We start from the raw sequence: 57671 nt of genomic DNA on the forward strand, positions 1-57671 counted from the left end.
CCACCCCTCGGGGTTCTTTCCCACCGCCCCCGACCCCGGGCCGGGCCCCACCCCGGTGTTTGCCCCCCCCCCACCCCCCCCCACCCCCTCACAGGGGGGGAGCCCCCGCGCCCCCCCCTCTTCTCTGTCTTATGCAGATCTGTCTTCTGCAGATCTGTCTTCGCTCTGCTCGTGCCTCAGGACGTCAGCGTGCGCGCGACGCCCGCGCGCGCCAGCGACGCCGCGATCACCCGGCCGAGCCAGGTGAAGGCGATGGGGCTCAGCGCGAACATCGCGAGGTAGAGCGCCCAGAACCACGGTGCGTAGTGTTCGGGGCCGAGGGCGATGAACGTGCCCGCGGCGAGGATCAGGCCGGATGCGCCGGCGGCGACGTAGTACAGCCACGCCGACCAGTTCTTGTAGCGCGTGATGAAGAACGGCAGTTCGAGCAGCGCGCCGACGAGCAGGCCGGTGCCGAGGAACCGCAGGATCCAGTGCGGCGCGAATGCCGCGCCGACGAGACCCGCGATGAATCCCGTGAGGATGCCGACGCCCGGGCGCTTCAACAGGGCGAGCGCGACCGCGCTCGGCAGGAAGTGCGAGCCGATCGTGATGCCGTAGAGCATCGGGGCGATACCGGCGATGAGTCCGGCCGCGTATCCTGCTCCGGCGGCGAAGAGACCACCGCCGACGCCGATCGCGGCACAGCTCAAGATCACGCGGGTGCTGGTGCGGTGCACGAGGCTCCTTCCGACTGGGCTCGGCACTTGCCACCCGTCTGCAGACAAATCTACCCCGGTGCGCCATCTACGATGAGAGCGTGACGAGCACGGTGTCGAGAGCATACGGTGACGCCCACCCGCTGCAGCGGACGCCGTGGGCCAGGTACCGGCATTCGCTGTGGCTGCTCACGACGCGCGACCTGAAGGTGCGCTATTCGACGTCGGCCCTCGGCTACGTCTGGTCGGTGCTCGATCCGCTCGTCATGGCGGGCATCTACTGGTTCGTCTTCACCCAGGTCTTCCAGCGCCCGGTCGGCACCGAGCCCTACATCGTCTTCCTGCTGTCGGCGCTGCTGCCGTGGATGTGGTTCAACGGATCCGTCTCCGATTCGACGCGCGCGTTCCTGAAAGACGCGAAGCTCGTGCGCTCGACGATGATCCCCCGCACGATCTGGGTCAATCGCGTCGTGCTGTCGAAGGGCATCGAGTTCCTGCTCGCGCTGCCGGTGCTCGCACTGTTCGCGGTGATCTTCCGCGACGAGCTGCAGCTGCACTGGGAGCTCGCGCTGTTCCCACTCGCGATCGTGCTGCAGGCCGTGCTCACCGCGGGCGCGGCCCTGATCGTGGCACCGCTCGTGGTCTTCTTCCGCGATCTCGAGCGGGCGGTCAAGCTCGCACTCCGGTTCCTGTTCTACGCCTCGCCGATCATCTACGGCGTCACCGACCTGCCGCCCCAGTTGCACTTCTGGGCGGCGTTCAACCCGCTCTCGGGCATCTTCGGCCTCTACCGCGCCGGTTTCTACCCCGACGAACTCGACTGGTTCAACGTCGCCGTCGCCGCGGTGATGTCACTCCTGATCCTCATGATCGGACTGTGGGTCTTCCGCTCCGCCGAGCGCCAAGTATTGAAAGAGATCTGAAATGGATGCCGCGACCGTCGTCTCCTCGGCCCCCTTCGCCATTCGCACCACCGGGCTCGGCATCCGGTTCCGGCGCAACCGGCGCGGCCGCCGCTCGTTCAAAGACCTGTTGGCCGGCCGCCGCCGCCGCACCCGCCCGGGCGAGTTCTGGGCCCTGCGCGATGTCTCGATCGAAGTGCGCCCCGGCGAGGCGATCGGCGTCGTCGGGCGCAACGGCCAGGGCAAGTCGACGCTCTTGAAGCTCGTGGCGGGCGTCATGATCGCCGACGAGGGCACGGTCGAGATCACGGGCGGCGTCGCCCCCCTCATCGAGATCACGGGCGGATTCGTCGACGATCTCACCGTGCGCGACAACATCTACCTGACGGCCGGCCTGCACGGCATGACGAACGCGCAGATCGACGCGAAGTTCGACGAGATCATCGGCTTCGCCGACATCGGCGACTTTCTCGAAACACCCTACAAGCACCTCTCGAGCGGCATGAAGGTGCGCATCGCCTTCGCCGTGATCTCGCAGCTCGAAGAGCCGATCATGCTCGTCGACGAGGTGCTCGCCGTCGGCGACAAGGCGTTCCGCGAGAAGTGCTATCGCCGCATCGACGAGCTGCTCGCGGGCGGCCGCACGCTGTTCTTCGTGTCGCACAACGAACGGGACCTCCGCCGCTTCTGCACACGCGGCCTCTACCTCGACAAGGGCGCGCTGCAGCTCGACGGGCCGATCGACGAGGTGCTCGCCCGCTACAACGCCGAGCACGGCGCCGGGTAGCGGGTTCGCACGGGTCCATCTCGTATGATCGACCCCACCATGGCAGACCGCGTGCACACGATCACCTCGATGGGCTCGGGCGCGCCGCGAGAGGGCGACCCCGACTCCGACCGTTCCGGGAGCACCGCGTCCCCGGGATCCACCACCGACGAGGGCCGCGCCCACGGCGTCGAGCGCGGAATCGACCGCGTGCTCGCGATCCAGCGGCCGATCGTGGTCGCCCACCTCCGCGCCATCCGTCGACGTTCACCCGATGCGAGCCCCGAGCAGATCGTGCGCATCCTCGAGCGCCGCTATCTCGCCGCCGTCACGACGGGCGGTGCCGCCGTCGGCGCGACCGCGGTCATCCCCGGCATCGGCACGGGCGTGACGCTCGCACTGTCCGGCGTCGAGACGGCGGGATTCCTCGAGGCCACCGCCCTGTTCGCGCAGTCGGTCGCCGAGGTGCACGGCATCGCCATCGACAACCCCGACCGTGCGCGCGCCCTCGTGATGACCCTCATGCTCGGCAACGAGGGTGTCGACCTGGTGCGCCAGCTCGCCGGTCAGGCCACGGGCTCGGGCGCCGCCCGCAACGTCTATTGGGGCGAACTCATCACGAACAGCATGCCCAAGGCGATCATGGGCCCGGTCGTCGACAAGCTCCGCAGCGTCTTCATCAAGCAGTTCGCGGTTCGTGGCGGCGCAGGCATCATCGGCAAGGCGATCCCCTTCGGCATCGGCGCCGCGATCGGCGGCATCGGCAACAGCGTGCTCGGGCGTCGTGTGCTGAAGCAGTCCCGACTGGCGTTCGGCCAGGCTCCCCCGGTGCTGCCGCTCGAGCTCGAGCCGCGTGAGGGCGACTCCATGCTGAGCTCGGCCGCGTCGCGGCTGTCGCGCGCCGGCGCCGTCGTCGGCGGCGTCGTGCTCACCGCCGGCCGCGGCATCCAATCGGCGGGGCAGGTCGCGGGCAAGGCCGCGGGGCGGGCCGCGCGCGGCGCGATCACCCGACGACCCGGCGACGGAGCGGCTCCGGAATCCGCCGACAGCACCGGAGAGTCGCCCGACGCACTGTAGTTTCGCTATATTCAGAATATGTTGAATCTGGATCGCACGCTCGCCCGCCCGGGCGCGACACTCCGCTTCGCGATGCTCGACGGTGATCGGCGGCCGGTCGTGCTGGTCCACGGCGCCGGCATGGATCACTCCATGTTCGCCGCGCAGGCGCTCGCCCTTCATGAGGCCGGCCATGCGGTCGTCGCGTTCGATCAGCGCGGCCACGGCGGTTCGAGCCTCGAACCCGGCACGCGCTTCACCGGGCAGGCCGCGCTCGACGATCTCGCGGCGCTCCTCGACCACCTGGCCCTCGGTCGCCCCGCCCTCGTGGGGCACTCGCTCGGCGGCAACGTCGTACAGGCACTCGTGCGCAGAGACCCGGGCCGAGCCGGCGCGCTCATCGTGATCGACTCGACCTGGAACACCGGGCCGCTCTCCCGCGGCGAACGCACCGCGCTCCGCCTCGCCGCCCCCGCACTGTCGCTCATTCCGGCGTCGCGACTGCCCGGCATGCTGGCTCGCGCCTCGGCGGTCACGCCGGGGGCGATCGCGGCCACCGAGGCGATGTTCGCGCGCATGCCGAAGCGCTCGTTCCTCGACGTCTGGGCCGCGACCGTCGCGTTCGTCGACCCCGACCCCGCCTACCGGGTGCCCGTCGACCTCGGCCTCATCCGCGGCGAACTGGATCGCACGGGCAACATCGCGACGGCGATGCCCGCGTGGGCGAGGGCCGAGGGCGTCGGCGAACACGTGGTCGCGGGTGCCGGCCACGTGGTGACCCTCGATGCGCCCGAAGCCACGACGATCGCGCTCCTCGACCTGCTCGCATCGGTGCCCCATGTCTGAGCGCGACGAACGTACCGAGTTCATCGAGTCGGTCGGCGACACCCTCGCCTCGTGGCACCTCTCCCGCGCGACCGGGAGGGTGTACGGGTTCCTGCTGCTCGGGAGCGAACCGGAGACCCTCGACACCATCGGGGCCGAGTTGAGCCTCAGCACCGGCGGCGTCAGCACCGCGGTCCGCGAGCTCGTCTCCTGGGGGCTCGCACGAACGATCCCCCAGCCCGGCAGCCGGCGCCTCCGCGTGGAGGCCGTCGGCGGATTCGAGCAGTTGCTCGCCGCGAGTCACGAGCGGACGCGAACCTTCATCCGCACGCTGCACTCGGGAGCGGCGCTCACCGAGGGCGAACGCGCACGCGAACGCCTCCGCGCCGTCGTCGACCTCTTCGAGGGCTACGTCGACGCGGGCGACCGGATGCTGCGACGGCATCGCGTCGACGATGACGAACCGCGGCGGTGACTCCGCACCGGCTCCACCGCCCGACGATCCGATGCGCAGCTACGCCTCGAGTTCCTCGTCGTCCTGTTCACCGGCACGCACGTCGCGCTCATCGATGTCGCCGTCTGCGGCGTGCAGGGCGGCGAACCGCTCCCACTCGGCCATGAGGTGGTCGACCGCCGCATGGAACCTCGCCGTGGTGACGCCCGGCGTCGTGTCGCCGAAGTACCGTTCCACCCAGAAATGCAGTCGCTCGAGCGCCGAGTCGTCGTGCGACACCTCATCGATGCGGGCGACGAGCGCCGCGGCATCCGCTGCGTCGAGCCATTCGCACGCCTGCAGGTAGCCAGACGTGTCGATCTGCGCCTCTGCGTTCACCGGCCGTGTGACGAGCAGCGGCTTGCCGGCCGCCAGCCGGTCGTAGACCATCGCCGAGATGTCGACGACCGCGACATCGGCGGCCGCGAGCTGCCAGCCGAGCTTCGGTCCGTTGTCGTAGATGTGCTGCGCCGTCTGGTCGGCCGCGTTCGCCGCCTCGATCGCGGCGATGATCGCGCGGTTCGCGGCGCCGTACTCGTGGTCGACGACGCCCGAACGCGGGTGCGGCCGGTAGATGACGCGGTGACGGCCCGTCGCGAGCAGCCCCTGCACGAGCGTGACGCCGTGCGTGGCGATCGACCCGTAGGCGGCGGCGTCGCGGTCGCCCTCCCAGGTCGGCGCGTACAGCACGACCTCGCGTTCGTCGGGCGTGTAGGGCAGGGCCGCGCCGTCGAGGTAGTGGTCGGCCTGCGGGCGGCCGATCGCGATGGCGCGCTTGTCGAAGTCGTAGTCCCAGAGCACCTTCTCGAGGCGCGCGCGGGCCGCATCGCCCGCGATGAACGAGTAGTCGTAGGCCTTGAACTGGTTCGTCGTCATGTACATCTTGTCGGACTCGCCGTGGTTGATGAACACGTGCCAGCGGCGGCCGTAGCGCATCATCTGGAAGTTCTTGGCGTTCTGGTTCACGTAGAAGATCACGTGCAGGTCTTGCTCGGCGATGACCCGCTCGAGGTCGGCGACGCGGCGCACGTAGGCGACGGGAACCGGCGACTCGTCGAGCAGCGTGAGCGCCGCGCCCGACGCCCGACTGAGGATGAGCACGGGGTGCCGCTCGGCGAGCTCGGCGAGCGGCGCGTACCACTGGCGCAGTTGGTAGAGATTGACCTTGCCGTCGGCGAAGTAGACGCCGACGCGGAATCGGTGCTGCGGCAGCGGCTCGTGCTCGGCGAGCTTCGCGCCGAGCGCGCGCTGTGCGCGCCGTGACCACATGATGTCCTTGGCCAGCTTGACGGCGCGTCGCACGTCTTTCCTTAATCCCACTTTGCAAGGGTAGCGAGACCGAGCTGAGCGGATGCCTCGTGGCGGCCGCTTCACCGGCACTGAGAGTCGATCGTTACCGCGTGCCGCGGCGCACGGCGTCAGACGACGGGCGAGCGCCCGGCGAGCGTCATGCGCCAGACGGTGCGCCAGCGCATCGGCCGCCGCTCGCCCGGGTATTCGCGCCAGCCGGCGCGCCAACCGCCGAACCACGCCTTCAGCGCCGCCGGTTGCCGCGCCCAGCGCAGCACCTGGATCGCCGTCCACGAGCCGACGTAGAACGGCACGAGCACGGCGGGGAGGTTGCGGCGCGCGAGCCAGACGCGATTACGGGCGTTGAGCCGGTAGTAGTACGCATGGCGGGCGGGGTCGATGACCGGATGCCCCGCCTCGAGGTCTCCGGCATACCATGCGACGTGCCCGGTGTCCCAGACCCGCCAGGCCAACTCGATGCCCTCGTGCGCGTAGAAGAACGGGTCGGCCCAGCCGCCCGTCGCGTCGAACACCGCACGCGGCATGAGCACGGCGCCCTCCCAGCACGAGAAGACGTTGCTCGAGTGCGCCGGGTCGCCCTTGCGGATGCGCGGGATCCACCGGCGCGGCGAGACCTGTCCGGTCGGGTCGACGACCCGCGGCTGGAGCAGGCCGATCTCCGGCCGCTCGGTGAGCTTGCGACATCCATCGGCCAGAAATGTCTCGCTCGGCAGGAAGGCGTCGTCGTCGAGGAAGAAGATCGCCTCGCCCGTCACGAGGGGCACGCCGCGGTTGCGGCCGGCCGGGATGCCGAGATTCTCTGGCAGGTGCAGCGTCTTCACGCCGGTGGGCAGCGGCGGCGTCGAGGTCGCCGGGTCCCAGCCGTTGCCGACGCAGACGACGTCGGTCACGACGCCGCGCTGGTCGAGAATGCTCTGGATGCCGCGTGCCAGGTCGTCGGGCCGGGTGCCCATGGTGAGCACGACGACGCCGACCCGCGGCGTCACGCTCGCCGAGCCCGTCGAAGCGGGCCGGGCGGACGCGTCCGCATCAGGACCGGACACGGCGGGAGGCCATGATCGCGACGAAGTGACCGATCAGCGAGAGCAGCGCGAGCGGCAGCAGCACGGCGAGCACGACCCGGTCGGTGATCGGCTGGCCCGCGAACAGCCCGACGAGCGCCGCAGCGAGCGCGATCAACGTGAGTTCGACCGAGTGGTACAGACGGTGGAACGGCAGGAACCGCGCTGCCTTGCGGAGCTTGGCCACGAGACCGCCACGGGGCGCCGTCTCGCCGTGGGTGTCGGCGAGCTTCGCGAGCCCGGCGTTGGCGCGGGCGACGTGCACCATGTCGTTGAGCGCCTTGTTGAGCACGATCACGAGGGCGAGGAGCGCCGCGATCGTGGTCCAGAGGAAGTCGGCGGGGAACTCGAGCGGGTACGCCGCCGCACGGATGCCGAGCGCGAGCGGGATGAGCGCCTCGGTCGAGTAGTGGCCGACCTTGTCGAGGAAGACCCCCGCGGGCGACGAGGTTCGGCGCCAACGCGCGACCTCGCCGTCGCAGCAGTCGACGAGCATCTGCAACTGGCCGAGCACGACCGCGAGCAGTGCACCCCAGATGCCCGGGATGAGCAGCGCCGCAGCGGTCGACCAGCCCACGAGGATCATGAGGCCCGTCACGCCGTTGGCCGAGATGCGGGTCTTCAGCAGGATCCACGTGAGGTACGGCGAGAGATTGCGCAGGTACAGCGACGCCGTCCAGTGCTCGGCGTTGCGCCGACCTCGCACCTCGGGCGGCTGCGTCACCTCGCGAAGCTCGGCGATGCTCTTCGGTCTCGTGGTGACCGGTTCGGCCTGTGACATCCGCGTCACCTTCCCGTGTGCCTGGCGATGTTGCTCGTCAGCGCGAGATACCCGAGCACGAAGCCGACCCCCCACGAGACATGTATGCACGGCAACACTACGAGAAACCACGCCGCCGTGCGTGCACCGCGCCCGCGGGCGTACACGAGCGCAGCGGCGATCACGAAGAGCAGGTAGACGGCGGGCACGGCGAAGCCGAGCAGCAGCCACGGCGCCGCGCCGAGCGCGGCCTGCACGAGGCCGGCGATGCCGAGAACCAGACCGAGTGCGACGCCGAGCACCATGACGGGCGGCACGAAATAGCGGATGCCGTTCGCCGACGGGAACCGACGTGCGAGCTCTCCGCGCCAGAGCCCGGTCGAGAACATCTGCCGCGCGAGCCGATCGAAGGTGGAACGTGGCCGATAGGTCACTGCGAGCCGCGGTGTGAACCAGACGAGGCCGCCCGTCTCGCGGAGGCGCCGGTTCAACTCCCAGTCTTGACCGCGCTTGATCGACTCGTCGAAGAGACCGACGCGGAACAGCGCGTCGCGGCGGAAGACCCCGAGGTAGACGGTCTCGGCCGGCCCGGCCGTGCCGCCGACGTGGAAGGCGCTGCCGCCGAGGCCGACCTTGGTCGTGTACGCGAGTGCGACGGCCTGCTCGAACGGCGTCTCACCGCGCGCGTCCATGATGCCGCCGACGTTGTCGGCGGCGGTGTGCTCGAGCTCTTCGACCGCGATGCGCGCATAGTCGACGGGCAGCATCGAATGCGAATCGACGCGCACCACCACGGGGTACTGCGCGGCGCGGATGCCGATGTTGAGCCCGGCGGGCGTCGACCCCACCTCGTTGTCGAGCACGCGAATGCGCGAGTCGCGAGACGCGAGATCGGCGACCAACTCGCCCGTGCCGTCGATCGAGGGGCCGAGGGCGATGAGCACCTCGACGGGGCCCGCATAGTCTTGCGCGAGGATCGACTCGACCGCAGCGCGCACATGCGAGGCGTCGTTCAGCACCGGCATGACGTAGGAGACGCCGAGGAGCGATGCGGGCATCGCTTCAGGGTGGTTCTCGGGCATGTTCCTCACTCGTCGCTCGGGTCGATCGAGCCTAGCAGCCGCGACTTCGAGCACCGATGGCCCGGCGGCTCGACGCCCCGGCCGCTCGACGGCCGCACGAAGGCGGGCCCGGGCCTCATGGACCCGGACCCGCCGTGGGTTCGTGCGCTGATCAGCCCTCGAAGGTTCCGAGGGTGACCGTGACCGTCTTCGACGCTCCGTCGCGCGTGAAGGTCAGTTCGGCCTTCGCACCGCCGGGCAGCGCCCGCACCTGCGCGGTGAGGTCGGTCTGGTCGGTGATCGGCACCCCGTTGAACTCGGTGACGACATCGCCCTTCGCGAGGCCCGCGTCGGCGGCCGCGCCGCCCGCGGGCACCTCGGCGATGAGCGCGCCGACCGTGTCGCTCGAGCCGTCGGCCTCGGCCGAGGTGACCGTCGCACCGAGCAGGCCGTGCGTGGCCGACCCGTTCTCGATGATCTCGTCGGCGATGCGCTTGGCGAGGTTCGACGGCACGGCGAAGCCGACGCCGATGTTGCCGGCCTGCTCGCCCGACGAGGCGCCGCCGGTGGAGAGGATCGCGACGTTGACGCCGATGAGCTTGCCCTCGGAGTCGAGCAGCGCGCCACCGGAGTTGCCGGGGTTGATCGCAGCATCCGTCTGGATCACCGGCAGCGACACGCGACCGGCCGACGCGGCCGGCTGCTGCGTCTGGCCGCCGTCGGGGGCGGGCAGGTCGAAGAAGAAGTCGAACGGGCTGCCGGAGCCCTGGTCGCCCTGGCCCTGGTCGCCCTGGCCCTGGTCGCCTTCGTCGCCCTGGCCGCTCTGCGAGTCGTCGGGCGTCGCCGGCGCGGCCGAGGAGGCCACGTCGATCGAGCGGTTGAGCGCGCTCACGATGCCGTTGGTGACGGTGCCCGAGAGGCCGAGCGGTGCGCCGATCGCGATCGCCGTGTCGCCGACGTTGAGTTTGTCGGAGTCGGCGAAGTCGAGCGGCGTCAGGCCCGAGGCATCCTTCAGCTTGATGACGGCGAGGTCTGAGAGCGGGTCGGTGCCGACGAGTTCGGCCGTGTAGAGGTGGCCGTCGCTCGTCTTGACCTGGATGGTCGGTTCGCCGGTCGCGCCGTCGAGGGTCACAACGTGCGTGTTGGTGAGCACGTAGCCGTCTTCGGAGAGCACGATGCCCGAACCGGTGCCGCCCGACTGACCGCCCGACACCGTGATCGTGACGACGCTCGGGCTCGCCTTGGCGGCGACGGCGGTGATCTGGTTGACCGAGTCGGTGTCGTTGACGACGATGTTCTGTGCGGAGTTCGCGCTCTCGCTCGTCGGAGTGCCGTTGTTGCTCGCGATGAGCGCGGTGATACCGGCGCCCGATGCGCCGCCGATCAGTGCGGCGGCGACGATGGCCGCGGCGACGCCGAGGCCGACGCGACGCTGCTTCGGCGCGGCGGGCGCGCCCTGAGCTGCGACTCCGGCGAGCGGAACGGTCGGCTGGGTCTGCTGCGGTTCGGCGGGGCCGCCGAAGGCCGGCGGCACCTGGCCGGGCTGCGCCGTCTGGGGGGCGGCGGGCGCGGCGGCGGCAACAGATGCGGCGGCGACCGGCGCAGCGGGCGCGGCGGGCGCGGCGGGCGTGGTGGATGCCGCGGCCACGGGCTGTGCCGGCTGCTTCGTGTACTGCGGGGCCGAGTAGGGCTGCGGCTCCTGGCCGGGCTCGTAGACCGTGCCGGTCGCGGCGGGTGGCGGGGTGACCGGGGCTGCGGGCGCGGCAGCGGGTGCGGCCGGCGCGGCGGGGGCTGCGGGCGCGGCGGCAGGCGCGGCAGGCTCCTCGGGTGCAGGGGTGGTCGCCGCAGCAGGTGCTGCAGCGGAAGTCTGGGGTTCGACGGGTGCAGCGGTGACGGGCGCGGCGCTCTCAGGGGCGGCGGGCGTCGGCGTGACGTCGCCGTCGCGGGGCTCCCCCGCGGCGCCGTTCGTGGTGTCGGTCATGGTGTGCTCCTTCCAAGCGATGCCAGCATCCCGAAGCAAGCTGTGTGCCCGATCGGCGGAGTCTATGACTCTGCTATCCCCGCGCCGGGATTCCTCCGAATGCGGTCGGGGAGCTTCGCTGCCTGCGCCAGCGTACTCGTGCCACCCTCGCGTTCGGTGAGAACCTGCGCGAGAACAGTACGGTGAGAACGTGAGCGACTTCTCCCCCGCATCGGGCCTGGCACCGTGGCAGCGCACCGCGGCCGGCGCCGGCCTCCTCGCCGCCGACGGCACGATCGCCGCAACGATCTTCGCCGAGATGAGCGCGCTGGCCGCCCGTACGGGTGCGATCAACCTCGGTCAGGGCTTCCCCGACGAAGACGGCCCGGCCGAGGTGCTCGAGGCCGCGCGACGGGCGATCTCCGACGGGGTCAACCAGTACCCGCCGGGAATCGGCATGCCGGTGCTGTGCGAGGCGATCGCCGCGCATCAACGTCGGTGGTACGGCATCGAACTCGACGCGGCATCCGAGGTTCTGGTGACGACCGGCGCGACCGAGGCGCTCGCCGCGACCCTGCTCGCCTTCGTCGACGCCGACGACGAGGTCGTGACGTTCGAGCCGTACTACGACGCCTATGCCGCGATCATCGCGCGGGCCGGCGGCGTGCATCGCACGGTGCCGCTGCACTGGTCGCGCGAGCCCGGCGCCGGCTGGCAGCCCGACCACGACGAGTTGCGGGCGGCCGTCACCGATCGCACGCGCGTGATCCTCGTGAACTCGCCGCACAACCCGACGGGCGCGGTCTTCGACGCCGAGACGCTCGCGCTCGTCGTCGAGCTCGCAGACCGTCACGACGCGCTGATCGTCACCGACGAGGTCTACGAGCACCTCACGTTCGGCGCCGTGCACACGCCGATCGCGACGCTGCCCGGCGCTCGCGAGCGCACGATCTCGATCTCGTCGGCGGGCAAGACCTTCTCGACCACGGGTTGGAAGATCGGCTGGCTCACCGCGCCCGCCGAGCTCGTCACGGCGGTGCTCGCCGTCAAGCAGTACCTCACCTACGTGAGCGGCGCGCCGTTCCAGCCGGCGGTCGCGGTCGGCCTCGGCCTGCCTGATTCCGTCTTCGTGGATGCCGCGGCCACCCTCTCGGCCAAGCGCGAGTTGCTCGCCGCGGGGCTCACCGCGGCCGGTTTCGCGATCTCGCTTCCGCAGGCCGGGTATTTCATCATCGCGGATGCCTCGCCGCTCGGGTACGACGACGGCGGCGCGCTCTGCCGCGCCCTGCCCGATCTCGCGGGCGTCGTCGGCGTGCCGGTCACGGCGTTCGTGCACCCCGACCGTCAGTCCGCGTACTCGGGCCTCGTGCGCTTCGCGTTCTGCAAGCGGCGCGAGGTGCTCGAGGAGGCCGCGGCCAGGCTCGCCCGGCTCAGCGCCGGCTGACTCGGTTCGCCGGCTCAGCGCCGGTCGAGTCAGCGCGGGGTGACGGCGAAGCGGCGCAGGGCGAGCGCGGGGTTCACGCGGCGCACGGCATCGATGCGCTCCTTCGAGATCCATGCGACCGCGACATCCGTCGTCTCGCCGATCGTGACCAGCTCGACCCCCATGGGGTCGACGACCATGCTGTTGCCGGCGCCGACCGGCGGCGCGTGGTCGGCCGCCGCGACGTAGACCGTGTTCTCGAGTGCCCGAGCGGTCGTGAGCACTCGCCAGTGCGCCTCTTTCAGCGGCCCGCGCACCCACTCGGCAGGCATGCACACGACGTCGGCGCCCGCGTCGACGATGCGGCGCGTGACCTCGGGGAACCTCGCGTCGTAGCAGGTCTGCAGACCGAAGCGGATGCCTCGTGCCTCGAAGATCTCGGGCGGCTCGATGACCCCCGGGGCGACCCAGGCCGATTCCTGCTGGCCGAACGCGTCGTAGAGGTGCAGCTTGCGGTAGGTGGCGACGACACCCTCGCCCGGTGCGACCGCGACGACGGTGTTCGCGACGCGTCGATCGGCGGGGTCGTCGCCCGCCCGGTCGAGGCGTTCGATCATGCCGGCGACGAGGTGCACGCCGAGTCGGTCGGCGATCGCGGCGAGATGGGTGGTGAACGCGCCGCCGAGGGACTCGGCCGCCGAGAGCCACCCCTCGCCGGGCTCGGGAGTGAAATGGCTCGAGTACTCGGGGAAGACCACGAGGCCGGCTCCACGCGCTGCGGCGAGCGCGGCGAGTCGCTCGATCTCGGTGCGATTGCGTGATGCATCGTCATTCGGCGCGAACTGCGCGACAGCGATGCCGACGCCCTCTGTCTCGCTCTGCATGCCCACAGCCTACGGCGATCCGCGGACGCGGACCGACTCCCATTGCACGCCCGTGGCCGCAGGCGCTGGACCCCCCGGTTCCAGCGCCTGCGGCCGTCTCGGTGACTATTCGACCGCCTTGAGCTCCCGGCCGTGGGCGGTGATCGCGTAGATGACGAGGACGTCGATGCCGATGACGATGACCGACCACCACGGCTGCGCCGGGATGAGGAGCAGCTGACCGAGTGCGCTCAGGGAGACGAGGATGATCGCGACGATCCTCGCCCAGGTCGCGCCCGAGAGGAGCGCGACGCCCGTGAGCACGAGCAGCAGCCCGATGATGAGGTTCCACCATCCCCAGCCGGTGATGTCGAAGAGGAACAGTCCGTCTTCGGTGACCGTGTAGTACGTGTTGGAGCCGAGCAGTGCGATGAACGCCTGCAGTGCGCTGAACGCGCCGTTCAGGATGATGATGATGGCCGCGAAGCCGATCCATCCGATCCACCCGGTCTGCTGTGGTGCAGTGCTCATGGTCGTTGGCCCTTCTGCTCGGCGCCGTCGACGAGGGCGTCGGCCGGCGGTTCGGTTGAACACTCGTCAGCGTGGCGCTGAACGGCTCGCGGGGCATCATTCATTTCGCATGAATACGCGGAACGAGCCGACGGACGCCGCACAGACGCTCTGACGGCCGTCGGATCGTGGTGTCCGCCGCGGGTGCCGCATCTCGACACACCCGCACGTGGACGTTGTTGCGCGGCCCGAGGGTCAATATGCTTCGACCGTGCGCGGTCATGCCCCGCCGGCGGAGACGCCGGAAGTCGAGCTCGAACAGCAACTGCTCGACGCCAAGCTCTCAGCCCCGGAATCTCCGACCCGGGGATACGTCAGTCGCGCCGTGCAGATCGAGGCGGCGCGCTCGAGCGGACGCCGGTTCGTCGGGGTCACCGCTCCCGCCGGATACGGCAAGTCGAGTCTGCTCGCCGAGTGGGCGAGCAGTGAGCCTCGAGCGGTGGTGTGGGTGTCGCTGGACCGATACGACGACGACCCCGCCGCGCTGCTGACGCTCCTCGCCGAAGCCTTCGCCCGCACCGAACCCGGCGCGGCACGACTGCCGCGCCGGGTGACGGGGCACGCCGCCACCCTGCTCGGCCGTGGTGCGCCGCTGCTCGCCGCCGCGCTTCGCCACTCGCCGCAGCCTTTCGTGCTCATGCTCGACGACCTGCAGGAGATCCGCGACCCGGCATGCCACGACGTGCTGAGCGTCGTCTTCGCGGGAATCCCCGCTGGATCCCAACTCGTCGCGGCCAGCCGCGGCGAGCAATGGCACGTGCCGCGTGCTCGCGCCGACGGCGAGGCCTTCACCATCACCGCGCGCGACCTGGCCCTCGACGAGACCGGCGCCCGCGCGGTCTTCGCCGGCACGCAGCTGCCGCTCTCGCCCGAAGACGCGGTCGAACTCGTCGAACGCACCGAAGGCTGGCCGGTCGGCATCGTGCTGGCGGCGGCGATCGCGGAGGAGGTCGGCGAGGCGCCGAAGGCGGTCTCGGGAGAGGACCGATACGTCGCCGACTATCTCTACCGGGAATCGCTCGTCACCCTCCCCGAGCACCTGCAGCGGTTCCTCCGTCGCACAGCGGTGCTCGATGCCCTCGCAGCACCCCTCTGCGACGCGATCCTCGAGACGCACGACGCCCAGTCGGTGCTGCAGGAGCTCGATGCATCCAATGTCTTCATCGTGCCGCTCGACCGCAGCCGGGGCTGGTACCGCTATCACGCGCTCTACCGCGAGTTCCTGCTCGGCGAACTCCGTCGACTCGAACCCGAGGTGCTTCCCGGGCTCCAGGTTCGCGCGGCGAACTGGTTCGAACGCCACGGCTCGCCGGCGATGGCGATCGAACTCCTGCTCGACCAGCCCGACGAGCGGGAACGAACCGCTCGACTGATCGCCGCGGCGGCGCTGCCGAGCTACCAGGCCGGACAGTTCGCGACCGTGCAGCGCTGGATGACGATGATCGGCGACGCGGCGATCGAGGCCTACCCGCCCCTGGCCGTGCTGGCCGGGTGGGTCACGGCGCTCTCGGGGCAGTCGACGGAGGCGGCGCGATGGGCCTCCGTCCTCGAGCGCCTCTCGTACGAGGGGTCGCCCGACGACGGCTCGGCGTCGTTCGAGTCCGCGCGCGCGATGCTCCGCTCGGCGATGTGCCCCGCCGGCCCCGCACAGGCGCTGGCCGACGCCGAGTTCGCGTGCGTTGCCGAACCGAGCTGGAGTCCCTGGCGGGACCAGGCGCTGCAGATCCTGGGTGAAGCCAGACTTCTCATCGGCGACGTCGCGGGCGCCGAGACGGCACTCGGCGAGAGTCTGGTGATCGCGTCGGCGACGGGGAACGCGGAGGGCCTGATCCTCTGTGCGGCCGAGCTCGCCTCGCTGTCGATCGACGACGCACGATGGGCCGACGCGGAAGCCCACACGACGGTCGCACTCGCCGCCATCGACGAACAGCACATGGACGACTATGCGACCGCGGTGCTCGGGTTCACCCAGGCCGCGCGACTCGCGCTCCACCGCGGAGATCTCGTCGCCGTGCGCCGAGAACTCACTCGCGCGATGCGCGCGCGCCCCGCCTGCACCGAGGCGATCCCGTACCTCGCCGTGCGGGCACGGCTGCAGCTCGCCAAGGTCCACTGGGCGATCGCCGATCACGCGACCGCCCATCATCTGATCCGGGAGATCGACGACATCCTGCTCATCCGGCCCGATCTCGGCACGCTCGTCGACCAGGTCGACGACTTCCGTCGCTTCATGGCCGCGAGCGAGCAGCAGGGCGGGCAGGGCGGTCCGCCCCTCACCCCCGCAGAGCTTCGCCTGCTGCCGTATCTGCAGACCCACCTCTCGGTTCGGGAGATCGGTGAACGGCTGTTCGTCTCACGCAACACCGTGAGCTCGCAGCTCGGATCGATCTACCGCAAGCTCGGTGTCTCGGCGCGGAGCGAGGCGGTCGACCGTGCGACGCAGCTCGGCCTCCTCGGCTCGGGGCCGTGAGGCTCCGCTAGCGCGAGCTGCCCCCGTCGGGGAGGTCGAAGTCGAGGTCGAGGTCGTGGCCGAGCGCCAGGGCGACCTTCGGGGCCGCGGCGACGACGCGCGGCAGCCCGACGATGGGAATGACGCCGACCAGCACGTCGACGATCTGCGCCGCTGTGCTGCCGGCGCTGATCGCCGCGTCGACCTGGGCACCGAACGACGGCTCCGCGCCGCCGACCGAGACGAGCGCGGCGATCCTCGCGAGCGCGAGCGATCTCGAATCGAGTCGTCCTGGGCCGTCTGCAGCCGTGTCGATCTCGGCCTCCTCGAGGCGCTCATCGTTGATCGCGAGTCGGCGGAGCCTGTCGGTGTAGTCCATGGCGTTCCCCATCTTCTGCTCCTCGTGCCTGACGACAACACCTACGCGGAATGACTCGCCGCCTTCGCCGCCTTCCGCGCCTGGCGTGCCGCCTTCGACTCGGCGTCGGATTCGGCCATGATCTGTTTCGTCTCGTCGAGCTCGCCGATCATCGGCCGTATCCAGGCCATCGACGGGTTCGAGTCCACGAGCAGCAGACGCAGGAGCAGCGACAGCGGAATGGCGAGGACCGCCCCGATCGGCCCGATCACGACGGCCCAGAACAGCACCGAGAAGAAGGTGATGGTCTGGCTGAGGCTCACCGCCTTGCCGACGACGCGCGGCTGGATCACCGACTGGATCACGGCGTTGATGACGCCGTAGACGACGATCACGGCGATCACGGTCGGCCACCCGCCGACGAGCCCGCCGAAGACGATCGGCGGAACGAGCGCGAGGAAGTAGCCGATGTTCGGGATGAACGAGCAGATGAAGGCGAGCAGACCCCAGATGAACGCGCCGGGCACCTGCAGGATCACGAGCGCGATGAAGTCGACGAAGCCCTGCACCAGGCCGAGCACCGTCGTGACGATCATGTACCGGCGCACGTTGTCGCCGTAGTTCACGAAGCCTGAGACGATGAGCGGGCGCACGGGCTGCAGCTGGCGGTGCAGGTGCGGCAGGAACGCCGCGTCCATCGCCATGAGCAGCAGCATCGTGAAGATGATCACGAGGCCCGAGATCCAGCCGGTGATGCCGCCGACGAGCCCCCCGAGGAATCCGAGCAGGGTCGACGGGTCGAAGTCGGCCGACATCGCGTGCAATTCGTCGGAGTCGATGCCGATCGAGCCGAGCCACGTCGCGATGGACTTGCCGAAGTCGGCGATCTGCGAGCTGTACTCGGTCAGCAGCGAGCCGAACTGGCCGATCGCGACGAGGATGGCGTACCCGAGGACGACGAGCAGCAGCGTCACGGCGAGGATCACCGAGCCGGTAGCGAGCCCTCTCGGCACGCCGCGACGCTCGAGCCAGAGCCGCAGCGGGTGCACGCAGATGGTCAGCACGAAGGCGAGGAACACCGGCGCGAAGATGCCCGAGATCGCCGCGATGCCGAAGATCACGACGGTACCACCGCCGAGGCCCATGAGGATGAAGGCGTTGCGGTGCCGGTCGGGGGCGGGCACGTCACCGTTCAGCGCCCCGGATGCCGCGGCTCCCGCGCCGGCGTGCGCCGCGCCGAGGGCCGCTGCGTCAGGTGCCGGCTTCGATCGCCGCTTCGTCCATCGCATGAGGGCCCCCGATCCGCGCACCGTCGAGGTCGGCCCGCGACCACAAGCTACGACCGGCCGCGGTGGGGGTCATCACCTATTCCGAGTGAAAGCGCCGGCCGCGCGTCAGGGCACGAGCACCGGGCACGGAAACCGGGCGTGGAAATGGAGAGCACTCGTGCTCTCCACTCTCAGGATATCGCGGGCAGGGGGGCTTGCCGCAAGGCCCCCTCGTGGGCGCATACTGGTCGGCCGAGCCGAGGCGCGAGCCGCGACATCCGCTCGCCGCCCTCTCTCGATCCCACTCGCCGCAACCTGCAGGAGGACCCCTGACCGACACCGTCTTCAACCTGCCCGACCGCCTCGCCGCGAAAGCCGACCCGGCCCTCATCGCCGACGACGAACGCCACTTCGCCGCCATCGCGGCGAGCCTCGAGCACTCGATCGCCGACGCCTCCGGCCGGCTCGATGCCGAACGCCGCCGACCCGGCGGCGGCGGCCAGGCGGCGCTCGACCGCGACCTCGAGATCCACCGGCTCACCGGGCGGTTGCGCACGCTGCGCCGCTTCGGCCTCGACCTCTGCCTCGGTCGCATCGTCGCGACGGATGCCGCGGCGCCCGTGTACATCGGCCGGCTCGGGCTCAACGGCGCCGACGGCACGCGGCTGCTCGTCGACTGGCGCTCGCCCGCGGCGGAGCCGTTCTTCGCGGCGACGCACGGCGACCCGATGGGCCTCGAGAGCCGTCGCCGGTATCGCTGGACGCGCGGGCGCATCAGCGACTACTGGGACGAGGTCTTCACGCCGGAGGGTCTCGAGGAGCGCGCGGCGCTCGACGACCAGTCGGCCTTCATCGCGAGCCTCGGCAGCACCCGATCGCCGCGCATGCGCGATGTGCTGGCGACGATCCAGGCCGATCAGGACGCGATCATCAGGGCGGGTTCGCGCGGCGCCCTCGTCGTCGACGGCGGCCCCGGCACCGGCAAGACCGTGGTCGCCCTGCACCGCGCGGCATACCTGCTCTACTCGGACGCGCGACTCGCGCACCGCCGTGGCGGGGTGCTCTTCGTCGGCCCGCACCAGCCCTACCTCGACTACGTCGCCGACATTCTGCCCGGCCTCGGCGAAGAGGGCGTCGAGACCGCGACGCTGCGGGATCTCGTGCCCGAGGGCGCAGCCGCGATGGTCGAGACGGATGCCGCGGCCGCACGTCTGAAGGCATCGGCGCGACTCGTGACGGCGGTCGAGGCGGCCGTCGACCACTACGAACGGCCGCCCGCGAACGGAATGGCGGTCGAGACGGATTGGGCGGAGGTGTGGCTCGACCCCGCCGACTGGGCCGAGGCGTTCGACGCACCCGAGGCGGGCACGCCGCACAACGAGGGTCGGGCCGAGGTGTGGGCTTCGCTGATCGGCATTCTGGAGTCGAATCACGACGAGGTCGACGCTGCGGAGGGAGCGATCCGGCGCTCGCTGCAGCAGAACCCGGCACTGCGCACGGCCTTCAACCGCGCATGGCCGCTGCTCGACCCCGCAGGTGTCGTCGGCGACCTGTGGTCGGTGCCCGCGTATCTCGCGGCCTGCGCCCCGTGGCTCGGCGGCGACGAGGTACGGGCGCTGCAGCGGCCTGACGCCCGCGCGTGGACGGCGGCCGACCTGCCGCTGCTCGACGCGGCGCGACGGCGCATCGGCGACCCCGACGCCGCCCTGCTGCGACGGCGGCGCGCCGACGCGCTCGCGGCGCAGCGCGAAGAGATGTCGCGCGTCATCGACACCCTCATCGAAGCCCAGGTGCACGACGACGGCGAGGGCGTCATGACGATGCTGAGCGGGCAGGATCTGCGGAACTCGCTCGTCGACGAGGCCGAGGCGCCCAAGACGGCACCCGACGAACTCGCCGGGCCGTTCGCCCACGTCATCGTCGACGAGGCGCAGGAGCTGACCGATGCCGAGTGGCAGATGCTGCTCGCGCGATGCCCGTCACGCAGCTTCACGATCGTCGGCGACCGTGCGCAGGCCCGGCACGGCTTCACCGAGCCGTGGGGCGAGCGCCTCGCGCGCATCGGGCTCGACCGTGTCGCGATCGCCTCGCTCACCGTCAACTACCGCACGCCCGAAGAGATCATGGCCGTGGCCGAGCCCGTCATCAGGGCGGCGATTCCCGACGCCAACGTGCCGACCTCGGTGCGCCGCAGCGGCGTGCCCGTCACCTACGGCGATCTCACCGAGCTCGACGGCATCGTCGCGGGCTGGCTCGCCGAGCACGATGAAGGGGTCGGGTGCGTCATCGCGCTCGGCGGCGCGGGCGCCGATCTATCGGGTGCCGCAGGTGCCGGCAGGTTCGACGCCGGCGGGTTCGACGCCGACGGGTTCGGTGCCGGGTCGCGCATCCGTTCGCTGACGCCCGAGCTGTCGAAGGGACTCGAGTTCGACCTCGTCGTGCTCGTCGACCCCGATTCGTTCGGTGCCGGCATCGAGGGCGCGGTCGACCGCTACGTCGCCATGACCCGGGCGACCGGCCGACTCGTCGTGCTCACGAGTAGCCCGACGGCCGGGGCGTCGTCGGCCCTCGCAGCACGAGGATGAGATCCATCGCGATCAGCACGAGCTCGAACGGCACACCCGTGCCGCGCGTTGACGTACGGGCAGTTCAGCTGCGCTCGGCGAGAAGCGCCCGCATCTCGTCGATCTCGGCCGACTGCACGCGCATCATCTGCTCGGCGAGGGCGACCGAGTCGGGGTACCCGCCGTTGTCGATCGCGTCCTGCGTCATCGCGATCGCGCCTTCGTGGTGCTGCAGCATCCCGGTCAGGAAGAGCAGTTCGGCCTCTGCACCGTTCGCCGCCTCGAATGCGGCCATCTGCTCAGGTGTCAGCATGCCGCCCATGACGTGCGTGCGATGCACGTCGAGATCGCTCGCGCGACCCCAGTCGCCGAGCCAGCCGACCATCGTGTCGATCTCGGGCAACTGTCCCTGCTTGATGCGCTCGGCAAGGTCGAGCGTCGCGGCTGAGACGCCGTCGGCGGCGAGCACGATGTCGCTCATCACGACGGCCTGCTCGTGGTGCGGAGTCATCATGCCGAGAAAATGCAGGTCGGCGTCGTTGACATCGGCGGGCACGGATGACCCGGCGGACACGGATGCCGCGGTCGACCCCGGAGTCGGCACCGCGGACGCGCACCCTGCGAGGCCGACCACCGCCGCGAGGGCGATCACCGGGGCGATGACGATCGAGCGGTGCGACAAGGGGGTCGACGAGGTGGCCACGATGCCCACGCTATGAGGCGAAGCTGAGCGACAGCAGAACCTGCTGCTTCCCCTGACTCCTCCGTGGCACCGTTTCGCTCGCTCTCAGTCGTGCTCGCTCCGCGCTCTTTCGTCAGTGCGTTCGCGATGGTGCCGCACTCAGTCGACGGCGGTTCGAGACAGGGGTACGAGCAGCACCGGGCGGTCCTGCCCCATCGCGAGCGACTTCGCCACCGAGCCTGCGAAGAACTCTTCGACGCGTTGAAGGGCCCCGTGCCGCCTCGTGCCGACGACGAGCATCCGCGAATCGACCTCGGCGGCCAATCGGGACAACGCGCTCGCGGGATCGCCCGCGAGCACGCGGAACGACCACGTGATGCGGGTGTCCGCGAGCGCCGCCGTGAGCATGTCGCCGAGCGCAACCGCGACGCGGGCCATCTCCTTTCGGTCATGACAACCCGCCGATCTCGTCGGCAACGTGCTCGCGGCGGCCGATGCGGTGGGGTAACCCATGGTCCTGCGACGACCATCGGCGTATGGTGTGGCCCAAGGAGGTCGAGATGACTGACAGGAACTCAAACGCGGGATGCTTCGCCGGCGGCGGTGCGATCTACGGGCTCGGCATCATCGGTGCCTGGGTGTTCTTCTTTCAGCAGGCCGATGCGTTCTGGGCGTTCATCTGGGCGTTCTTCCAAGGCATCTTCTGGCCGGCGTTCATGGTGTACGAAGTCTTCCGGACGCTCGTGGAATGAGACGAGAAAACAGAAGAGGCCGGGACTGAATTTCTTCAGTCCCGGCCTCTTCTTCGTTACCGCTTGGTTGCGGGGGCAGGATTTGAACCTACGACCTCTGGGTTATGAGCCCAGCGAGCTACCGAACTGCTCCACCCCGCGGCACAAGAAGAAACTCTAGCACGAGAAACAGCGTCGAGCGAATCGCGCACGGGCCCCGCGACATCCACTCGCCTGGCTCGTGACGTGCGGCGTCGAGCACGGTGCGGCGACCGCGCAGCCGACCCGCATCGATGGAGGATTCCGCAACGATCCCGCGCAACCATGCAGCCATTCCCCCATTCTTTGTTAAGACTCTTTCCAAACTCTGCTCGACGTTGCTAGCGTCGGCGCAACCGGTTCACCCCACGGGGCGCAGCACGGCCCCCGACGACGATCGATGAGGATTTCATGTCACCACGCCATCTGCTTCGCGGGGCGGCCGTCGCGGCCGCCGCCACTGCACTCGTCGCCGCCGCGGCGGCTTCCCCCGCGCTCGCGCAGGGCAACGGCCACGACGACGGTCACGGCACGGGCCACGACCACCACAGCCACGCGGATGCAGCGGGCCCGAGCGCCATCAACGGCTACCGCTCGGTCGGCTACCTGATGTCAGACACCCCGGTCACCCGCGACTACCAGATCGAAGACCTGCTGCGCACGGGGGCGATCGACGACGTCACCCACATCAACTACGCGTTCGGCAACGTCACGGCGAACCTGAAGTGCGAGATCACCGACGTGGCGGGCGAGGGCGATGCGTACAACGACTACCTGCGTCTCGTCTCGGCCGACGACTCGGTCGACGGCAGGAAGGACAAGGCGAACAAGCACCAGCGCCTCGCCGGCAACTTCAACCAGCTGAAGAAGCTCAAGGAGGTCAGCCCCGACACGAAGGTGCTCATCTCGCTCGGCGGCTGGACCTGGTCGGACAACTTCTCGGAGGCGGCATCGACCCCCGAGCGCCGCGCCGCCCTCGTCTCGTCGTGCATCGACGTCTACCTCGAGGGCGACCTGCCGCAGGTCGGCACCCTCGGCGGCCCCGGCGCCGCAGCCGGTGTCTTCGACGGCATCGACATCGACTGGGAGTGGCCCGTCAACGGCGGCGAGACGGCGAACGCGAAGCCCGAAGACAAGGAGAACTTCCTCGCGCTCATGGAGGAGTTCCGCGCGCAGCTCGATGCCTACGGCGCCGAGACCGGCGAAGAGTACCTGCTCACCGCATTCGGCCCCGCGGGCGGCTGGAACACCAACGCGGGCGGATGGAACACCGCCCGCCTCTTCGCCTCGATCGACTGGCTGAACGTGCAGGGCTACGACTACGCGGGCGGCTGGACCGGCAACACCGGTCACCAGGGCAACCTGCACGCCGACGGCGCGAACAACTGGGGTCTCGCGATCGACAACGCCGTTGCGCTCTACACCGCGGGCGGCGCTCGGCCCGACCAGCTGAACGTGGGCCTCGCAGCGTACGGGCAGGGCTGGACCGGGGTGACGGTCGGCGACCGTGCCGGGTGGACCCCCGACCCCGCGGTCACCTCGATCGGCACGAAGCCGTACTACGAGATCCGCTCGGTCGGCACCGGCTACTTCGACCCCGCGCTCGGCGCCTCGTGGCGCTTCGACGCCGCGAGCGGCCAGTGGTGGAGCCTCGACGACCCCGACTCGGTCACCGCGAAGGCGGAATGGCTCGCGGCCCAGGGCTACGGCGGAGCGATGTGGTGGGACCTCTCGGGCGACTACCGCAACGAGCTCGGCGGAGCGCTCGGCGACGCGCTGCGCTCGGCCGACGAGGGTCCGCTCGGCTGATTCGTGAGCACGACAGCGGCCGTGGCCGGCAGATTCAGATGTCGGTCGCGGCCGCTGGCCGCTGGCCGCTACGGTTGGGTGCCGTCTACCGCCGGGCGCGCGGAACCGCGACGAGTTCGTATGAGAGCGGCAGCCACTGCTCGGCCGGCCAGCCGTACATGCCGTCGCCGAGCTCGACCGTCGCCGGGAAGATGCGCCACGGCACCCGGTCGTGCTCGGTGAAGGTCTCGATGTCGAGACCGGCCTCGCGCAGGGCGGTGAAGACCTCACCGAGTGGATGCATCCATTCCCACGTGCGCACATTGGTGAGCGACGCCTCGGGGTCGGCGTAGTCGCTCGGGTCGTCGATGATGTCGGGCTGCTCGTTCGAATACGGGTACGCGAACACCGGCAGACCGCCGGGCCCCCCGTCGCCGTCGAACACGAGGGCGGCGGGGTGCCCGTCGGCGAAGACGAAACGGCCGCCCGGCTTGACGAACCACGACACGATGCGCGCCCACTCCGCGACATCCGGAAGCCAGCCGATCGTGCCCCACGAGGTGAACACGAGGTCGAACGACTCGGGCTCGGGCAGCATGTGGCGGGCGTCGTACACGTTCGCCTCGATGAATCGGGCGCGGTCCGACACTCCGAGCTCGTCGGCCATGCGACGCGCCTCGGCGATCGCCTTCGACGAGAAGTCGAGGCCGACGACCGTGGCGCCGAGATTCACGAGCGAGAGGGTGTCGGAGCCGAAGTGGCACTGCAGGTGCAGCACCCGCACGCCGTCGAGCCCCTCGGGGTAGAGCCGCATGATGGTCTCGCGCACGATCGGGTCGAGCTGGTCGCCGCCCTCGCGAAGTCGCGTGCGGTCGTACATCTCGGAAGCGACGTGCACGGCGACGCGTTCGTCCCAGCTCGCGAGGTTGTCGTCGAGCCAGTCGCCGCCGCGCATGTCGATGACCATGTCACCGGCGCTGCTCACGTTCGCGTCCGTGCTCATTTCGGCGTCCGTGCTCATTTCGGCGGTACTGCTCTCGTCGCCGCCGTTGCTCCCGTCGCCAGCCGTCACTGGCCCTCGCTCGGCTTCGTGGCCTCGATGAGCTTCGCGATGATCTCGGCGAGCTGCGCATCCGCTGCACCGTAGGCGGCCCAGTCGCCCTCGGCGAGCGCGGCCTGCTTGTTCTTCAGCGCCTGCGAGGCCTGGTTGAGCAGCGCCTGCACCTCTTCGGTCGGCGTCGTAGGCGTCTGCCCGCCGTCGCCTCCGTCGGTCGGCGGCGGCGTTGCACCGGGATCGACCTCGTTGTCGCCGGCGTCGGCACCGGAGTCACCGCCGAAGAGCACGTCGAGCGCGAGGTCGAGCGTGTCCTGGAAGGCGATCTGGTCACCGAAGGCGACGAGCACCTTCTGCAGCAACGGGTAGCTCGTGCCGCCGGTCGACTTCACGTAGACGGGCTGCACGTAGAGCAGGCCGCCGCCGACGGGCACCGTGAGCAGGTTGCCGTTGATGACGTCGGACTGCCCCTGCTTCAGCAGGTTCAGCGATGCCGACACGGTGGGGTCGGAGTTGAACTTCGCCTGCACCTGACCGGGGCCCGGCACGTTGTCGTCTTCGGGCAGGGTGAGCAGCCTGAGCTTGCCGTAGCCGTCGGCCCGCTTGCCGTCGGTCGCACCGGCATCGGCGTCGACCGCGAGATAGCCGCGCAGCACGTTTCGGCTCTGCTCGCCCTTCGCCTCGGGGATGAACGTCGAGTAGAGCGAGTAGCTCGGGGCGTCTTGACCCGGCATCTGCATGGTCAGGTAGTACGGCGGCTGCAGCAGCGTGCTACCGGCGTCGGCCGTCGGATCCTTCGGGGTCGTCCACGCGTCTTCTCGCGAGTAGAAGGGGATCGCCTCGGTCACGTGATAGCGGCCGAGCACCTCGCGCTGCACCTTGAACAGGTCGGAGGGATAGCGCACGTGGCTCATCAGATCGCCCGACATCTTCGACATCGGTTCGATCGTGGTCGGGAACACCTTCTGCCAGGTCTGCAGGATCGGATCCTGGTCGTCCCACGCGTAGAGGGTCACGGTGCCGTCGTAGGCGTCGACCGTCGCCTTCACCGAGTTGCGGATGTAGTTGACCTCGTCGAAGGCGAGGGTCGACGCCGGGGTCTCACTGTCGGCGATCGCGTCGCTCATGCTGACCTTGTTGGAGTACGGGTACTGGTCTGAGAGCGTGTAGCCGTCGACGATCCAGACGATCTTGCCGTCGACGACCGAGGGGTAGGTGTCGGTGTCGAGCGTCAGGTAGGGGGCGACCTTCTGCACGCGCTCGACGGGGTCGCGGTCATAGAGGATCTGCGAGTCGGTGTTGACCTGGTCGGAGAGGAAGATCTGCTCGGACTGGAACTTCAACGCGTAGACGAGCTTCGTGAAGGCGTTGTCGAGCTTCGGCCCGCCGTCGCCGTCGAACGTCGTCTGCGTCTGGTCGGCGCCCTCGGTGCCCGACGGGTAGTCGAGCTCGATCGGCTTGGTGCCCTCCGGTCCGCCGACGATCGAGTACGCGGGCGATGACTCGCCGAAGTAGACGCGCTGCTGGAATTCGCCGAGCACGCCCGACGACGGGATGCCCGACTGCAGGAACACCGGCTGGCCGTCGACCGAACGCTGGTTGCCGGCGGCCGCGACGAGACCGTAGCCGTGGGTGTAGACGAGGTGCGAGTTGAACCAGGTCTCTGCGTCGCCGAGGCCCGAGAGGTTCACATCGCGCACAGCGACGATCGTGTCTTGCGAGGTGCCGTCGATCTGGTACCGGTCGACGTCGAGCGCCGAGGGGAACTGGTAGTACTGGCGGAACTGCTCGAGCTGCTGGAACGCCGGGCTGATCACGAGCGGGTCCATCAGGCGGATGCTCGCCGTCGTCGCAGCGTCTTCGCGCAGCGCACCGGGCTCGGCGTCGGTCTTCGCCTCGAACGGGATCTCTTCGACGTCGGCGACGCCGTACGCGTCACGCGTGAGGTCGATGTTGCGCTGGATGTAGGGCTCTTCGAGCGAACGGGCGCTCGGGTCGACCTGGAACCGCTGCACGACCCACGGATAGAGCGAGCCGATGAGCAGGCTCGACACCACGAGCAGCGCGGTGCCCACGAGCGGCAGGCGCCAGCGCCCGAGGATCGCGGTGATGAAGAAGAGCACGGCGACGACCGCTGCGATGGCCGAGAGGATGCCGAGGCCCGGAATCGTGGCGTTGACATCGGTGTAGGAGGCGCCCGTGATGAGCGAGCCGGTCTCGCTCACGGTCGCGTACTGGTCGAGCCAGATGCTGACGGCCTGCAGCAACAGGTAGATGCCGGCGGTCACCGCGATCTGGATGCGCGCCGATTTCGAGATGACGACCTCGCGGCCGCTCACCCGAAGAGCGCCGTAGAGGTAGTTCGTGGCGATGACGAGCAGCACCGAAAGCATCACGACGGCAGAAGCGAAGCCCACGACCGCGCGATAGAACGGCAGCTCGAACACGAAGAAGCCGATGTCGAAGCCGAACTGCGGGTCGGTGGAGCCGAACGGCGTGCGGTTCAGCCACGCGAGCGTGAGCTCCCAGCGGGTCGACGCCGAGACGCCCGCGAAGATACCGAGCACCACGGGGATGCCGTACATGGCGAGGCGGCGCAGCGGCTCGAAGACCTCTTGGTAGCGGTCGAGCTGCGAATTCAACTTCGCGTAGACGGGCCGCGAGCGATAGGCGATCTGGATCGATCCCCACACGGGCAGCGCCATGGCGACGAAGCCGATGAGGAAGAGCACGATGCGCGCGATCCACTCCGTCGTGAGCACCGAGAGGAAGCCGAGCTGGTCGTACCAGAGCACGTCGGCGTAGATGCTCGCGAAGGCGAAGAACGCGATGACGAGCACGGCGACGACGCCGATCGTGATCGCGATCGGGGCGCGCCGGCGCTGGATCCTCGGTTCTTGCGGCTGTGCTGACACTCTCGGCCTCATGTTCGGTCGGGATGGGATCGGGATTCCATCCTAGAGTCGCGTTCCTTTGAATCGCCTGTTCAGAATCGCCTGTTCACGCGGGGCAGAATCGCCTGTTCAGGCTGGACATGACGGGTACGACCCCGTCAGCTCGCCGTCGGCGACGTCTTCGACGATCTCGCGCGCCTGGTCGAGCGTCGACACCGCGAAGACGGTGACGCCGTCGGGCACGTTGCCGCTGACCTCGTCGCAGTTCGATTCAGGGGCGAGGAACCAGGCGGCCCCGGCGCGCTCGGCGCCCCAGAGCTTCTGACGGATGCCGCCGATCGGCCCGACATCCCCGGAGGAGTCGATCGTGCCCGTTCCTGCGAAGATCTCGCCCCCGGTCATGGCGCCGGGGGTGAGCTTGTCGACGATGCCGAGCGCGAACATCATGCCGGCGCTCGGGCCGCCGACGTTGTCGAGCTGCAGTTCGACGTCGATCGGGAACTCGTAGTGCATGCGCACGCCGACCCCGATCACGGCGATGCCGTCGCGCTCGATCGGCGTCACTTCGACCGTCAGGGGCTGCCCGTCGCGCACGATGTCGACCTGCGCCGAGGCATCCGCACCGTGTTCTCGCACCGCCGTCTGCAATTCGCGGATGGAATGCACCTCGGTGCCGTCGAACGAGACGATCACGTCGCCCTCTTCGAGGATGCCCTCGGCGGGCGAGCCCTCGAGCAGGGCAGCGACCGTCACCTCGCGGGGGAAGTCGTAGTCGAGCTCGACGAGCGCTGCGGCGATCGCGTCCTGCTGGGAGTCGACCATCGCGGCCTGGTTCTGCGCATCGCGGTCTTCGGTGCTCACGCCGGGAGGGAAGATCGCCTCGACGGGCATGACCGAGCGGGTGTCGTCGAACCAGGCGGCGAGCACCTCGAGCCAGCTCGGCGTCTGCCCGGGGCTGCCGACGACCGAGACCGTGAGCAGGTTGAGCTCGCCGTCGGTGGGGTAGGTCCGCTCGTCGGGGATCTCGATGAGCGGCACCTCTTCGTCGGAGCTGTTCTTCGCGCTGCCGAGGGTGTCGTAGACGGGCCCGGGCTGCTCGATCACATACGGCGTCGGCATGAACGCGAACACGATGCCGATCACGATCGCGATGCCGAGAGCCCATCCGCCGATGCGCTCGCGCAGGCGCCGACGCCCGGTCGTGGGGTCGGACCGCCAACGGGAATCCTCCGACAGCGGGGTCTCGTCGTCGAAGATGCTCAACCGTTGCCCTTTCCGGCGGTGTTCGAACGCGAATGCGGGCACTGTTCGCGAAGGGCGGACACCCGGAACGCCCAGCCTAGGCCATTTCCCAGACACTCTTCCGTGCCCCGGCGTTACGGTTGAACCAGACGCGACCAGGAGGTGGCCACTGTGGCCGATCGGCATGACGAGCAGGGCGACCGGAACCCCGAAGACGAGTTCCGCGAGATGCTGCGCGAGCTGCTCTCGGGCGCGGGCGGCATCGATCCGTCGAGTCTCGTCGGCGCCGCCGGGCTGCCGAACGACCCGGCGAGCCTCTCCGCGCTGTTCGCCCAGCTGCAGCAGGCGATGAACAAGGCCGACGACGGCATCGACTGGAACGTCGCCGTGAAGCAGGGCGAAGAGCGCGCCGCCGCCGGCCAGCTGCAGGTCTCCGACGACGAGCGCACCCGATTCGATCGGGCCTTCCAGGTCGCCTCGCTGTGGCTCGACGAGGCCGTCGCCTTCGGCGCCCTGCCGAGCGCGCCCGAACTCTTGACGCGGCGGGCCTGGGTCGCCGCGACGATGCCGATCTGGTCGCAATTGGCCGAGCCCGTCGCCCTCTCGATCTCCGATGCGCTCACCCGCGTCATGAGCGATCAGGCGCCCGAAGAGATGCGCTCGATGATCGAGGGCGCGAGCCGCATGATGCGCGGCATCGGCGGCGCCCTCTTCGCGATGCAGCTCGGGCAGGTCGTCGGCCAGCTCGCGACCGAGGTCGTCTCGGGCGGCGACGTCGGCATCCCGCTGCTCGACGACGGCCGTGCCGCGATCCTGCCGCAGAACGCCGCGGAGTTCGGCGCCGACCTCGACATCCCCGCCGATCAGGTCGAGCTCTACCTCGCCGTGCGCGAGCTCGCGCACGCGCGCCTGTTCCGACACGCCCGCTGGCTGCGACTGCACCTCATCACGGCGATCACGGCGTTCGCTCACGGCATCGACATCGACACCGAGCGACTCGAAGAACTCGCCGAGGGCTTCGACCCCACGAACACCGACGAGCTGCGCAACGCCGTCGTCAACGGCGCACTGATCCGCGCGAAGAGCGAATCGCAGCAGGCGGCGCTCGCCCGCCTCGAGACGATGCTCGCGCTCGTCGAGGGCTGGGTCGACGCCGCGACCGCCGACGCCACGACGCGGCTGCCGAAGTCGGGCGCTGTCGCAGAGACGATCCGGCGCCGTCGCGCAACGGGCGGGCCTGCGGAGTCGGCATTCGCGACCCTCGTCGGCCTCGAGCTGCGGCCGCGACGCCTTCGCGAGGCGACGGCCATGTGGCGCGCGGTCACCGACGCCGTCGGCGTCGAGGCGCGCGACGCGCTCTGGTCGCACCCCGACCTGCTGCCGACCGCCGAAGACCTCGACGACCCGACTGCGCTCATCGCCCGGCTGACCGGCGCAGAGACCGCCGAGGCCGACGACGAGTTCGACCAGGCGCTCGAGCAGCTGCTTCGCGGCGAGACGCCCGCGGCTCCGGGCGAGAACGGCGAACCCGGCGAGCCCCCGCCCGCCTGACCCGCCCGACCCCCTGCCCCGCCCGACCCCCTGACCCGCCCGACCCCCTGACCCGCCCGCCTGCCCACCGCGACACCGGCACCAACACGACTCACCCCTTCGCCGAACGGGCAGTTGATGCCGCCTCTACGCACCAGAGGCGGCATCTACTGTCCGTTCGCGGCACAGATCACGGGGCGCGGGGCGGCCTGTGGAGGGATTCTGCGGGGCCGGGCGCGTTTCGGGCATGCTCTCGGCATGTCACCGCGCATCGATCCGCTCTTGCCCTTCGTGTGGCGCTCCCCCACCGAGTTGCAGCTCGGAGCGACGCCCCGGGTCGTGCTGCGCGAGCCCGGCGAACTCGAAGACGCGATGCTCACCGCCCTCCGGCACGGCGCCTCCACCGCCACCCTGCACACGATCGGCCGCGCACTCGGCGGCAGCACCGCCGAGCTGCAGGCGTTGCTCGAACTCCTCGCGCCGGCGTTCGAAACGAGCGGCGAGAGAGATACGAGCAGAGTGGATGCCGCGGCATCCGCTCGCTCGCAGGGCCCCGTCGCGCTCGACGCACCGCGCGAGATCGGCGATCGACTGGCCGACCATCTCTCGGCGCTCGGCTACGCGACGGTGCTCGCCGCCGACGCCGAGCCCGACGAGATCTCGCTCGCCGTCATCGCGGCGCGCTGGGTCGTCTCGCCGGCCCGCCACCTGCCGTGGTTGCGGGCCGACGTGCCGCACCTCGCGATCGTGTTCGACGACGAGGGCACCCGCATCGGCCCGCTCGTCGAGCCGGGCGACGGCCCGTGCCTGCGCTGCCTCGAGCTGACCCGCCGCGACGGCGACCCCGCGTGGCCCGTGGTCGCCGCCCAACTGGCAAGCGGGCGTGCGGCGGCGAGCTGCACGCCGCGATCGGTGCACGACGCCGTGTCGCTCGCGACGTCACTCGTCGACGATCGGCTCGGGCTCGCGCACAACCCGTTGCGGGCCGCGTCGATCAGGCTCGGCCGGCCTGGCGAGTCCGCGCTGTCGACGCCGCACCGGCGGCACCCCGAGTGCGGGTGTCGAGCTCCTGCAGAAACCGCGAGGGCTCCCGCGCGCCTCGGTAGCCGCCGCCCTGACGCGGCCAGCTCAGTTCGAGACGACGCCGTGCCCGCGTGATGCCGACGTAGAGCAGTCGCCGCTCTTCGTCGATCGCATCGAACCCCTTCGCGTAGGCGATCGGCAGCATACCCTCGGTGAGTCCGACGATGAAGACCTGATCCCACTCGAGGCCCTTGGCCGAGTGCAGCGTCGCGAGCGTCACCGCCGCGACCGGGGGCTCGTGCTGCGCCTCGGCGCGAGCGCGCAGTTCGTCGGCGAAGGTGCGGAACGTCGTGCCGGGCGGCGCGTCGTCGACGAGCCTCGCGATGGCGTTCAGCGACTCCCAGCGGGCGCGCACGGCGCCGGGACCGTCGGGCGCCTGCGCGCTCCAGCCGAGGGCGCGCAGCACGTCGCTGACCGACTTGAAGAGCGGCTCGCCCGCGATCGTGAGGGCGGCGGCGCGCAGCGCGTGCACCGCCTCGCGCACCTCGGGTTGATCGAAGAAACGCGAGGCGCCGCGCACCCGCGACCCCACGCCGACCTCGTCGAGCGCGCGCTCGAGAATGGCGGACTGCGAGTTCACGCGCATGAGCACCGCGATCGACTCGGGTGGCGCGCCGGCGTCGATCGACGCGCGGATGCGGGTTGCGACGCCCCGCGCCTCGGCGAGGTCGTCGGCGTACTCGGTGATCGTCGGCTCGGTGCGTGCGGCACGATCGGTGCGTGCGGCACGATCGGTGCCCGCAGCGCGGTCGCCGCGAGCAGCACGCGCCGAGGTCGCGCGGCTGGGCTCGAGCCCCGACTCCGACATCGCCGCGGGGGGCGACGCGGGCGCCGAGGCATCCGCTTCGCCGTCGATCGCGACCGCCTCGAGCCGCAACGCGCCCGCCCGGCCGCGCATCAGCCGGTTGGCGGTGTCGACGATCTCGGGGCTCGAGCGGTAGTTGCGCTCGAGCCGCACGATCGTGGCGCCCTCGAACCGGCGCTCGAAGTCGAGCAGGTAGTCGGCGCTCGCGCCCGCGAACGAGTAGATCGTCTGGCTCGCATCACCGACGACGCACAGGTCGCGCCGCCCGCCGAGCCAGAGCTCGAGCAGCTGCTGCTGCGCGGGCGAGACGTCTTGGTATTCGTCGACGATGAAGTGGCGATAACTCTCGCGCACATGCATGGCGACGGATGCCTCGGACTCGATCATTCCCGCGGTCGCGAGCAGCACGTCCTCGAAGTCGAGCATGCGCCGCTCGTCTTTCAGCGACTCGTAGGCGTCGACGACGGCGAGGAACTGCTCGGGCGTCAGTTCGCCGGGGGCCCCGCGCGTCGCGAGCCGCGTCGCATACGTCTCGGGTCCGGCACCGGAGACCTTGCGCCACTCGATCTCGGCCGCGACGTCGCGCAGCGTCGCCGTGTCGACCCGAACTCGGGCGCGCTCGGCGGCCTGCCCGAGCAACCGGCCCTTGAATTCGAGCACGCGCGGGGCGCTGCCGCCGACGACGATCGGCCAGAAGTGGTTGAGCTGCGCGAGTGCCGCGGCGTGGAAGGTGCGCGCCTGCACCGCGCCCGCGCCGAGCGCCCGCAGCCGCGCCCGCAGTTCGGCCGCGGCACGCGAGGTGAAGGTGAGCGCCATCACCCGGGCCGGGTCGTAGGTGCCCGACGCGACCCCGTAGGCGATGCGGTGCGTGATCGCCCGGGTCTTGCCGGTGCCGGCACCCGCGAGCACGCACACCGGGCCGAGCAGCGCCTCGGCCGCGACGCGCTGTTCGTCGTCGAGCGCGTCGAGCAGCGGGTCGGATGCCTCGGTCACGATGTCGACCATGCGAGCCCCGTCTCATCGGGGTCGAGAGGGCCGCCGAACCAGCGCTCGAGCAGCCAGCGCGCGATCGAGGTGCCGCCCGGCAGGCCGACCTCGCCGTGCGCGGCGACGAGCTCGTCGCGAGAGAACCAGCGCAGTTCGAGGATCTCTTCACCGTCGGGCACGGCCGTGGCGGCGACCACGCCCGGCGCGATGCGGGCCGTGAAGCCGAGCATGAGGCTCGCGGGGAACGGCCACGGCTGCGACGCGACGTACTCGACCCGATCGACGGCGATGCCCGCCTCCTCGGCTATCTCGCGCACGACGGCGGCCTCGAGGGTCTCGCCGGGCTCCACGAATCCGGCCAGAAGCGAGTAGCGATGCTGCGCCCACAGTGCGTTCGAACCGAGCAGCACGCGATCGTCGTCGTCGGTGACGAGCACGATGACCGCCGGGTCGGTGCGCGGAAAATGCAGGCTGTCGTCGGCCGTGCAGCGCCGAGCCCACCCGGCCTGCACGACGACGGACTCGGCGCCGCACCGCGGGCAGTGCCCGTTTCGCTCGTGCCAGTTGGCGAGCGCGACCGCCTCGACGAGCAGGCTCGCATCGCGGTCGCCGAGCACTGCCGCGGCCTCGCGCAGCCCCTGCCACCTGGCCTCTTCGGGTTCGATGAGCGCCGCGGCATCCGCGTCGAAGACCCGCACCTCGAACCGTGAGCCGCCCTCGCGACCGAGGTAGCAGCGCAGCAGAGGCGGCGGCAGCGGCGACTGCGACTGCGACTGCGACTGCACCGTGCCCGGTGCCGGCCGCAGCAGTTGCAGCGCCGGCGCTGAGCCGTCGACCCGCTCGGCGAGCAGTGCGCGGCCGCGGTGCACCGCGATGACCCGGGTCGTCGGGTCGGCGTCGAGCGAGGCCTCGAGGCCGGGATCGGTGCGCGCCGCGGCATCCCGATCGATCGCCTGACGTGCGAAAGCCGGCGGTGTCGGATCGGTCACGTGCCACCTCTCGATGCCGGGGTCGGATGCCTTGGTCGAATGCCGGGTCGGACGCCTGGCCGACACCGGTCCGACGCCGGGCTCCGACGTCGGAGTCGGCCGGAACGCGTGGCGGTCGCCCCGAGCCGCGAGTTGCCTGCTTAGGCTGGGTGGCATGGCCAGACCTCCTCTCACTCTAGCCGCGTTGGCCACGGCGGCGGTGCCCGGACTCGAGGTGCGAGCCGTGCGCGTGCACAGCCGGAAGAGCCACGGCGCATTCGACGCGGTGCTGCTGCGGGCGAGCGACGATCGTCTGCTCGTGCTGCGGGTGCCGCGCTCGCAGGCCGCGGAATCCGAGCAGTCGGCCGACCTCGTCGCGCTTCGCGCGCTCACCCCCGGTATTCGCTCGCGTCTGCCGTTCGGCGTTCCCGAGCCGGTCGGTCAGGCTCCCGTCGACGGCACCCGCGCCGTCGTCACGACCTTCGTGCCGGGTGCGGTGCAGACCGCCGACGAACTCACTGCACACGACGGCATCGCGACCTCGGTCGGTCTCGCCCTCGCCGCGGTGCACGCACTGCCGACGGGCTTCATCGCCGACGCCGGTCTGCCGCGCCAGACCGCCGACGAGTCGCACGACGCCGTCGTCGAACTCATCGGCCGCACCGCAGACACCGGGCATCTGCCCGCCGCGCTGCTTCGACGCTGGGAGGAGGCGACCGACGACGCCGCACTCTGGCGGTTCCGGCCGACGGTCGTCAACGGCGCGCTGGCCGCCGACTCACTGCTCGTCGACGGCGACGCCGTCACGGGCGTCATCGGCTGGTCGGCGCTCGCGCAGGGCGACCCCGCTCTAGACCTGCACTGGCTGCTGACCTCGCGGGGCGCCGCCGCCGAGCGCGCGCTCGACGCGTACGTCGGTGCGCGCGAGGGCGGTGCCGACGCGCATCTGCCGCAGCGCGCGCTGCTCTACGGCGAGCTCGAACTCGCGAAGTGGCTGCTGCACGGCGTCGAGGCGCGCGACGAGGCGATCATCGCCGACGCCGTCGGATTGCTCGACGGTCTCGTCGAGAGCGTGCACGACCGGTCGAGCGAGCCGCTCTCGCCAGAGACCGGGCCGATTCTCACCGTCGGCGACGTCGAGAAGATGCTCGACGAGACGCCGCGTGAGGCGTTGACCCGCGAGGGCGGCCCCCGCGAGGGCGCGGCGAGCCTGCTCACCGACAGCTACGACTACTCAGAGCTCGAGCGACGCGAGGCCGGCGAGCGCGACGCCGTGCCCTTCGCCGCGACGGCGCCGATTCCGCTCGATCTGTCGGACTGGGGGGACGCGTCGCCCACGGGCGATGACGGGGCCGGGGCCGACGAGGCCGGGGCCGGCGAGGCCGGGGCCGACGAGCCCGGGGCCGACGAGCCCGGGGCCGGGGTCGGCACGGCCGCCGGCGGTCAGCGCAGCGCCTCCGCGGGCGCCGACGCGGACGCCGCGACCGACGCCCAGGCCCGGCGCAACGCCGCTTCGTCGTAGATCGCGTCGGGCCTGATCACCCGATCGTCTTCGACGAAGTAAAACACGGCGTCGATCGCCTCGGGATCGACGCCCGCCCAGTTCGCGTACGCGAGCCGGTAGAGCGCGAGCTGCGTCTGCTTCAGCTCGAGGTCGTGCGCGTCACGCGGCGCCTTGCCCGTCTTCCAGTCGACGACCTGGTGACGGATGCCGCGGCGCCCGAGTTCGCTCGACGGTTCGACGTCGTACACCGCATCGAGTTTGCAGACGAAGACGTTGTCGCCGATCGGCAGGTGCAGCTCGATCTCGACGGCCGAGGGCTTGCGACCGCCCCACTCCGACGCCTCGAAGGTGGTCTGCAGCTGCCGCAGGCGTTCGGCGGTGGGGTCGGCGATGCGCTCGTCGCGCGGGATGTCGAGCTCGGCGTACACCTCCAGACCGTCGAGCGCGTCGATGGCGCCGGCTTCGACCTCGCCGGTCGAGCGCTGCTCGACCCACTGGTGGAAGAGCGTGCCGATGCGGGTCGCCCGGTACGGCCGCTGCGGCATCGGCCGGCTCAGCTGCGCGGCGACCGCAGCGGGGTCGTCGACGTAGTCCTTGAACCGCGACGCGGGCACGCGCACGGGCACCTCTGCCGCGGCCGGCCCTTCGGCGCGTCGGCGGCGCTCCTCGAGCAGCAGGCGAATGCGGTCGGCGAGCACCGGGCCGATGCCCTCGCCGCTCGGTCGCGCGGCCGCGGCACGTACGGCCTCGGCCGCTGCGACGACGGCCTGCCGGCGAATGCCGAGCGGGTCGAGCGGCCAGCGCACCCGCTCGGTCGATCCGGCTCGCGGGTTCTCGTCGGAATCGGGCGCCCCGGGCAGCACACCGGGTTCGATCACCCCGGCCGTCACGAGCTCTCGAAGGAACGGGCTCGGCTTGCGCGGCGCCTTCTGGCTCGCCCACCACGACCCGGTGAGCAGCAGGTCGCTGCGAGTGCGGGTGAGCGCCACGTAGGCGAGGCGCCGCTCTTCCTCGGCATGGCGCTGCTTGTTCTCGTCGGCGAAGTCGCCGACCGCACGGTCGAAGTCGGCCTGGCTCGCCACGCCGCGCCACTGCAGCTCGGGCAGCTCGTCGGCATCGCCCTTGAACTCGTTGGGCAGCTCGCCGAACGAGAGCCAGCCCTTCGACGAACGCGGCTTCGACGGCAACTCGTCGTCGACCATGCGCGGGATGGCCACGACGTCCCACTCGAGACCCTTCGAGCCGTGGATCGAGAGCACCTGCACGGCACCGGGCTCGGGCTCGTCTTGACGCGGGGCGAGCCGGTCGCGCTGCTCGGCCTCGGTGAGCCAGCCGAGGAACGCACCGAGGGTGGCGTGCTCGGAGACCTCGGCGAAGCCCGCGAGCAGTTCGTCGAACGCTTCGAGGCTCGGCGCCCCGAGCGGCTGCGCAGAGTTCGCGGCGACCTCGATGTCGAGCAGCAGCTCTTGCTGCACCAGGCTGACGAAGTCGATGAGACCGAGCCCGGCCCGACGGCGGAGCGACTGCAACTGCGCCCCGGCACGCCGCATGCGGACGAGGCCGACCTCGCTGAACGCGGCGAGCGCCGAGTGCGAGTCGGGGGCGACGAGCAGGAAGTCGAGGGCGTCGACGATCGAGGGCGACTCGTCGGGGGCGATCGACGCGCGAAGCCCCGCTCGCACCTCGTCGCCGAGACGCCGCGTCGACACGTCGCGATCGGCGAGCCACTTCGCGAGCGAGTGCAGTGCGGCGAGGTCGGCCGGGCCGATGCGCCAGCGGGCGCCCCCGAGCACGCGCACGAGCTCCGACCCCGCCGTGGGGTCGTTCAGCACCCGCAGCACGCACACGAGGTCGGCGATCACCGGTTGGTCGAGCAGGCCCGCCATTCCGAGCACGTGCACCGGAACACCTCGAGCGCGGAGCGCCGCGGTGAAGATGCCGACGTTCGCGAAGGTGCGGCAGAGCAGCGCGCCGCTTCGGGCGCCCGATTCGGCCGCCGCGTCCCGCCCCGCGCGGCCGAGGCGCTCGGCGAACCAGGAGGCCACGAGCTCGGCCTCCTGCTCGATCGTCTCGGCCCACCCGGCTTCGAGGCGGCCCGGCTGCGCGAACGGGGATGCCCCGAGCGGCGCCTTCGGAATGCCGGCATCGAGCGGAAGGATCAACGTGTTCGCCGCCTCGAGCACGATCTTCGGGTTGCGCCAGCTGGTGGAGAGGTCGTAGACGGCGGCACCGCGATCGTCGCCGTCATCGCCCTGTGCGAAGTCGCGGCTGAAACGTGCGAGATTGGCGGCACTCGCGCCGCGCCATCCGTAGATCGACTGGTCTGGGTCGCCGACCGCCATGACCGACTGCTCGCCGAACAGCGTCGAGAGCAACCGTGTCTGCACGACGCTCGTGTCTTGGTATTCGTCGAGCAGCACGGTGCGGTAGCGCTCGCGGTGCCCGGCGACGACCTCGGGGTGCCGCTCGCAGATCGCGAGGGCGAGGGCGACCTGGTCTGAGAACTCGACGAAGCCCTGCTGCTGTTTCGCCGCGGCGTACGCGTCGGCGAGTTCGAGCAGGGGCGGCAGCGCGCCGACGACTCCGAGCGCAGCGACGAACGAATCGAAGTCGGTGCGCTTGCGCGGCGCCTCGATGGGCAACCCCTCCATGGCGAGGAAATCGCGGGTCATCGCACGCACATCGCGGCTGTCGGCAACGTTCTCGGCGAGCGCGCGGCTGAGCGAGAGCACCGCACCGGTCACCTTGTCGAGCGAGGCGTCGAGCTCGACGAGCCGCGGATCGGCCGAGGCGGCGACGACCGAGCGGGCGAGCTGCCAAGCGGATGCCTCGCCGAGCACCGCCGCGTCGGGCTCACGCCCGATGAGCATCGCGTGCTCACGGTAGATCGCACTCGCGAAGGCGTTGTACGTGCCGACCGACGCCGACTCGAGCGGGTCGAGCGAGACGTCGGCGATGCCGAGCGACACGAGCTGCGCGATGCGCTCGCGGATGCGCTCGGCGAGTTCGCCCGCGGCCTTGCGGGTGAAGGTGAGCCCGAGCACCTCGGGCACCGCCACATGCCCGTTCGCGAGCAGCCAGACCACGCGGTTCGCCATCGTCTCGGTCTTGCCGCTGCCCGCGCCGGCGACAACGATGCTCTGGCCGCCCGGGTCGGCCTCGATCACGGCCCGCTGCTCGGCGGTCGGGGCATGCAGGCCGAGCCGGGCGGCGATCTCCGCGGCGGCGATGCCCGTGTCTGCGCTCATGCCCGTGCCTGCGCTCATGCTCGTCACCGCCCTCTCACCCGTACCCGCGCTCACGACCTCATCCGCACTCACGCCGATACCGCCGGCACGAGGTGCACCCGGTATTGCCAGCCGCCGAATCTCGAACGGTAGCCGAGCTCGGCCGGGCCGTCGAACTCGCTGCCCGACATGGTGCGCGCGACGGCGTCGAGTCGCTCGCGGAACTCCGCCTCGGCCTCGTCGTCGAACGGTTGCTGCGCCTTCTCGGTGTAGGCGTTGCCGCGAGTGGGCTTGGCGAGGTAGACGAGCTTCGCGCCGCCGAGCGTGCCGCCGCTCGGCACCTCGCCCGCCCGCGCTGCGAGCTGGTATGCCGCGAGCTGCGGGTGCACGGCGGTCTCGGCCGCTGTCGGCGGGGTGCGCCCGGTCTTCAGATCGACGATGACCGTGGTGCCGTCGGCCGAGGCCTCGACGCGGTCGATCGTGCCCGAGATGCGAACCCGGTCGACGATGAGCGTGAAGCGACCCTCTGCGCCGAGCAGCACCTTGCCGTCGTCGACGAAGTTCGCGAGGTAGTCGGATGCCCCTTCGGTCATGCGTCGCGCGCCCCGACGCTCGCGCTCGGCCACCCAGCCCGCTTCGAACCGCAGCTCGCGCCAGCGCGCTTCGACGGCAGCCCACAGCGTCTCGATGCTCGTGTCGCCGTCGTCGCGGGCTCCGGCCTCTTCGACGACGGCGTGCACGATCGTGCCGATCGAGGCGGCGAGCCCCGACGGCGGCGAGGCGACGTGGTCGATGAACCAGCCGAGCGGCGACTCCTCGGCCCGATCGATCTGCGAGGGCGACACCGAGACGAGCGTCTCGGGGTCGCCCTCGAGATCGACGAGGGGCGCGGTGGTCGACAGCTCGGCGAGCCCGTACCACTCGTCGGGGTGGGCTCCGGGCACGCCTTGCTCGGCGAGCAGGGCGAGGGCCGCAGGAGCCTCGCCGCCGATGCGGCCGCCCACTCGGCCGCCGACACCGAGGCCGTCGCGGAGACTCGTCGCCTCCTCGCGCAGGGCGCCCACGAGCCCGCGCAGGTGCAGCGGGCGACGGCGTGCGGTCTTGATCCGCTCGATCGCGTAGCCCATGAGCATCGACGGCTGCTCGTCGTCGTTGGCGGTGCAACTGAGCACGAGCTGCCGGCTCGCCCGGGAGGCGGCGAGCACGAACAGCCGCAGCTCGTCGCCGCGCACCGAGGCGCGCGCTTCGGCGACCGTCTCGGGTGCCGGAAGCGGCGCGCCCGATCGAGCCGCGGCGACGACGTGGGGCAGGAGCGCGGCGTGCAGCAGGGTGCCGCGCGGCCTGAGGTTCGGCCAGACGCCGTCTTGCAGGCCCGCGATCACGACGACCTCGAACTCACGGCCGATGACGGCGGGCGGCGTGGTCACGACGACCGTCTCGGCCGAGCGCTGCGGCGCGAGCGAGTCTTCGGGCAACTCGCTCGCGAGCACCTCGTCGACGAAACGCACGGGCGGCGCTTCGGGCTCGCGCTCGACGAAGCGCTGCGCCGCCGCGAAGAGCGCGACGGCTGCGTCGAGGGCACGGTTGGCCTCTTCGGCCAGCACTCCCGTGCCGGCCGCCTGCGCCGCCCACTCGGTCGCGAGCCCGCTGCCCTCCCAGATCGACCAGAGCACCTCTTCGACGGTGCCGCCGCCCCGGGCGACGCCGCGCGCCGTCGCGATCAGCTTCGCGAGCCGCCCGGCCCGGCGCGCCGGCGCCGCGTCGATCGTCTCGAACCCGCCGGGCGCCCCAAGCGCCTCGACGAGCAGTTCGTCGGCCGTGCGGGAGCCGTCGTTCGCGAGCTCTTCGTGCCGCAGCGCGAGCCGAAGCCGGCGCAGCCCCACGCTGTCGAGCCGGCCGATCGGCCCCGTGAGCACCGTGACGGCGAGCTCTGGTGTGAGCGGTTCGCGGTCGAGCACGAGCGATGCGGCAGCGAGCAGCGCCGCCGCGGCGGGGGCGTCGCGCAGCGCGGTGCGTGCGGCGTTGCCCGCGGTCGGCACGTCGGCGAGCGCGAGCCCGCGCTCGAAGGCGGGCACGTCGCCGCCCGAGCGCAGCACGACCGCCATCGACGACCACGGCACGCCGTCGAGCAGATGCCGTTCGCGCAGCACGGCTGCGACGGCCTGGCACTCGGCGGCGTGCGAGGGCGCCTCGATGCCGAGCACCGCGGCGAGCGGCTCGACCTCGGCGCCGGCCGGCGTCTCGCGCACGGCAGACCGGTGCGTGCCGCCGAGGGCGGTGCCGATGTGGGCGCTGACCGACTGCACGATCGCGCGCAGTTCGGGCCGGCCCCGGTGCACGACGGGCAACTCGACGCGCTGCACGGCGCCAGCACCCACGGCACCACCGGCGCCGAGCACCGCCCCGAGCGAGCCGAGCAGTTCCGCCCGCCCGCCGCGGAACCCGTTCGACGCGACATCGGGGTCGCCGAGCGCGACGACCGCGACCCCGCGCGCCGCGAACGCCCCGAGCAGGGCCGCGGTCGCCTCGGTGGCCTCTTGCGCGTCGTCGACGACGATGAGCCGCACACGCGCGAGCGTTCCGAGCGCGGTCTCGGCCGCGACATCCACCGTGCTGCTGCGCACGATCGCCGCAGCGAACGCGCCGAGCTCTGACGAGTCGTATTGATCGGGGCGCAGTTGCGCCTTCACCTCGTCGTACTCCGCGAGGAACGCGGCCGCCGCGACCCATTCGGCGCGGCCGCTGCGTTCGCCGAGCGCGGCGAGCGTCGGCGCGTCGACCCCGTGCTCGACGGCGCGCATGAGCAGGTCGCGCAGTTCTGAGCGGAACCCGCGCAGCACCCGCACCTCTGGCGTGAGCGGGTCGGGCCAGACCGGCCCGAAACCGTCGCGGATGCCGCCCTCGAGCAGCTCGCCGATGATCTGGTCGTGCTCGGCACCGGTCAGAAGCGTCACCGGCGCCCCCGTGTACGCGCGCACGAGCTGGAACGCGAGCGAGTTCGCCGTGCGCGCGAGCGGCCCCCGGGTCGTGACGCCGAGGCGCACGGCGAGTCGGTCGCGCAGTGCGGTCGCCTCGACCCGGGTCGCCGAGAGCACGAGCACCTCGTCGGTGGCGAGGCCGAGCCGTTCGACCCGGTCGGCGACGAGCTCGATCGCGAGGGTCGTCTTGCCGCTGCCGGGAGCACCGAAGACGGCCGCGTGCACGTCGACCGCGAGGCTCGGCACACGGGTGTCGGATGTCGCGGTCGGCTGCATGCCCGCAACGTTAACGGGTTCCGCCGACAGTGAACCTGCAGCGGCCCGGTGAGCCGGTGTCATAGTGTTGCCTCAACAGTAGAAAGGCGCCCCGTGGACGTTCGCATCGGCATTCAGAACTCTCCCCGCGAGCTCTCGTTCGAGACTTCGCAGTCAGCCGCAGAGGTCGAGCAGGCGGTCGCCGCAGCACTCGCCGGCCAGTCGGCCGTGCTGACCCTCACCGACGACAAGGGCACCCGCTACGTCGTGCCCGCATCCGCCCTCGCCTACGTCGAGATCGGTTCCGAAGAGGCACGTCGCATCGGGTTCGTCGCCTGACATGGAACTCATCTTCATCGTCGTCGGCGGTGCCATCCTGGGCCTCGCAGCGCAGTTCGTCGTGCCGCGCCGTCACCTTCGCGGGGTGACCGTCGGCCCGGCGATCGGCACCGCCGTCGCCGCGGTCGTGTGGGTCGGGCTGACCTGGCTCGGCTGGCCATGGGACGGCGGCTGGATCTGGGTCGTCTCGCTCGTCGCCTCGGCCCTCGTGCCGGCACTGGTCCTGTACCTCATCTCACCCCGACGTGAGCGAGCGGATGACGCGGCGTTCGAGCGGCTCTCACGCCCGGGTGTCGTGCGCGCCTGACGCACAGACGGCCCGACGCACATACGGCCCGCGCGCAGCACGCCGGTTCGCTCAGGCCGTGAGCCCGAGCGCGTCCATGCGCCGCGTGTGCGCCGCGATGAGTTCGGTGAAGACCGGCTCGACGTCGGCGCCGCGGTCGCGGCTGTCTGACGCGCGCAGCGCCGACCTGGCGATGAGCAGCGTGTCGCCGACGAGGCTGCGCCCCCACAGGGCGAGCCGGTCTGAGAGGCCTGGTTCGGCCTCGGCCTCGATCGCGGCGAAGAGCTCGTCGTGCAGCACTGTGCCCCACTCCTCTTCGTCGAGGATGGTGCGCACGCGCGCGGCGAGGTCGCCGGGCAGCCCCTCGGCGAGGCGCGAGAAGTAGTCGTCGAGCATGCCCGAGGTGACGTGGATGCCGAGCAGCAGCTCGTACCAGTCGGCGCCGGCGCTCGCCTGACGGAAACGGTCGGCCGCCGGCGCGAAGGGCGCCATCACGTCGTCGGGCTCGACGCCGAACTTGCGGATCTCGGCGGTGAGCGCATGGTGCTGCTTCAGGGCGATGCCCGCCGCACGGCTCAGCCCGGCCTTCGACGACAAGGTCGGCGCGGTCGCGACGGCCCGAGCGAGGGACTCGAAGAACTCGAGCTGGATGTAGGCGGCCTGCCCGAGGAACGGCACCGGCTCGGGCACGAGCTCGGTGAAGTCGACCTTCGTGAGGTCGGTCGGCGCCACCCGCGGCCGCAACCGCGGCAGCTCGGGGCGCGCGCCGCGCCGCTTCGACCAGATCACCACAGCAGACAGCTTACCGAGGCGTTCAGGCAGTCTCGGATAAGGTAGAGGGTGCATGCGGGCGATGGATCCGCAGCCGTGCGCCTGGGGTTGAGAACGGGGCGCGCATCCGACCGCCACCTCGAGCAACACGAACAGGCAGACTTTTGACCACTTTCACCGACCTCGGCATCGCGTCCGACATCGTCGACGCCCTCGCCGGGAAGGGCATCATCGATGCCTTCCCCATCCAGGAGCAGACCATCCCCCTCGCCCTCTCGGGCCAGGACATCATCGGGCAGGCCAAGACCGGCACGGGCAAGACCTTCGGGTTCGGCCTGCCCATCATCCAGCGACTCGGCGACGACCCCGAGGGCGGCGTCAAGGCGCTCGTCGTCGTGCCGACCCGCGAACTCTGCGTGCAGGTCACCGAAGACCTCGAGCTCGCGGCATCCAATCGCCCGACCAAGATCGTGTCGATCTACGGCGGCAAGGCGTACGAAGGCCAGATCGAGCAGCTCAAGGCCGGCGCGCAGATCGTCGTCGGCACCCCGGGGCGCCTCCTCGACCTCGCGTCGCAGCGCCTGCTCTCGCTGAAGAACGTTCAGGAGATGGTGCTCGACGAGGCCGACAAGATGCTCGACCTCGGCTTCCTCGCCGACATCGAGAAGCTCATGGCGCAGACGCCGGCGACCCGCCACACGATGCTGTTCTCGGCCACCATGCCGGGCCCGATCGTGGCACTCGCGCGCCGCTTCATGGTGCGCCCGATCCACATCCGCGCGACCGACCCCGACGAGGGCCTCACGCAGGCGAACATCAAGCACCTCGTCTACCGGGCGCACTCGCTCGACAAAGACGAGGTCATCTCGCGCATCCTCCAGGCCGAGGGTCGCGGCAAGACCGTCATCTTCACCCGCACGAAGCGTGCAGCGGCCAAGCTCGTCGAGGAGCTCAACGACCGCGGCTTCAACGCCGCTGCCGTGCACGGCGACCTCAACCAAGATCAGCGCGAGCGCGCCATGGCCGCTTTCAAGGCCGGCAAGAAGGACGTGCTCATCGCCACGGATGTCGCAGCTCGCGGCATCGACGTCGACGACGTGACGCATGTCATCAACCACACCATCCCCGACGACGACAAGGCGTACCTGCACCGCGTGGGCCGCACCGGCCGCGCCGGCAAGACCGGCATCGCCGTGACGTTCGTCGACTGGGACGACCTGCACAAGTGGGCGCTCATCAACCGCGCCCTCGAGTTCGGCCAGCCCGAGCCGACCGAGACGTACTCGTCGAGCCCGCACCTCTTCAGCGACCTCGACATCCCCGCCGGCACCAAGGGTCGTCTCAAGCCGTCGTCCGCGGTGGCGGCGCCGACGCGCTCGGCCACGGCCGGTCGCAGCGAGGGCGGTCGTTCGGGTGGTCGCGGTGAGGGCCGCTCAGGCGGTCGTTCAGAGGGCGGTTCTGAGCGAGTGGATGCCTCCGCTGAGCGCGCCCCCCGCACCCGCAGCCGCAACCGCACGCGCGGCGGCAAGCCGGCCGGCGAGACCGCGGGTGCTGTCTCCGAGCAGACGTCGGCCGGAGCCGGGCCGGTGTCCGGTTCTGCGCCGACCGAGTCCGCTGCGGCTCACGCCGCCACCGCCGACGTCGCCGTCAAAGAGCCCGGCACGGGCACGCACGACGGCAAGGGCCACGAGCACCACGACGGCAACGTCGCTCCCCCGCGTCGCCGCCGTCGTCGCGGCCCGCGCACCGGCGGTGCCGCGCCGCAGGTCTAACCCCAGCAGCGACGTTTCAGCGCCCGCTCGGCTTCGGCCGGGCGGGCGCTGTGCGTTTCGGTCGGACGGCTCACGACGCCGGTGCCGACACCGGCGATTCGGTTCGTGCACGGTCGTCGGCCGTGCGCCGGTCGGTCGTGGCGGCAGGGGCGACCGGCTGGTACCGCAACGCCCACGCGGCCAGGCCTGCAGCGAAGAGGATCGTGATCACCGCGAGCGGCACGTGCAGAGCGGTCAGCGAACGGAACCCGGCGAACGCCAGCAACGACATGAGCGCAAGCAATCCGGTCGTCGCCCAGATCGGCCAGCGCGGCGCCCGGCCGAGCCGGCGCGCGAGGATCGCGGCGACGATGCTGACCATCACCGCGATGCCCGCCACGGTGGCCATCTCGCGATGCCATGCGAAGGCCGACGACTGCCCGCCCATGAACAGGCCGGCGAGCACCGCCTGCCCGAACATGAGGAGTGCGGTCACCGTCAGCGCGATCCGCAGGAACCGCAGCGGCCACCGGCGCGCATCGCGGGCCGTTTCACTGATCGAGGACATGATCGGAGCCTAGCCAATAGATCCAAATGGATCAATTGCAATTGGATCGAATTTGAGAGAATCGATCAATGAGCGATGACGGCGGGCAGGTCTCGATCGAGGTGGGGCTGCTGCTCCACCAGGTCTATGCACTGGCGACGCAACGGCTGAACGACGCATTGCGGCCGATGAACCTGGCGAGTCGGCATGTCACGGTCATGTTCCTAATCCGAGATGGCGTGCAGACCCAACGCGACCTCGTTGCGCGGCTGAACACCGATAAGACCGGCATGGTGCGTGTGATCGACGACCTCGAGCGGCTCGGCTACGTCACGCGAACACCCTCGATGCTCGACCGCAGGGTGACGATCCTCGCCCTCACGAGCGACGGCGGCGCGGCCCTGCGGCAAGCGCAGCAGCACACCAAGCGCGTCTCAGCGGAGCTCTTCCACGCCGTGAGCCCTGATGAACTTGTCACGCTGAAGTCGATCCTGCAGCGCACGCTCGCCCCGAGCCCCGCCACGTCGCGCCACGCCACAACTTCGGAGCTCGACCCCGAATCGGAGCGTTCCACTCGATCGGGGCCGAAATTGTGACGATCCCCGAAATTGTGGCGGCCGTCAGGCGGAGCCTCGGCCGCTACGGCAGCACCGGCGCCGATCCGCGCCCCTCGGCGATGATCGCCTCGACGACGTCGGGCGCGGTGCGGCACTCGCCCAGCCGGTTCGGCTTGCCCGTGCCGTGGTAGTCGCTCGATCCGGTGACTCGCAGCCCGAATCGCGCTGCGAGTTCGCGAAGGCGCGGCTTCGCGGCGTCCTGGTTCTCGGGGTGGTCGATCTCGAGCCCGAACAGGCCGGCCTCGACGAGCTGCTCGAGTCGAGCAGGCGGGATGACCTGCTCGGCGCCGCGCGTGCCGGGATGCGCGAGCACGGGCACGCCGCCGGCCGCGCGGATGAGTCGCACACCGATGAGCGGGTCGGGAGCGTAGTGCGGCTGCGCGTAGCCGGCGCGCGGGTGCAGGATGCCGTCGAACGCCGCGGAGCGCGTGGCGGCGTGACCGCGCGCGACGAGCGCATCGGCGATGTGCGGGCGCCCGATCGTCGTGCCTTCGACGGTCTGCTCGAGCACGTCGTCCCACGTGAGGGCGTAGTCGCGGCCGATGCGCCGCACGATGGCCTCGGCACGGGTGAGCCGCGATTCGCGGATGCGGGCGGTCTCTGCGACGAGCGCCTCGTCGAACGGGTCGATGAGGTAGCCGAGCAGGTGCACGCTCGTGTACCCCTCGCGGGTCGAGAGCTCCATGCCGGGGATGAGCGCGACACCTGTCTCGGGCACGGCCGCGGCGGCCTCGGCCCATCCGCTCGTGGTGTCGTGGTCGGTGAGGGCGACGCCCCAGAGGTCGGCGCGTGCCGCCTGTCGCATGAGCTCCACGGGAGCCTCGGTGCCGTCGGAGACCGTCGAGTGCGTGTGCAGGTCGGCTTCGCCCGCGACGGTGGCTGGTGGCATCCCGCAATGTTATCCGTCGGGTCTGCTCTCCGACGACTCCGCTCTCGGACGCCTCTGGGGCGCCCATCAGGCCGGCTCGCCTAGGGTTGGTGGATGCTCCCCCGCATCCTCGGCTGGGCCGTCGCGCTCGGCACCGCCGCCGTCGCGCTCGTGCTCGTGTGGCCGCAGGCGTTCGGCCTGCAGAACCAGTGGGTGGCCGCGCACGTCGTCGCCCTGCGCGGCACAGCGGCCGCAGGCGGGGCCGTGGCCGTCGTCGCGTTTCTGCTGCTCGCGCTCGCGCGGCCGGTGCGCGTCTTCGCCTTCGCGATGGCCGCCGTGTTCGCGCTCTTCGCCGCGGGCAACGTCGCCGTGCTGACCGCCCGCGGCTTCGGCGGGTCGACCGCCGAGACGGGCCCCGACACCGTCACGGTGCTCTCGTGGAACACGCTCGGCGAGGTCCCCGAGACATCCACCATCGCCGATCTCGCGATCGAGCGCGGCGCCGACATCGTCGTGCTGCCCGAGACCACCGAGCCCCTCGGCGAAGAGGTCGCGGTCGCGATGCGCGAGGGCGGCAGCCCGATGTGGGTGCACACCGCCGCCTACGACGACGTGGCGAAGGCCCGATCGACGACCATCCTGATCAGCCCCGACCTCGGCGACTACGACGTGATCACGCCCGAGGTGCCCGGCCCACCCGGCAACACGAACACGGTGCCGAGCGTCGTGGCCGACCCCTCCGACGGCGTCGGGCCGCGCATCGTCGCCGTGCATGCCGTCGCACCCATCCGCTGGGAACTGCGCAACTGGCGCAGCGACCTCGACTGGCTCGCCGAGCAGTGCGCCGGCGACGACGTCATCATGGCCGGCGACTTCAACGCCACGGTCGATCACTTCGCCGGTCGCGGCATCGAGGGTGGCGATATGGGGCGGTGCGCGGATGCCGCGGCGCACGCCGATGCCGCAGGCCTCGGCACCTGGCCGACCGACGTGGCGCCGTTCCTCGGCAGTCCGATCGACCACGTGATGGCGACCCCGAACTGGGAGGTCGCGGCGTTCGAGGTGCTCGAAGGGTACGACGACGCCGGCAGCGACCACCGGCCGATCGTCTCGACGCTCGTCGCAGCGGGCTGACAGCAGGCGGTGCGAGAATGGGGGCATGGCCAACACGAGCGACACCTCCACGACCGAGACGGCGGCTCCCGCCACGAGCGACGAGAGCGGCCGCAACGCGAACCGTTCGACGACCCCCGGCTCAGAGGGCTTCAAGAACTTCATCGGCAGCGGCTGGGCCCAGCGCGACGAGACGCTGCCACCGGCGCGCGAGCAGGCGTCATTCGCCGCCGCACGCCGCGCGAAGGTCTCCGCGGCGTTCACGGGCCAGCGCCTCATCGTGCCCGCGGGCGACATGAAGCAGCGCGCCAACGACACCGACTACCCGTTCCGCGCGCACTCGGCGTTCGCGCACCTGACCGGTTGGGGCTCCGACTCCGAACCCGGCGCCGTGCTCGTCTTCGAGCCGACGACCGACGGCCACGCCGCGACCGTGTACTTCCGCGAGCGCGCCGGCCGCGACTCCGAGGAGTTCTACGCGAACGCCGCGATCGGCGAGTTCTGGATCGGACCGCGCCCGTCGCTTGCGCACGTCGCCGCCGACCTCGACCTCGCAACCCGTGGGCTCGAGGAGTTCGACCGGGTCGTCGACGCCGTCGACACGGCGACCCTCGTGCTGCGCGAGGCCGATGCATCCGTCACCGAGCGCGTCGACCACGCGCGCATCCGCTTCGCCGCCGAGCAGGCCTTGTCGACGAACGCGTCCGACGCCCCGTTCTCGCTCGAGGTGGGCGGCTCGCACGAGCCCGACGCCGAGCTCGCCCGCGTGCTCTCCGAAATGCGTCTCGTGAAGGATGCGTTCGAGATCGCCGAGCTGCGCGCCGCGATCGACGCGACGCAGCGCGGCTTCACCGAGGTCATCGGCGAACTGCCCCGCATCACCGCCGAGGTGCGCGGCGAACGCGTCATCGAGGGCGTGTTCGCGACCCGCGCCCGGCTCGACGGCAACGACGTCGGCTACGACTCGATCGCCGCCGCCGGCCCGCACGCCACGATCCTGCACTGGACCCGCAACGACGGCCCCGTCGTGCCCGGCGACCTCGTGCTGCTCGACGCCGGCGTCGAGATGGACAGCTACTACACCGCCGACATCACCCGCACGTTCCCGGTGAACGGCACGTTCTCCGAGGTGCAGCGCACGATCTACGAGGCCGTGCGCGAGGCCGCCGACGCCGCATTCGCGATCGTGAAGCCCGGCATCGTCTTCCGCGAGGTGCACGCTGCCGCGATGCAGGTCATCGCGCGCAAGACCGCGGAGTGGGGCTTCCTGCCGGTCTCCGCCGAAGAGTCGCTCGAGCCCGACAACCAGTTCCACCGCCGCTACATGGTGCACGGCACGAGCCACCACCTCGGCCTCGACGTGCACGACTGCGCGCAGGCGCGACGCGAGATGTACATGGACGGCGTGCTCGAGGCGGGCATGGTCTTCACGATCGAGCCGGGCCTCTACTTCCAGCCCGACGACCTCACCGTTCCCGTGGAGTTCCGCGGCATCGGGGTGCGCATCGAAGACGACATCCTCGTCACCGAGGACGGTGCCGAGAACCTCTCCGCCGGCATCCCGCGCACGGCCGACGAGGTCGAGGCCTGGGTGCAGGGCGGCACTCGGTAGCGACCGACCGGGAGGTCAGGCCGTCGACTTCGAGAGTCGGCGCGTCTGCCACCACGCCCAGAAGCGCGCGAGCTGGCGCTTGACGAACGCGGCGACGCGCTTCGCCCAAACGAACTCGGTGCCGAGGATGGCCAGGCCGAGGAACACGACGAGCCAGCCCGGCCCCGGCAGCGGCACGAGCAGCAGGCCGACGGTGGTGATCAGACCGCCGAGCACGGCGACGGCGGTGCGATAGGCGCGGCGCAGACCGGGCCTGCGTTCGATGCGGCGGCGGATGCCGCGGAGCAGGCGCATGATCGGCCGATCAGTTCGCTCGCCCTCGGCGATCTCCGCTGCGATCTCACGCTCGAGCTCATGCTGCGTCATCATTCGGTCACGATATATCGCGAGTCTGGGACGCAGCCCCGAATGCGCAGGGCGGAGCGGAGCGCGGGGTCGAGCGCAGTCAGCGATCCGAGGCGGTCGACTCGGCCGAGCCCGCCGAGCCCGTCGCCCCGGTCGCCGAGGCATCCGTGCCGTCGCCATCGGTCTGCGGCGGCGTGGATGTCGCGTCGCCCGCGTCGACCGTCGGTGCGAGCTCACCGTAGCGCGGGCGCACCGGTGCCTGCGGACCCCTGGCCGCCTCGTCGGCGGCCCGTCGCGCGGCATCCGTCGCCTCGCCGTAGCTCAACGGTCGCCCGCCGTTCGCGACCGGGGGCGTCGAAGCCGGGCGCTCGGCGGCCGGCGCGTCGACGCCGAGCACGCTGCGGGCGCGATCGACGTGCGCGCTCGCGGCGATGATCGCGTACCGTGCAGCGAGCACCTGCCCGACCGAGGTGAAGTCTCGGCGTCGGCGGTTCATCGAGTACGAGACGACGCTGAAGATCATGCCGAAGCCGGCGCCGATGAGCACGGCAGAGATCAGGATGCCGACCGAGGTGCCGCTCGGCGCGAAGATGAAGAACAGCAGCCCGAGGAACGTGCCGAGCCAGGCACCCGAGATCGCGCCGGCGCCCGCGGCGCGACCCCAGGTGAGCTTGCCGGTGATGCGCTCGACGCTCGTGAGGTCGGTGCCGACGATCGCGAGTTCTTTCACGGGGAACTCCGCCTTCGCGAGCTTGTCGACCGCGGCCTGGGCTTCGGCGTAGGTCTCGAAGCTCGCCACCGTTTCGCCGTTGGGCAGGGTCGGGTACTCTCGGCCGACGCGGCCGCCGAACGGCGATTGAGTGCTCACCCGGCCATTCTCCCACGACGCGCCCGCCTGGTGCCGGGAAGAGGCTTGGCACGAGGCATCCGGGACTAAGTTGGAACCGTGAGCGCCACGAGAGTCTTCGTCGCCCGACTGGCCGGGTGCGCCGTCTTCGACCCCGCCGGCGATCGGGTCGGCAAGGTGCGCGACGTCCTCGTCGTGTACCGCAAGAACGACCCTCCGCGCGTCGTCGGCCTCATCGTCGAGATTCCCGGCAAGCGCCGCGTGTTCGTCTCGATCGGCCGGGTGACCTCGATCGGCGGCGGTCAGATCATCACCACGGGCCTCATCAACCTGCGCCGCTTCGAGCAGCGCGGCGGCGAGGTGCGCGTGATCGCCGAGATGCTCGGTCGCAAGGTCGCCTTCGTCGACGGTTCGGGCGACGCCTCGATCGAAGACGTCGCGATCGAAGAGCTCGAGCCCGGCGAATGGCAGGTCGACCAGCTCTTCGTGCGCCGGCCGAAGGGCGCGTCGCCGTTCTCGAAGGGCCAGTCGGCCTACGTCACCTGGCGCGAGGTGCGCGAGGTCAACCCGCCCGGCGAGGCGCAGTCGGCCGAGCACCTCATCGCCTCCTACTCCGAATTGAAGCCGGCCGACCTCGCGAACACCCTGCTCGACCTGCCCGCGCAGCGTCGTCAAGAGGTCGCCGAAGAGCTCTCCGACGACCGCCTCGCCGACGTGCTCGAAGAGATGCCCGAGTCCGATCAGGTCGTGATCCTCGCGGGCCTCGGCGACGACCGCGCCGCCGATGTGCTCGATCACATGCAGCCCGACGACGCCGCCGACCTCATCGCGCAACTGCCCGAAGAGCGCGGCGAGCATCTGCTCGAGCTCATGGAGCCCGAAGAGGCCGACGACGTGCGCTTCCTCCTCTCGTACGGCCCCGACACGGCCGGCGGGCTCATGACCCCCGAGCCGATCATCGTCTCGGCCGACGCGACGGTCGCCGAGGGCCTCGCGCTCATCCGCCGCCACGATCTGCCGCCCGCGCTCGGCGCGGCGGTCTGCGTGACGTTGCCGCCGTACGAGCCGCCGACCGGGCGGTTCCTCGGCATCGTGCACTTCCAGCGCATGCTGCGGTATCCCCCGCACGAGCGGCTCGGCACGCTCATCGACCAGGGGCTCGAGCCCGTGCGCGCCGACACCTCGGCCGCCGAGGTCAGTCGCATCCTCGCGAGCTACGACCTCGTGTCGGTGCCGGTCGTCGACGAGAAGCATCGACTCGTCGGGGTGGTGACGATTGACGACGTGCTCGACTACCTCCTGCCCGATGACTGGCGAAGTCATCCCGAAGATCCCGAGGTGGAGCGTCGCGCGGCCGCGCGAGCCCAGCTGACGACGGGGAGCATCCCCATCTCGAACGGAAGGAGGGCAGGAGATGGCACGCGCTGACGCCGACGAGCGGCGGTTCGACACCCCGAAGGGCATTCGCCGCTCCGCATCCTTCCGTGGTTCGGGCGACAGCGACCGCTTCGGCCGCTTCACCGAGTGGGTCGCGCGCGGCATGGGCACGCCCGGCTTCCTGCTGTTCCTGTCGGTGTTCGCGATCGGCTGGATGGTGTGGAACACCATCGCGCCCGAGGCGTGGCGCTTCGACTCGATCGCGATCGGCTTCACCGCCCTCACGCTCGTGCTCTCGCTGCAGGCCTCGTATGCCGCGCCCCTCATTCTGCTCGCCCAGAACCGGCAGGACGACCGCGACCGCGTGCAGATCGAACAGGACCGACAGCGCGCCGAACGCAACCTCGCCGACACCGAATACCTCGCCCGCGAGGTCGTGGCGCTGCGTCTCGCCATGAAAGACCTGGCGTCGCGCGAGTTCATCCGCTCAGAGCTGCGGGCGATCATCGAAGAGCTCGACCGACGCGACGAGGAGGACGCCGAGCATGCCGGCCGCTGAACCCCCCGAGACCGCCACGGGCGCGACGGCAGCCCTCGAGGCCGCCGTGCGTGCGGCGCTCACCGGCGTCATCGACCCCGAGATCCGCAAGCCCGTCACCGATCTCGACATGGTCGACCGCGTCGTCGCCCTCGACGACGGCCGCGTCGAGGTCGGCATCAGATTGACGATCGTCGGATGCCCCGCATCCGACCGCATCGAACGCGACGTGCGTCAGGCGGCCGAGACGGTCGTCGGCGAGGGCAATGCCGACGTCGTGCTCTCGGTCATGACGCCCGAGCAGCGCAGCGCCCTCACCGAACGCCTTCGTGGTGGCCGCGCGGCCCGGGGCAACCCCTTCGGCCCTGGCAGCCTCACCCGGGTCATCGCCGTTACGAGCGGCAAGGGCGGCGTCGGCAAGTCGACGATCACCGCGAACCTCGCCGTGGCGCTCGCGGCGCGCGGCCTCGCAGTCGGACTCGTCGACGCCGACGTGCACGGCTTCTCGATCCCCGGGCTGCTCGGCCTCGTCGACGAGTCGGGGCTCGCGGCCCGACCGACCCGCGTCGACGAGATGATCCTGCCGCCGGTCGCACACGGGGTGAAGGTCATCTCGATCGGCATGTTCGTCGAACCCTCCGAAGAGGGTGGGCGCGCGTCATCCGTCGCCGTCGCCTGGCGCGGGCCGATGCTGCACCGCACCCTGTCGCAGTTCCTCACCGACGTGTACTTCGGCGACCTCGACGTGCTGCTCGTCGACCTGCCGCCGGGCACGGGCGACGTCGCGATCTCGCTCGGGCAGCTCTTGCCGAACGCCGAGGTCGTCGTCGTGACGACCCCGCAGCCCGCCGCGGCCGACGTCGCCGAGCGCTCGGGCGTCGTGGCGCGCCAGACCGGGCAGAAGATCGTGGGCGTCGTCGAGAACATGGCGGGATTCGCCCAGCCCGGCGGCGAGATCTTCGACCTCTTCGGCGCCGGCGGCGGCGGCATCGTCGCCGAGCGCCTCTCGGCCGGCCAGCCCGAGCCGGTGCCGCTCCTTGCGAGCGTGCCGCTCAGCGTGGCGCTCCGCCGCGGCGGCGACGACGGGCTGCCCGTCGTGCTCGCCGAGCCCGACGACCCGGCCGCCCGCGCGATCGAGCAGGTCGCCGCCCGACTCGCCGCCCTCCCCCGGTCGCTCGGAGGTCGACGACTCGACGTCACGGTTCGGTGAGCAGATGTCGCGCGCTCACCCGACCCGTTGGCCCGCGATGCCCGTCGCCTCGATGAGGGCCGGCCGCGCCGCGCTCATGCCCGGCATCGCGCTCGGTTTCGTGCTCGTGCTCGCGTTCGGGCTCACCGCGTGCGCGCCCCGGACCGAGCGCCCTGCGGCCGTGCTGCCGTCGGGTCTCAGCGTTTCGGTGCAGCAGGGCCGACTCGACATCGAGGCGCAGCGACTCGTCGTGCGCGTCGAGAACGACGGCGACGCCCCCGTCACGGTCGAGCGGCTCGAGGTCGAGTCGCCGACGCTCACGCCCGGCATGGTGCGCGACGAGCCGTTTCAGGTCGGCGCCGGCGATGCCCTGCAGATCAGGATGCCGCTGTCGGCGAGCGAGTGCGGCACCGACGCGTCGACACCGCCCAAGCCCGAGGCGACGATCGTGCTCGAGGTCGCGACGGCCGCCGGTCGCGCCTCGGGCGAACTCATCGCCGACGACCCGCACGGCACGCTCGCTCGCGTCGCGAACACCGAGTGCCTCGGCGAGTCGGTCGAGCGAGTCGCCGCGATCGAGCTGCCCGAGCACCTGAGGTCGACCGGCAGCGGCACCGAGCGACGCGCGTTCATCGATGTCGAGGTCGTGCCCGCGGCATCCGCCTCGCCGTCTCGAAGCGACGGCAGCACCGAAGCCGACGGCGGATCGTTCACCGTCGACCGGGTCTACGGCACGACCCTGCTGAATGCCGAGGGCGGCATCGACTGGCCGATCGGCATCGAGGTGAGCGTCGGCGGCGAGCCCGTCACGATCTCGTTGCCGGTGCGGCCGGCCCGGTGCGACGCGCATGCGATCGCCGACGACAAGCGCGGCACGATCCTGCCGTTCGAGATCCGCACGAGCGACGGGCGCGGGGGGCGGCTCGATCTGTCGTCGGGCGACACCCTGAAGGCCGAGCTCTACGCGTACTACGGCGAGCGGTGCGGGCTCGAGTGAACGGGTGCGGTGGCGCGCTCACAGCGGCGCTCGGTAGCATCCGGGAATGAGCAATTCGAACCCCGCTCCCGTGCCGCTGTCACCCGAATCGCGCGCCCAGCTGCTCAACGCCGAGGTCGCGCGTTATGCGCAGCGCGGCTGGAACGTGCAGTCGGTCGCGGCAGGTCAGGCGGTGCTCTCGAAGAACAAGCGCATCGGGTGGTTCTGGAACCTGATCCTCGTGCTGCTGACCGGCGGCCTCTGGCTGATCTACGTGGTCTACCGTGCGCTCAACCGCAAGGTGGAGACCGTCGTCATCTCGGTCGACGCCTCAGGGCGGATCCGCACGAGCTGATCGCCGACCCCTCGGCGCGCGCCGCCTCTCCGCTCGCCGAGTGTTAACGTTCGCGCCGAGTGTGCCCCGCGTAACAGCAACATTCGGCACGAACGTTAACACTCGCGGAGAGGCGAGGGCGCAAGCGCGCGCGCACGCGCACGCGCACGCTGAGTCAGGAACCGGCCGGCGGCTCCACGACCCGAGCGAGCAACTCGACGAGCAACCGTTCGGTGAGGTGCGGCGGCAGCGCGCCGACGAGCGCGAGCACCGGTGCGAGTCGGTCGGGCAGGGCTCCGCCGGCACCCGAAACGGCCGCCGCGTCGTCGCCTGCAGTGCGAGCCTCGGCGCCCCCGAGCAACCCGAACGCGCGCAGCAGCCCCGCAGCACCCTCCGAGTCGAGACCGGCGGACGCACCCGCCAGCGCCTCGAGGCCACCGGGCAGCGTCTCGGCGAGTCCCGCGACGAGCGCCTGCCCGTCGACGGGCGGCTCGCCGCGCACGATCTCGGCCGCCGCGACGAGCGCCGTCGACAGCTCGCCGACCACGTCCTCGGTCACGGGCGTCACAGTCAGGTGCGTCGTGTGCGGCAGCCGGGTGCCGTCGGCCTGCATGAGCGCGGGCTGCAGTTGCAGGTGCCAGCCGGCGGTGCGCGCGGCATCCGCCCAGTGATGCGGGTCGACCCGCCGATCGACCGCGACCGATTCATCGGTGGCGACCGCGAAGAGCGGCCCGACCGGCGATCCGACGACGCGCAGGCCCTCGATGCCGTCGACGACCTCGCGAAGGGCCGCCGTCGCCCGCGCCGCCCGCGCGGTGAGCGGGGTGAACCCCTCTTCGCCGAGCGCCTCGATGATCGCCCACGCTGCGGCGAGCGGACCGGCCGGCTTCGAGCCGGTGAGTGTGGGGTTGACCACGGGGTAACCGGGCCAGCCGGTCGTCGCGAAGTACTGGAACCGCTGCCGGTCGCGCCCGCGCGTCAGCAGCACCGAGACGCCCTTCGGCGCGTAGCCGTACTTGTGCAGGTCGGCCGAGAGGCTCGTGACGCCGGGCACGGCGAGGTTCCACGCGGGCAGTTCCTCGGGCCAGAACGCGAGCGCGAACCCGCCGATGCACGCGTCGACGTGCAATGCGATGCCGCGCGGGCCGGTGATCGCCGCGACATCCGCGATCGGATCGATCGAGGCGAACGGATACGACGGCGCGCTCACGACGACGAGGGCGACGTCGTCGCCGAGCCGTTCCTCGATCGCGGCGGCCGAGACCGCGCCCGTGATCGGGTCGACCGGCACGAGGTCGAGCTCGAGCCCGAAGTACTCTGCGGCCTTGTGGAACGCGGCGTGCACGGTGACCGGCGCGACGATGCGCGGCACCCGCGGCGTGCCCGCACGCAGCGATCGCCAGAGGTCGCGCGCCGACTTCACGGCGAGCAGGCAGCTCTCGGTGCCGCCAGAGGTGACCGAGCCGACGATCTCGTCGTCGCCTGCACCACCTGAGTCGTCGGCCCCGCCGAGCACCCGACGTGCGAAGCCGATGACGCCCGCCTCCATCGCGGCCACCGAGGTGAACGTCGTCGGGTCGAGCCCGTTGACGGGCTGCACGAGCCGTGCGGCGTCGGCGGCGAGGTCGTCGAGTTCGGCGAGCCCCGAGTCGTACACGTACGAGAGCACGCGGCCGCCGTGCGTGGGTGCGTCGAGCGCGCGCATCGCTTCGAGCTCGGCGAGAATCTCGGATGCCTCGCGGCGGAAGCCGGTTCTGCGAAACCCTGTGCTGTGTTCGGTCATCAGGCCACCGTCTCTGCGGTCGTGGCGGCGGCATCCGCTTCGATGTCACCGCGTCGGAGGGGGTATCTGCGCAGGGCGACGAGGCTCGCGACGACGAGCAGCGCGGGGATGACGCTGAAGCTGATCGCGATGCCCGCGACGGCGACCGGCGACTGCGTCACCGTCTGCGAGCCGACCGATTCGGCGTAGCCCGTCATCGCGAGCACGATCGTGAGCACGGTGG

Annotated in this window: 49 protein-coding genes and 1 tRNA gene (1 of these 50 running past the window's edge); 23 read left to right on the forward strand and 27 right to left on the reverse strand. The window is 71.0% G+C overall.

Annotated features, from left to right (window positions below; translation table 11 throughout):
• Positions 1-176: 176 nt before the first annotated feature.
• Positions 177-719 (reverse strand): ECF transporter S component, encoded by a 543-nt coding sequence (locus tag ACWGST_RS07000; RefSeq protein WP_452045943.1) that lies wholly within the window; start codon positions 717-719, stop codon positions 177-179.
• 80 nt (positions 720-799) lie between these two features.
• On the opposite strand from ACWGST_RS07000, the gene ACWGST_RS07005 reads away from it, so the two are divergent.
• The 5 genes from ACWGST_RS07005 to ACWGST_RS07025 are packed head-to-tail and all read left to right on the forward strand — an operon-like array spanning position 800 to position 4722.
• Positions 800-1621 (forward strand): ABC transporter permease, encoded by an 822-nt coding sequence (locus tag ACWGST_RS07005; RefSeq protein ID WP_452045944.1) that lies wholly within the window; start codon positions 800-802, stop codon positions 1619-1621.
• Position 1622: 1 nt separating this feature from the next.
• Positions 1623-2387: an ABC transporter ATP-binding protein gene (locus tag ACWGST_RS07010; RefSeq protein ID WP_452045945.1), complete on the forward strand. Its 765-nt coding sequence runs from the start codon at positions 1623-1625 to the stop codon at positions 2385-2387.
• 39 nt (positions 2388-2426) lie between these two features.
• On the forward strand, positions 2427-3443 hold the full coding sequence (locus tag ACWGST_RS07015; protein ID WP_452045946.1) for a hypothetical protein: 1017 nt from the start codon (positions 2427-2429) through the stop codon (positions 3441-3443).
• A gap of 18 nt (positions 3444-3461) precedes the next feature.
• Positions 3462-4268 (forward strand): alpha/beta fold hydrolase, encoded by an 807-nt coding sequence (locus tag ACWGST_RS07020; protein ID WP_452045947.1) that lies wholly within the window; start codon positions 3462-3464, stop codon positions 4266-4268.
• Complete coding sequence (locus ACWGST_RS07025; RefSeq protein ID WP_452045948.1) at positions 4261-4722, forward strand: GbsR/MarR family transcriptional regulator; 462 nt, start codon at positions 4261-4263, stop codon at positions 4720-4722. Before ACWGST_RS07020 ends, ACWGST_RS07025 begins: the two co-directional genes overlap by 8 nt.
• Before the next feature lie 39 nt (positions 4723-4761).
• Here the strand turns inward: ACWGST_RS07025 and ACWGST_RS07030 are convergent, their stop codons facing one another.
• The 5 genes from ACWGST_RS07030 to ACWGST_RS07050 form a co-directional block, all read right to left on the reverse strand.
• On the reverse strand, positions 4762-6060 hold the full coding sequence (locus tag ACWGST_RS07030) for a hypothetical protein (protein WP_452045949.1): 1299 nt from the start codon (positions 6058-6060) through the stop codon (positions 4762-4764).
• Positions 6061-6158: 98 nt separating this feature from the next.
• Positions 6159-7004 carry a glycosyltransferase family 2 protein gene (locus ACWGST_RS07035; protein ID WP_452046005.1) on the reverse strand — a complete coding sequence of 282 codons (846 nt, stop codon included), beginning with the start codon at positions 7002-7004 and terminating at the stop codon, positions 6159-6161.
• A 76-nt stretch (positions 7005-7080) separates the two neighbouring features.
• Positions 7081-7893, reverse strand: coding sequence for a CDP-alcohol phosphatidyltransferase family protein (locus ACWGST_RS07040; protein WP_452045950.1), 813 nt, complete (start codon positions 7891-7893; stop codon positions 7081-7083).
• 5 nt (positions 7894-7898) lie between these two features.
• Entirely contained in the window at positions 7899-8930 is a 1032-nt protein-coding gene (locus tag ACWGST_RS07045) for a glycosyltransferase family 2 protein (RefSeq protein ID WP_452045951.1), read from the reverse strand.
• A gap of 175 nt (positions 8931-9105) precedes the next feature.
• A complete protein-coding gene (locus ACWGST_RS07050; protein ID WP_452045952.1) occupies positions 9106-10914 on the reverse strand; it encodes a S1C family serine protease in 1809 nt (602 codons plus the stop codon).
• A gap of 190 nt (positions 10915-11104) precedes the next feature.
• On the opposite strand from ACWGST_RS07050, the gene ACWGST_RS07055 reads away from it, so the two are divergent.
• On the forward strand, positions 11105-12337 hold the full coding sequence (locus ACWGST_RS07055; RefSeq protein WP_452045953.1) for an aminotransferase class I/II-fold pyridoxal phosphate-dependent enzyme: 1233 nt from the start codon (positions 11105-11107) through the stop codon (positions 12335-12337).
• Positions 12338-12366: 29 nt separating this feature from the next.
• On the opposite strand, the gene ACWGST_RS07060 is transcribed toward ACWGST_RS07055, so the two are convergent.
• Positions 12367-13200 carry a carbon-nitrogen hydrolase family protein gene (locus tag ACWGST_RS07060; RefSeq protein ID WP_452045954.1) on the reverse strand — a complete coding sequence of 278 codons (834 nt, stop codon included), beginning with the start codon at positions 13198-13200 and terminating at the stop codon, positions 12367-12369.
• Positions 13201-13305: 105 nt separating this feature from the next.
• Positions 13306-13710, reverse strand: coding sequence for a DUF7144 family membrane protein (locus ACWGST_RS07065; RefSeq protein WP_452045955.1), 405 nt, complete (start codon positions 13708-13710; stop codon positions 13306-13308).
• Positions 13711-13960: 250 nt separating this feature from the next.
• Here ACWGST_RS07065 and ACWGST_RS07070 point away from each other — a divergent pair, with 250 nt between their 5' ends.
• Positions 13961-16219: a LuxR C-terminal-related transcriptional regulator gene (locus tag ACWGST_RS07070; protein WP_452045956.1), complete on the forward strand. Its 2259-nt coding sequence runs from the start codon at positions 13961-13963 to the stop codon at positions 16217-16219.
• A gap of 7 nt (positions 16220-16226) precedes the next feature.
• Here ACWGST_RS07070 and ACWGST_RS07075 read toward each other — a convergent pair whose 3' ends face one another.
• Together ACWGST_RS07075 and ACWGST_RS07080 are read right to left on the reverse strand one after the other, a co-directional pair.
• Complete coding sequence (locus tag ACWGST_RS07075; RefSeq protein WP_452045957.1) at positions 16227-16589, reverse strand: carboxymuconolactone decarboxylase family protein; 363 nt, start codon at positions 16587-16589, stop codon at positions 16227-16229.
• A 29-nt stretch (positions 16590-16618) separates the two neighbouring features.
• The gene (locus ACWGST_RS07080) at positions 16619-17845 is read right to left on the reverse strand and encodes an AI-2E family transporter (RefSeq protein WP_452045958.1); all 1227 of its coding nucleotides are present in this window, start codon (positions 17843-17845) and stop codon (positions 16619-16621) included.
• 308 nt (positions 17846-18153) lie between these two features.
• Between ACWGST_RS07080 and helR the strand changes: the two genes are divergently transcribed.
• Positions 18154-20409: an RNA polymerase recycling motor ATPase HelR gene (helR, locus tag ACWGST_RS07085; RefSeq protein ID WP_452046006.1), complete on the forward strand. Its 2256-nt coding sequence runs from the start codon at positions 18154-18156 to the stop codon at positions 20407-20409.
• Between the two features lie 64 nt (positions 20410-20473).
• Here helR and ACWGST_RS07090 read toward each other — a convergent pair whose 3' ends face one another.
• Both ACWGST_RS07090 and ACWGST_RS07095 read right to left on the reverse strand, forming a co-directional pair.
• Positions 20474-21091 carry a DUF305 domain-containing protein gene (locus ACWGST_RS07090; protein ID WP_452045959.1) on the reverse strand — a complete coding sequence of 206 codons (618 nt, stop codon included), beginning with the start codon at positions 21089-21091 and terminating at the stop codon, positions 20474-20476.
• Positions 21092-21229: 138 nt separating this feature from the next.
• Positions 21230-21508, reverse strand: coding sequence for a universal stress protein (locus ACWGST_RS07095; RefSeq protein ID WP_452045960.1), 279 nt, complete (start codon positions 21506-21508; stop codon positions 21230-21232).
• A 122-nt stretch (positions 21509-21630) separates the two neighbouring features.
• On the opposite strand from ACWGST_RS07095, the gene ACWGST_RS07100 reads away from it, so the two are divergent.
• Entirely contained in the window at positions 21631-21822 is a 192-nt protein-coding gene (locus ACWGST_RS07100) for a hypothetical protein (protein WP_452045961.1), read from the forward strand.
• Positions 21823-21886: 64 nt separating this feature from the next.
• Here ACWGST_RS07100 and ACWGST_RS07105 read toward each other — a convergent pair.
• Positions 21887-21963: transfer RNA gene (locus tag ACWGST_RS07105), tRNA-Met, on the reverse strand.
• A 288-nt stretch (positions 21964-22251) separates the two neighbouring features.
• Here ACWGST_RS07105 and ACWGST_RS07110 point away from each other — a divergent pair.
• Positions 22252-23649, forward strand: coding sequence for a glycoside hydrolase family 18 protein (locus ACWGST_RS07110; RefSeq protein ID WP_452045962.1), 1398 nt, complete (start codon positions 22252-22254; stop codon positions 23647-23649).
• A gap of 85 nt (positions 23650-23734) precedes the next feature.
• Here ACWGST_RS07110 and ACWGST_RS07115 read toward each other — a convergent pair whose 3' ends face one another.
• From ACWGST_RS07115 to ACWGST_RS07125, 3 genes are all read right to left on the reverse strand, one after another.
• Complete coding sequence (locus ACWGST_RS07115; RefSeq protein WP_452045963.1) at positions 23735-24631, reverse strand: class I SAM-dependent methyltransferase; 897 nt, start codon at positions 24629-24631, stop codon at positions 23735-23737.
• 65 nt (positions 24632-24696) lie between these two features.
• Complete coding sequence (locus tag ACWGST_RS07120; RefSeq protein ID WP_452045964.1) at positions 24697-27609, reverse strand: UPF0182 family membrane protein; 2913 nt, start codon at positions 27607-27609, stop codon at positions 24697-24699.
• Positions 27610-27705: 96 nt separating this feature from the next.
• Positions 27706-28839: a YlbL family protein gene (locus ACWGST_RS07125; protein WP_452045965.1), complete on the reverse strand. Its 1134-nt coding sequence runs from the start codon at positions 28837-28839 to the stop codon at positions 27706-27708.
• Positions 28840-29046: 207 nt separating this feature from the next.
• On the opposite strand from ACWGST_RS07125, the gene ACWGST_RS07130 reads away from it, so the two are divergent.
• Complete coding sequence (locus ACWGST_RS07130) at positions 29047-30369, forward strand: zinc-dependent metalloprotease (protein ID WP_452046007.1); 1323 nt, start codon at positions 29047-29049, stop codon at positions 30367-30369.
• A gap of 973 nt (positions 30370-31342) precedes the next feature.
• On the opposite strand, the gene ACWGST_RS07135 is transcribed toward ACWGST_RS07130, so the two are convergent.
• Positions 31343-33241 carry an ATP-dependent helicase gene (locus tag ACWGST_RS07135; protein WP_452045966.1) on the reverse strand — a complete coding sequence of 633 codons (1899 nt, stop codon included), beginning with the start codon at positions 33239-33241 and terminating at the stop codon, positions 31343-31345.
• On the reverse strand, positions 33226-34212 hold the full coding sequence (nudC, locus tag ACWGST_RS07140) for an NAD(+) diphosphatase (protein ID WP_452045967.1): 987 nt from the start codon (positions 34210-34212) through the stop codon (positions 33226-33228). Before nudC ends, ACWGST_RS07135 begins: the two co-directional genes overlap by 16 nt.
• A 154-nt stretch (positions 34213-34366) precedes the next feature.
• On the opposite strand from nudC, the gene ACWGST_RS07145 reads away from it, so the two are divergent.
• The gene (locus tag ACWGST_RS07145) at positions 34367-35713 is read left to right on the forward strand and encodes a phosphotransferase (RefSeq protein WP_452045968.1); all 1347 of its coding nucleotides are present in this window, start codon (positions 34367-34369) and stop codon (positions 35711-35713) included.
• On the opposite strand, the gene ACWGST_RS07150 is transcribed toward ACWGST_RS07145, so the two are convergent.
• A complete protein-coding gene (locus tag ACWGST_RS07150; RefSeq protein ID WP_452045969.1) occupies positions 35635-38943 on the reverse strand; it encodes a UvrD-helicase domain-containing protein in 3309 nt (1102 codons plus the stop codon). The two genes, ACWGST_RS07145 and ACWGST_RS07150, sit on opposite strands and share 79 nt — an antisense overlap.
• A 68-nt stretch (positions 38944-39011) precedes the next feature.
• Entirely contained in the window at positions 39012-42176 is a 3165-nt protein-coding gene (locus ACWGST_RS07155; RefSeq protein ID WP_452045970.1) for a PD-(D/E)XK nuclease family protein, read from the reverse strand.
• Between the two features lie 93 nt (positions 42177-42269).
• Between ACWGST_RS07155 and ACWGST_RS07160 the strand changes: the two genes are divergently transcribed.
• Together ACWGST_RS07160 and ACWGST_RS07165 are read left to right on the forward strand one after the other, a co-directional pair.
• Positions 42270-42494, forward strand: coding sequence for a DUF3107 domain-containing protein (locus ACWGST_RS07160; protein ID WP_452045971.1), 225 nt, complete (start codon positions 42270-42272; stop codon positions 42492-42494).
• Position 42495: 1 nt separating this feature from the next.
• Complete coding sequence (locus ACWGST_RS07165; protein ID WP_452045972.1) at positions 42496-42801, forward strand: hypothetical protein; 306 nt, start codon at positions 42496-42498, stop codon at positions 42799-42801.
• Positions 42802-42852: 51 nt separating this feature from the next.
• Here ACWGST_RS07165 and ACWGST_RS07170 read toward each other — a convergent pair whose 3' ends face one another.
• A complete protein-coding gene (locus ACWGST_RS07170; protein ID WP_452045973.1) occupies positions 42853-43572 on the reverse strand; it encodes a ferritin-like fold-containing protein in 720 nt (239 codons plus the stop codon).
• Between the two features lie 143 nt (positions 43573-43715).
• Here ACWGST_RS07170 and ACWGST_RS07175 point away from each other — a divergent pair, with 143 nt between their 5' ends.
• On the forward strand, positions 43716-45323 hold the full coding sequence (locus ACWGST_RS07175) for a DEAD/DEAH box helicase (RefSeq protein ID WP_452045974.1): 1608 nt from the start codon (positions 43716-43718) through the stop codon (positions 45321-45323).
• A 70-nt stretch (positions 45324-45393) separates the two neighbouring features.
• On the opposite strand, the gene ACWGST_RS07180 is transcribed toward ACWGST_RS07175, so the two are convergent.
• Positions 45394-45870, reverse strand: coding sequence for a hypothetical protein (locus tag ACWGST_RS07180; RefSeq protein ID WP_452045975.1), 477 nt, complete (start codon positions 45868-45870; stop codon positions 45394-45396).
• A gap of 68 nt (positions 45871-45938) precedes the next feature.
• Here ACWGST_RS07180 and ACWGST_RS07185 point away from each other — a divergent pair, with 68 nt between their 5' ends.
• Positions 45939-46445: a MarR family winged helix-turn-helix transcriptional regulator gene (locus ACWGST_RS07185; protein WP_452045976.1), complete on the forward strand. Its 507-nt coding sequence runs from the start codon at positions 45939-45941 to the stop codon at positions 46443-46445.
• A 43-nt stretch (positions 46446-46488) separates the two neighbouring features.
• On the opposite strand, the gene ACWGST_RS07190 is transcribed toward ACWGST_RS07185, so the two are convergent.
• Complete coding sequence (locus ACWGST_RS07190; protein WP_452045977.1) at positions 46489-47355, reverse strand: PHP domain-containing protein; 867 nt, start codon at positions 47353-47355, stop codon at positions 46489-46491.
• A gap of 93 nt (positions 47356-47448) precedes the next feature.
• Here ACWGST_RS07190 and ACWGST_RS07195 point away from each other — a divergent pair, with 93 nt between their 5' ends.
• Together ACWGST_RS07195 and ACWGST_RS07200 are read left to right on the forward strand one after the other, a co-directional pair.
• Complete coding sequence (locus ACWGST_RS07195; RefSeq protein ID WP_452045978.1) at positions 47449-48468, forward strand: endonuclease/exonuclease/phosphatase family protein; 1020 nt, start codon at positions 47449-47451, stop codon at positions 48466-48468.
• Between the two features lie 25 nt (positions 48469-48493).
• Complete coding sequence (locus ACWGST_RS07200; RefSeq protein WP_452045979.1) at positions 48494-50059, forward strand: aminopeptidase P family protein; 1566 nt, start codon at positions 48494-48496, stop codon at positions 50057-50059.
• A 15-nt stretch (positions 50060-50074) separates the two neighbouring features.
• Here ACWGST_RS07200 and ACWGST_RS07205 read toward each other — a convergent pair whose 3' ends face one another.
• Together ACWGST_RS07205 and ACWGST_RS07210 are read right to left on the reverse strand one after the other, a co-directional pair.
• On the reverse strand, positions 50075-50428 hold the full coding sequence (locus tag ACWGST_RS07205) for a TIGR02611 family protein (protein WP_452045980.1): 354 nt from the start codon (positions 50426-50428) through the stop codon (positions 50075-50077).
• A 76-nt stretch (positions 50429-50504) separates the two neighbouring features.
• A complete protein-coding gene (locus ACWGST_RS07210; RefSeq protein ID WP_452045981.1) occupies positions 50505-51272 on the reverse strand; it encodes a general stress protein in 768 nt (255 codons plus the stop codon).
• A 78-nt stretch (positions 51273-51350) separates the two neighbouring features.
• On the opposite strand from ACWGST_RS07210, the gene ACWGST_RS07215 reads away from it, so the two are divergent.
• Genes ACWGST_RS07215 through ACWGST_RS07235 form a run of 5 tightly spaced genes read left to right on the forward strand, consistent with a single transcriptional unit; the run spans position 51351 to position 55686 of the window.
• Entirely contained in the window at positions 51351-52679 is a 1329-nt protein-coding gene (locus ACWGST_RS07215; RefSeq protein ID WP_452045982.1) for a magnesium transporter MgtE N-terminal domain-containing protein, read from the forward strand.
• Positions 52666-53187 (forward strand): DUF1003 domain-containing protein, encoded by a 522-nt coding sequence (locus tag ACWGST_RS07220; protein WP_452045983.1) that lies wholly within the window; start codon positions 52666-52668, stop codon positions 53185-53187. The genes ACWGST_RS07215 and ACWGST_RS07220 overlap by 14 nt, the downstream gene beginning before the upstream one ends.
• The gene (locus tag ACWGST_RS07225) at positions 53174-54376 is read left to right on the forward strand and encodes an Mrp/NBP35 family ATP-binding protein (protein ID WP_452045984.1); all 1203 of its coding nucleotides are present in this window, start codon (positions 53174-53176) and stop codon (positions 54374-54376) included. Before ACWGST_RS07220 ends, ACWGST_RS07225 begins: the two co-directional genes overlap by 14 nt.
• Positions 54377-54380: 4 nt before the next feature.
• Positions 54381-55352: a hypothetical protein gene (locus ACWGST_RS07230; RefSeq protein ID WP_452045985.1), complete on the forward strand. Its 972-nt coding sequence runs from the start codon at positions 54381-54383 to the stop codon at positions 55350-55352.
• Positions 55353-55398: 46 nt separating this feature from the next.
• Positions 55399-55686, forward strand: a complete 288-nt coding sequence (locus tag ACWGST_RS07235; protein ID WP_452045986.1) for a hypothetical protein — start codon at positions 55399-55401, stop codon at positions 55684-55686.
• A 154-nt stretch (positions 55687-55840) separates the two neighbouring features.
• Here ACWGST_RS07235 and ACWGST_RS07240 read toward each other — a convergent pair whose 3' ends face one another.
• The gene (locus ACWGST_RS07240; RefSeq protein WP_452045987.1) at positions 55841-57448 is read right to left on the reverse strand and encodes a pyridoxal phosphate-dependent decarboxylase family protein; all 1608 of its coding nucleotides are present in this window, start codon (positions 57446-57448) and stop codon (positions 55841-55843) included.
• Positions 57448-57671, reverse strand: the end of a protein-coding gene (locus tag ACWGST_RS07245; RefSeq protein WP_452045988.1) for an MFS transporter. Its footprint extends 1168 nt past the window's final position; only the last 224 of its 1392 coding nucleotides appear in the window; its start codon lies beyond the right edge, outside the window — the gene reads right to left on this strand; the stop codon is at positions 57448-57450. The genes ACWGST_RS07240 and ACWGST_RS07245 overlap by 1 nt, the downstream gene beginning before the upstream one ends.

The organism is Agromyces sp. NPDC055520, from assembly GCF_053619715.1.

Excerpts from the sequence above, each read along its gene's own strand:
- ACWGST_RS07050 (WP_452045952.1), bottom strand. The coding sequence starts at position 10,914 with ATGACCGACACCACGAACGGCGCCGCGGGGGAGCCCCGCGACGGCGAC.
- ACWGST_RS07145 (WP_452045968.1), top strand. The coding sequence starts at position 34,367 with ATGGCCAGACCTCCTCTCACTCTAGCCGCGTTGGCCACGGCGGCGGTG.
- ACWGST_RS07075 (WP_452045957.1), bottom strand. The coding sequence starts at position 16,589 with ATGGGGAACGCCATGGACTACACCGACAGGCTCCGCCGACTCGCGATC.
- ACWGST_RS07190 (WP_452045977.1), bottom strand. The coding sequence starts at position 47,355 with ATGCCACCAGCCACCGTCGCGGGCGAAGCCGACCTGCACACGCACTCG.
- ACWGST_RS07220 (WP_452045983.1), top strand. The coding sequence starts at position 52,666 with ATGGCACGCGCTGACGCCGACGAGCGGCGGTTCGACACCCCGAAGGGC.
- ACWGST_RS07130 (WP_452046007.1), top strand. The coding sequence starts at position 29,047 with ATGCTGCGCGAGCTGCTCTCGGGCGCGGGCGGCATCGATCCGTCGAGT.
- ACWGST_RS07165 (WP_452045972.1), top strand. The coding sequence starts at position 42,496 with ATGGAACTCATCTTCATCGTCGTCGGCGGTGCCATCCTGGGCCTCGCA.
- ACWGST_RS07025 (WP_452045948.1), top strand. The coding sequence starts at position 4,261 with ATGTCTGAGCGCGACGAACGTACCGAGTTCATCGAGTCGGTCGGCGAC.
- ACWGST_RS07150 (WP_452045969.1), bottom strand. The coding sequence starts at position 38,943 with ATGAGCGCAGACACGGGCATCGCCGCCGCGGAGATCGCCGCCCGGCTC.
- ACWGST_RS07185 (WP_452045976.1), top strand. The coding sequence starts at position 45,939 with ATGAGCGATGACGGCGGGCAGGTCTCGATCGAGGTGGGGCTGCTGCTC.
- ACWGST_RS07135 (WP_452045966.1), bottom strand. The coding sequence starts at position 33,241 with ATGGTCGACATCGTGACCGAGGCATCCGACCCGCTGCTCGACGCGCTC.
- ACWGST_RS07235 (WP_452045986.1), top strand. The coding sequence starts at position 55,399 with ATGAGCAATTCGAACCCCGCTCCCGTGCCGCTGTCACCCGAATCGCGC.
- ACWGST_RS07225 (WP_452045984.1), top strand. The coding sequence starts at position 53,174 with ATGCCGGCCGCTGAACCCCCCGAGACCGCCACGGGCGCGACGGCAGCC.
- ACWGST_RS07115 (WP_452045963.1), bottom strand. The coding sequence starts at position 24,631 with ATGAGCACGGACGCGAACGTGAGCAGCGCCGGTGACATGGTCATCGAC.
- ACWGST_RS07205 (WP_452045980.1), bottom strand. The coding sequence starts at position 50,428 with ATGATGACGCAGCATGAGCTCGAGCGTGAGATCGCAGCGGAGATCGCC.
- ACWGST_RS07120 (WP_452045964.1), bottom strand. The coding sequence starts at position 27,609 with ATGAGGCCGAGAGTGTCAGCACAGCCGCAAGAACCGAGGATCCAGCGC.
- ACWGST_RS07100 (WP_452045961.1), top strand. The coding sequence starts at position 21,631 with ATGACTGACAGGAACTCAAACGCGGGATGCTTCGCCGGCGGCGGTGCG.
- ACWGST_RS07080 (WP_452045958.1), bottom strand. The coding sequence starts at position 17,845 with ATGCGATGGACGAAGCGGCGATCGAAGCCGGCACCTGACGCAGCGGCC.
- ACWGST_RS07015 (WP_452045946.1), top strand. The coding sequence starts at position 2,427 with ATGGCAGACCGCGTGCACACGATCACCTCGATGGGCTCGGGCGCGCCG.
- ACWGST_RS07180 (WP_452045975.1), bottom strand. The coding sequence starts at position 45,870 with ATGTCCTCGATCAGTGAAACGGCCCGCGATGCGCGCCGGTGGCCGCTG.
- ACWGST_RS07065 (WP_452045955.1), bottom strand. The coding sequence starts at position 13,710 with ATGAGCACTGCACCACAGCAGACCGGGTGGATCGGATGGATCGGCTTC.
- ACWGST_RS07240 (WP_452045987.1), bottom strand. The coding sequence starts at position 57,448 with ATGACCGAACACAGCACAGGGTTTCGCAGAACCGGCTTCCGCCGCGAG.
- ACWGST_RS07060 (WP_452045954.1), bottom strand. The coding sequence starts at position 13,200 with ATGCAGAGCGAGACAGAGGGCGTCGGCATCGCTGTCGCGCAGTTCGCG.
- ACWGST_RS07010 (WP_452045945.1), top strand. The coding sequence starts at position 1,623 with ATGGATGCCGCGACCGTCGTCTCCTCGGCCCCCTTCGCCATTCGCACC.
- ACWGST_RS07040 (WP_452045950.1), bottom strand. The coding sequence starts at position 7,893 with ATGTCACAGGCCGAACCGGTCACCACGAGACCGAAGAGCATCGCCGAG.
- ACWGST_RS07110 (WP_452045962.1), top strand. The coding sequence starts at position 22,252 with ATGTCACCACGCCATCTGCTTCGCGGGGCGGCCGTCGCGGCCGCCGCC.
- ACWGST_RS07045 (WP_452045951.1), bottom strand. The coding sequence starts at position 8,930 with ATGCCCGCATCGCTCCTCGGCGTCTCCTACGTCATGCCGGTGCTGAAC.
- ACWGST_RS07200 (WP_452045979.1), top strand. The coding sequence starts at position 48,494 with ATGGCCAACACGAGCGACACCTCCACGACCGAGACGGCGGCTCCCGCC.
- ACWGST_RS07230 (WP_452045985.1), top strand. The coding sequence starts at position 54,381 with ATGTCGCGCGCTCACCCGACCCGTTGGCCCGCGATGCCCGTCGCCTCG.
- ACWGST_RS07035 (WP_452046005.1), bottom strand. The coding sequence starts at position 7,004 with ATGGGCACCCGGCCCGACGACCTGGCACGCGGCATCCAGAGCATTCTC.
- ACWGST_RS07195 (WP_452045978.1), top strand. The coding sequence starts at position 47,449 with ATGCTCCCCCGCATCCTCGGCTGGGCCGTCGCGCTCGGCACCGCCGCC.
- ACWGST_RS07020 (WP_452045947.1), top strand. The coding sequence starts at position 3,462 with ATGTTGAATCTGGATCGCACGCTCGCCCGCCCGGGCGCGACACTCCGC.
- ACWGST_RS07095 (WP_452045960.1), bottom strand. The coding sequence starts at position 21,508 with ATGGCCCGCGTCGCGGTTGCGCTCGGCGACATGCTCACGGCGGCGCTC.
- ACWGST_RS07155 (WP_452045970.1), bottom strand. The coding sequence starts at position 42,176 with ATGCAGCCGACCGCGACATCCGACACCCGTGTGCCGAGCCTCGCGGTC.